General features: G+C 42.4%; 58 protein-coding genes and 1 pseudogene (2 of these 59 cut by a window edge). 21 read left to right on the forward strand and 38 right to left on the reverse strand.

Annotated elements, in window-relative coordinates:
* The 10 genes and pseudogenes from NFS18_RS04990 to NFS18_RS05035 form a co-directional block, all read right to left on the reverse strand.
* Window positions 1-907 carry the 5' portion of a NupC/NupG family nucleoside CNT transporter gene (locus tag NFS18_RS04990; RefSeq protein WP_251388568.1) on the reverse strand. 296 nt of this gene lie to the left of the window's left edge, so only the first 907 of its 1,203 coding nucleotides appear in the window; it begins with the start codon at window positions 905-907; its stop codon lies off the left edge, out of view.
* A 20-nt stretch (window positions 908-927) separates the two neighbouring features.
* Window positions 928-2,118, reverse strand: a complete 1,191-nt coding sequence (locus NFS18_RS04995; protein ID WP_251388570.1) for a phosphopentomutase — start codon at window positions 2,116-2,118, stop codon at window positions 928-930.
* Between the two features lies 1 nt (window position 2,119).
* Window positions 2,120-2,848 carry a Crp/Fnr family transcriptional regulator gene (locus NFS18_RS05000; protein ID WP_251388572.1) on the reverse strand — a complete coding sequence of 243 codons (729 nt, stop codon included), beginning with the start codon at window positions 2,846-2,848 and terminating at the stop codon, window positions 2,120-2,122.
* 190 nt (window positions 2,849-3,038) lie between these two features.
* Window positions 3,039-3,851 (reverse strand): purine-nucleoside phosphorylase, encoded by an 813-nt coding sequence (locus tag NFS18_RS05005; protein ID WP_251388573.1) that lies wholly within the window; start codon window positions 3,849-3,851, stop codon window positions 3,039-3,041.
* A 232-nt stretch (window positions 3,852-4,083) separates the two neighbouring features.
* The gene (locus NFS18_RS05010) at window positions 4,084-5,379 is read right to left on the reverse strand and encodes a TIGR02679 domain-containing protein (protein WP_251388574.1); all 1,296 of its coding nucleotides are present in this window, start codon (window positions 5,377-5,379) and stop codon (window positions 4,084-4,086) included.
* Window positions 5,372-9,478: a TIGR02680 family protein gene (locus tag NFS18_RS05015; protein ID WP_251388575.1), complete on the reverse strand. Its 4,107-nt coding sequence runs from the start codon at window positions 9,476-9,478 to the stop codon at window positions 5,372-5,374. The genes NFS18_RS05010 and NFS18_RS05015 overlap by 8 nt, the downstream gene beginning before the upstream one ends.
* Window positions 9,471-10,610, reverse strand: coding sequence for a TIGR02678 family protein (locus NFS18_RS05020; protein ID WP_251388576.1), 1,140 nt, complete (start codon window positions 10,608-10,610; stop codon window positions 9,471-9,473). The genes NFS18_RS05015 and NFS18_RS05020 overlap by 8 nt, the downstream gene beginning before the upstream one ends.
* Window positions 10,607-12,091 carry a TIGR02677 family protein gene (locus NFS18_RS05025; protein WP_251388579.1) on the reverse strand — a complete coding sequence of 495 codons (1,485 nt, stop codon included), beginning with the start codon at window positions 12,089-12,091 and terminating at the stop codon, window positions 10,607-10,609. Before NFS18_RS05025 ends, NFS18_RS05020 begins: the two co-directional genes overlap by 4 nt.
* A 128-nt stretch (window positions 12,092-12,219) precedes the next feature.
* Window positions 12,220-12,795: pseudogene (locus tag NFS18_RS05030) on the reverse strand (GrpB family protein).
* The gene (locus NFS18_RS05035; protein ID WP_251388581.1) at window positions 12,792-13,568 is read right to left on the reverse strand and encodes an HAD family hydrolase; all 777 of its coding nucleotides are present in this window, start codon (window positions 13,566-13,568) and stop codon (window positions 12,792-12,794) included. Before NFS18_RS05035 ends, NFS18_RS05030 begins: the two are co-directional and overlap by 4 nt.
* A gap of 229 nt (window positions 13,569-13,797) precedes the next feature.
* Here NFS18_RS05035 and NFS18_RS05040 point away from each other — a divergent pair, with 229 nt between their 5' ends.
* Window positions 13,798-14,025 carry a chorion class high-cysteine HCB protein 13 gene (locus tag NFS18_RS05040; RefSeq protein ID WP_251388583.1) on the forward strand — a complete coding sequence of 76 codons (228 nt, stop codon included), beginning with the start codon at window positions 13,798-13,800 and terminating at the stop codon, window positions 14,023-14,025.
* Window positions 14,026-14,203: 178 nt separating this feature from the next.
* Here the strand turns inward: NFS18_RS05040 and NFS18_RS05045 are convergent, their stop codons facing one another.
* Window positions 14,204-14,356: a hypothetical protein gene (locus tag NFS18_RS05045; RefSeq protein WP_251388584.1), complete on the reverse strand. Its 153-nt coding sequence runs from the start codon at window positions 14,354-14,356 to the stop codon at window positions 14,204-14,206.
* 165 nt (window positions 14,357-14,521) lie between these two features.
* Between NFS18_RS05045 and NFS18_RS05050 the strand changes: the two genes are divergently transcribed.
* Together NFS18_RS05050 and NFS18_RS05055 are read left to right on the forward strand one after the other, a co-directional pair.
* Window positions 14,522-15,154, forward strand: a complete 633-nt coding sequence (locus NFS18_RS05050) for a hypothetical protein (protein WP_251388586.1) — start codon at window positions 14,522-14,524, stop codon at window positions 15,152-15,154.
* Window positions 15,054-15,302 carry a hypothetical protein gene (locus NFS18_RS05055; protein WP_251388588.1) on the forward strand — a complete coding sequence of 83 codons (249 nt, stop codon included), beginning with the start codon at window positions 15,054-15,056 and terminating at the stop codon, window positions 15,300-15,302. Before NFS18_RS05050 ends, NFS18_RS05055 begins: the two co-directional genes overlap by 101 nt.
* A 93-nt stretch (window positions 15,303-15,395) precedes the next feature.
* Here NFS18_RS05055 and NFS18_RS05060 read toward each other — a convergent pair whose 3' ends face one another.
* From NFS18_RS05060 to NFS18_RS05075, 4 genes are all read right to left on the reverse strand, one after another.
* Window positions 15,396-16,313 carry a putative ABC transporter permease gene (locus NFS18_RS05060; RefSeq protein ID WP_251388591.1) on the reverse strand — a complete coding sequence of 306 codons (918 nt, stop codon included), beginning with the start codon at window positions 16,311-16,313 and terminating at the stop codon, window positions 15,396-15,398.
* Between the two features lie 24 nt (window positions 16,314-16,337).
* Window positions 16,338-17,132: a tRNA pseudouridine synthase A gene (locus tag NFS18_RS05065; RefSeq protein WP_251388593.1), complete on the reverse strand. Its 795-nt coding sequence runs from the start codon at window positions 17,130-17,132 to the stop codon at window positions 16,338-16,340.
* Between the two features lie 139 nt (window positions 17,133-17,271).
* Window positions 17,272-17,490, reverse strand: coding sequence for a hypothetical protein (locus NFS18_RS05070; RefSeq protein WP_251388595.1), 219 nt, complete (start codon window positions 17,488-17,490; stop codon window positions 17,272-17,274).
* Complete coding sequence (locus NFS18_RS05075; protein WP_251388597.1) at window positions 17,491-17,976, reverse strand: hypothetical protein; 486 nt, start codon at window positions 17,974-17,976, stop codon at window positions 17,491-17,493.
* A 139-nt stretch (window positions 17,977-18,115) separates the two neighbouring features.
* Here NFS18_RS05075 and NFS18_RS05080 point away from each other — a divergent pair, with 139 nt between their 5' ends.
* From NFS18_RS05080 to NFS18_RS05145, 14 genes are all read left to right on the forward strand, one after another.
* A complete protein-coding gene (locus NFS18_RS05080; protein WP_251388599.1) occupies window positions 18,116-18,277 on the forward strand; it encodes an Arc family DNA-binding protein in 162 nt (53 codons plus the stop codon).
* Window positions 18,278-18,523: 246 nt separating this feature from the next.
* A complete protein-coding gene (locus NFS18_RS05085) occupies window positions 18,524-18,745 on the forward strand; it encodes an acyl carrier protein (protein WP_331477522.1) in 222 nt (73 codons plus the stop codon).
* 8 nt (window positions 18,746-18,753) lie between these two features.
* Window positions 18,754-19,695 (forward strand): enoyl-[acyl-carrier-protein] reductase FabK, encoded by a 942-nt coding sequence (gene fabK / locus NFS18_RS05090; RefSeq protein WP_334301855.1) that lies wholly within the window; start codon window positions 18,754-18,756, stop codon window positions 19,693-19,695.
* The gene (gene fabD / locus NFS18_RS05095) at window positions 19,683-20,582 is read left to right on the forward strand and encodes an ACP S-malonyltransferase (protein WP_251388603.1); all 900 of its coding nucleotides are present in this window, start codon (window positions 19,683-19,685) and stop codon (window positions 20,580-20,582) included. The genes fabK and fabD overlap by 13 nt, the downstream gene beginning before the upstream one ends.
* Window positions 20,576-21,304 (forward strand): 3-oxoacyl-ACP reductase family protein, encoded by a 729-nt coding sequence (locus NFS18_RS05100; RefSeq protein ID WP_251388605.1) that lies wholly within the window; start codon window positions 20,576-20,578, stop codon window positions 21,302-21,304. Before fabD ends, NFS18_RS05100 begins: the two co-directional genes overlap by 7 nt.
* Before the next feature lie 11 nt (window positions 21,305-21,315).
* The gene (gene fabF, locus NFS18_RS05105) at window positions 21,316-22,554 is read left to right on the forward strand and encodes a beta-ketoacyl-ACP synthase II (protein WP_251388608.1); all 1,239 of its coding nucleotides are present in this window, start codon (window positions 21,316-21,318) and stop codon (window positions 22,552-22,554) included.
* Window positions 22,555-22,558: 4 nt separating this feature from the next.
* The gene (locus NFS18_RS05110; RefSeq protein ID WP_251388610.1) at window positions 22,559-22,981 is read left to right on the forward strand and encodes an acetyl-CoA carboxylase biotin carboxyl carrier protein; all 423 of its coding nucleotides are present in this window, start codon (window positions 22,559-22,561) and stop codon (window positions 22,979-22,981) included.
* Between the two features lie 4 nt (window positions 22,982-22,985).
* Entirely contained in the window at window positions 22,986-23,402 is a 417-nt protein-coding gene (locus tag NFS18_RS05115; RefSeq protein WP_251388612.1) for a 3-hydroxyacyl-ACP dehydratase FabZ family protein, read from the forward strand.
* A 3-nt stretch (window positions 23,403-23,405) separates the two neighbouring features.
* Entirely contained in the window at window positions 23,406-24,713 is a 1,308-nt protein-coding gene (locus NFS18_RS05120; protein WP_251388613.1) for an acetyl-CoA carboxylase biotin carboxylase subunit, read from the forward strand.
* Window positions 24,714-24,717: 4 nt separating this feature from the next.
* Complete coding sequence (accD, locus tag NFS18_RS05125) at window positions 24,718-25,578, forward strand: acetyl-CoA carboxylase, carboxyltransferase subunit beta (protein WP_251388616.1); 861 nt, start codon at window positions 24,718-24,720, stop codon at window positions 25,576-25,578.
* A complete protein-coding gene (locus NFS18_RS05130) occupies window positions 25,575-26,366 on the forward strand; it encodes an acetyl-CoA carboxylase carboxyltransferase subunit alpha (RefSeq protein WP_251388618.1) in 792 nt (263 codons plus the stop codon). Before accD ends, NFS18_RS05130 begins: the two co-directional genes overlap by 4 nt.
* 2 nt (window positions 26,367-26,368) lie before the next feature.
* Window positions 26,369-28,003 (forward strand): AMP-binding protein, encoded by a 1,635-nt coding sequence (locus NFS18_RS05135; RefSeq protein ID WP_251388620.1) that lies wholly within the window; start codon window positions 26,369-26,371, stop codon window positions 28,001-28,003.
* A 73-nt stretch (window positions 28,004-28,076) separates the two neighbouring features.
* Entirely contained in the window at window positions 28,077-30,080 is a 2,004-nt protein-coding gene (locus NFS18_RS05140) for a PAS domain-containing protein (protein WP_251388622.1), read from the forward strand.
* A gap of 202 nt (window positions 30,081-30,282) precedes the next feature.
* Entirely contained in the window at window positions 30,283-30,756 is a 474-nt protein-coding gene (locus NFS18_RS05145) for an acyl-CoA thioesterase (protein ID WP_251388624.1), read from the forward strand.
* A gap of 145 nt (window positions 30,757-30,901) precedes the next feature.
* Here the strand turns inward: NFS18_RS05145 and NFS18_RS05150 are convergent, their stop codons facing one another.
* Together NFS18_RS05150 and NFS18_RS05155 are read right to left on the reverse strand one after the other, a co-directional pair.
* The gene (locus NFS18_RS05150) at window positions 30,902-31,717 is read right to left on the reverse strand and encodes a PHP domain-containing protein (protein ID WP_251388626.1); all 816 of its coding nucleotides are present in this window, start codon (window positions 31,715-31,717) and stop codon (window positions 30,902-30,904) included.
* 46 nt (window positions 31,718-31,763) lie between these two features.
* On the reverse strand, window positions 31,764-32,606 hold the full coding sequence (locus NFS18_RS05155) for a TMEM198/TM7SF3 family protein (RefSeq protein WP_251388628.1): 843 nt from the start codon (window positions 32,604-32,606) through the stop codon (window positions 31,764-31,766).
* 760 nt (window positions 32,607-33,366) lie between these two features.
* Here NFS18_RS05155 and asnA point away from each other — a divergent pair.
* Window positions 33,367-34,377, forward strand: coding sequence for an aspartate--ammonia ligase (gene asnA, locus NFS18_RS05160; RefSeq protein WP_251388630.1), 1,011 nt, complete (start codon window positions 33,367-33,369; stop codon window positions 34,375-34,377).
* A 278-nt stretch (window positions 34,378-34,655) separates the two neighbouring features.
* Here asnA and NFS18_RS05165 read toward each other — a convergent pair whose 3' ends face one another.
* The 13 genes from NFS18_RS05165 to NFS18_RS05225 form a co-directional block, all read right to left on the reverse strand.
* On the reverse strand, window positions 34,656-35,786 hold the full coding sequence (locus NFS18_RS05165; RefSeq protein ID WP_251388632.1) for a DUF362 domain-containing protein: 1,131 nt from the start codon (window positions 35,784-35,786) through the stop codon (window positions 34,656-34,658).
* Window positions 35,787-35,815: 29 nt separating this feature from the next.
* Window positions 35,816-36,688, reverse strand: coding sequence for a DMT family transporter (locus tag NFS18_RS05170; protein ID WP_251388634.1), 873 nt, complete (start codon window positions 36,686-36,688; stop codon window positions 35,816-35,818).
* An 11-nt stretch (window positions 36,689-36,699) separates the two neighbouring features.
* Window positions 36,700-37,620 (reverse strand): SufB/SufD family protein, encoded by a 921-nt coding sequence (locus NFS18_RS05175; protein ID WP_251388637.1) that lies wholly within the window; start codon window positions 37,618-37,620, stop codon window positions 36,700-36,702.
* Entirely contained in the window at window positions 37,607-38,356 is a 750-nt protein-coding gene (locus NFS18_RS05180; protein WP_251388639.1) for an ABC transporter ATP-binding protein, read from the reverse strand. Before NFS18_RS05180 ends, NFS18_RS05175 begins: the two co-directional genes overlap by 14 nt.
* A gap of 203 nt (window positions 38,357-38,559) precedes the next feature.
* Window positions 38,560-39,834 (reverse strand): peptidoglycan-binding protein, encoded by a 1,275-nt coding sequence (locus NFS18_RS05185; RefSeq protein WP_251388641.1) that lies wholly within the window; start codon window positions 39,832-39,834, stop codon window positions 38,560-38,562.
* A gap of 82 nt (window positions 39,835-39,916) precedes the next feature.
* Entirely contained in the window at window positions 39,917-40,096 is a 180-nt protein-coding gene (locus tag NFS18_RS05190; RefSeq protein WP_251388643.1) for a hypothetical protein, read from the reverse strand.
* A 125-nt stretch (window positions 40,097-40,221) separates the two neighbouring features.
* Window positions 40,222-41,256 (reverse strand): RIP metalloprotease RseP, encoded by a 1,035-nt coding sequence (gene rseP / locus NFS18_RS05195; RefSeq protein ID WP_251388645.1) that lies wholly within the window; start codon window positions 41,254-41,256, stop codon window positions 40,222-40,224.
* Between the two features lie 72 nt (window positions 41,257-41,328).
* Complete coding sequence (gene dxr, locus NFS18_RS05200; protein ID WP_251388647.1) at window positions 41,329-42,477, reverse strand: 1-deoxy-D-xylulose-5-phosphate reductoisomerase; 1,149 nt, start codon at window positions 42,475-42,477, stop codon at window positions 41,329-41,331.
* Window positions 42,478-42,550: 73 nt separating this feature from the next.
* Window positions 42,551-43,369: a phosphatidate cytidylyltransferase gene (locus NFS18_RS05205; RefSeq protein ID WP_251388649.1), complete on the reverse strand. Its 819-nt coding sequence runs from the start codon at window positions 43,367-43,369 to the stop codon at window positions 42,551-42,553.
* Window positions 43,362-44,078 (reverse strand): isoprenyl transferase, encoded by a 717-nt coding sequence (locus NFS18_RS05210; protein WP_251388651.1) that lies wholly within the window; start codon window positions 44,076-44,078, stop codon window positions 43,362-43,364. The genes NFS18_RS05205 and NFS18_RS05210 overlap by 8 nt, the downstream gene beginning before the upstream one ends.
* Window positions 44,079-44,245: 167 nt before the next feature.
* On the reverse strand, window positions 44,246-44,797 hold the full coding sequence (frr, locus tag NFS18_RS05215; RefSeq protein WP_251388652.1) for a ribosome recycling factor: 552 nt from the start codon (window positions 44,795-44,797) through the stop codon (window positions 44,246-44,248).
* Window positions 44,798-44,832: 35 nt separating this feature from the next.
* Window positions 44,833-45,528: a UMP kinase gene (gene pyrH / locus NFS18_RS05220; RefSeq protein WP_251388655.1), complete on the reverse strand. Its 696-nt coding sequence runs from the start codon at window positions 45,526-45,528 to the stop codon at window positions 44,833-44,835.
* Window positions 45,529-45,584: 56 nt separating this feature from the next.
* The gene (locus NFS18_RS05225; protein ID WP_251388657.1) at window positions 45,585-47,153 is read right to left on the reverse strand and encodes a ClC family H(+)/Cl(-) exchange transporter; all 1,569 of its coding nucleotides are present in this window, start codon (window positions 47,151-47,153) and stop codon (window positions 45,585-45,587) included.
* Between the two features lie 330 nt (window positions 47,154-47,483).
* On the opposite strand from NFS18_RS05225, the gene aroF reads away from it, so the two are divergent.
* Window positions 47,484-48,500 carry a 3-deoxy-7-phosphoheptulonate synthase gene (gene aroF, locus NFS18_RS05230; protein WP_251388659.1) on the forward strand — a complete coding sequence of 339 codons (1,017 nt, stop codon included), beginning with the start codon at window positions 47,484-47,486 and terminating at the stop codon, window positions 48,498-48,500.
* A gap of 13 nt (window positions 48,501-48,513) precedes the next feature.
* The gene (aroB, locus tag NFS18_RS05235) at window positions 48,514-49,569 is read left to right on the forward strand and encodes a 3-dehydroquinate synthase (RefSeq protein WP_251388661.1); all 1,056 of its coding nucleotides are present in this window, start codon (window positions 48,514-48,516) and stop codon (window positions 49,567-49,569) included.
* On the opposite strand, the gene NFS18_RS05240 is transcribed toward aroB, so the two are convergent.
* The gene (locus NFS18_RS05240; protein WP_251388663.1) at window positions 49,566-50,360 is read right to left on the reverse strand and encodes a Cof-type HAD-IIB family hydrolase; all 795 of its coding nucleotides are present in this window, start codon (window positions 50,358-50,360) and stop codon (window positions 49,566-49,568) included. The genes aroB and NFS18_RS05240 overlap by 4 nt on opposite strands.
* 140 nt (window positions 50,361-50,500) lie before the next feature.
* On the opposite strand from NFS18_RS05240, the gene pdaA reads away from it, so the two are divergent.
* A complete protein-coding gene (gene pdaA / locus NFS18_RS05245) occupies window positions 50,501-51,349 on the forward strand; it encodes a delta-lactam-biosynthetic de-N-acetylase (RefSeq protein ID WP_251388665.1) in 849 nt (282 codons plus the stop codon).
* Window positions 51,350-51,537: 188 nt separating this feature from the next.
* Here the strand turns inward: pdaA and NFS18_RS05250 are convergent, their stop codons facing one another.
* From NFS18_RS05250 to NFS18_RS05280, 7 genes are all read right to left on the reverse strand, one after another.
* The gene (locus NFS18_RS05250; RefSeq protein ID WP_251388667.1) at window positions 51,538-52,899 is read right to left on the reverse strand and encodes an MATE family efflux transporter; all 1,362 of its coding nucleotides are present in this window, start codon (window positions 52,897-52,899) and stop codon (window positions 51,538-51,540) included.
* Between the two features lie 191 nt (window positions 52,900-53,090).
* The gene (locus NFS18_RS05255) at window positions 53,091-53,378 is read right to left on the reverse strand and encodes a BMC domain-containing protein (RefSeq protein WP_251388669.1); all 288 of its coding nucleotides are present in this window, start codon (window positions 53,376-53,378) and stop codon (window positions 53,091-53,093) included.
* An 89-nt stretch (window positions 53,379-53,467) separates the two neighbouring features.
* Complete coding sequence (locus NFS18_RS05260) at window positions 53,468-53,767, reverse strand: BMC domain-containing protein (protein ID WP_251388671.1); 300 nt, start codon at window positions 53,765-53,767, stop codon at window positions 53,468-53,470.
* Between the two features lie 115 nt (window positions 53,768-53,882).
* Window positions 53,883-54,308 carry a prepilin peptidase gene (locus NFS18_RS05265; RefSeq protein WP_251388673.1) on the reverse strand — a complete coding sequence of 142 codons (426 nt, stop codon included), beginning with the start codon at window positions 54,306-54,308 and terminating at the stop codon, window positions 53,883-53,885.
* Window positions 54,309-54,418: 110 nt separating this feature from the next.
* Window positions 54,419-56,029, reverse strand: a complete 1,611-nt coding sequence (locus NFS18_RS05270; protein ID WP_408631548.1) for a xylulokinase — start codon at window positions 56,027-56,029, stop codon at window positions 54,419-54,421.
* Between the two features lie 104 nt (window positions 56,030-56,133).
* Entirely contained in the window at window positions 56,134-57,330 is a 1,197-nt protein-coding gene (locus NFS18_RS05275; RefSeq protein WP_251388677.1) for a dicarboxylate/amino acid:cation symporter, read from the reverse strand.
* Window positions 57,331-57,469: 139 nt separating this feature from the next.
* A protein-coding gene (locus NFS18_RS05280; RefSeq protein ID WP_251388679.1) for a transcription repressor NadR crosses the window boundary here: on the reverse strand, window positions 57,470-57,671 show its end. 308 nt of this gene lie beyond the right edge of the window; the window shows 202 of its 510 coding nt (coding positions 309-510); its start codon lies beyond the right edge, outside the window — the gene reads right to left on this strand; its stop codon occupies window positions 57,470-57,472.

Here is a 57,671-nt window from a genome sequence, read left to right on the forward strand (position 1 = left end):
CAGCCCCTTCAAATCCGAATAAAAACCCGAACGGCGCGAAAATATATCCAAAAATCTGTGACATACTGATTCCCACTACTCCAAGAATCATATCAAAGATCGCCATCACACCCATAAATCCTACGATAGACGCACCAATGGAGATGACCATCTGAATTCCGGTATTACATCCTTCTGAAAGGGCATCGATAACGTTTGTGTTATTTCCCTTATTGTCCATCTTAACCTCTGAAATAGATTCCACCTGTTCTGTCTGCGGACACATCACCTTTGATACCATGATGCTTCCGATCGGTACAAGAGCGCTTGCGATCAAAAGATTGCTCATCGGAATCCCCAGCGCCGAGTATCCGCCAAGGATAGATGCTGACATACTTCCCATTCCCGATACAAGAATTACAAAGATTTCACTATCCGTTAATCTTGGTAAATATTTTGCAACTAAAATCGGGCTGTCTGTATGGCCTAAGAACATATTTGCCACAGCTACAAATGTTTCAACTTCAGTAGTCTTAGTTACTTTACCAACTGCCTTGCCGATCCATTTAATAATGAATCCCAGAACGCCAAGATAATATAACGCGCTTACTAATGAAGATACAAAGATAATGTTGCCCAGGCTCTGTACAATAAATACATACATGCCTGTTGAACCGCCTGTGAAAAGATCGCCAAATACAAATTCAAGTCCCTCATTGCCGCAGTTGATAACGGCTGTTACAGCATCGGATAATACTGTTACGATTTTCTGTCCGATCGGAAGTTTTACAATAATGAATGCAATAATAAATTCTACCGCAAACATAATTCCAATATTTTTCCATTTGATAGCTTTACGGTTATAGGAAAGCAGCCAGCAAATCGCAAATACAAATACGAGTCCAAGTGCGTTCAACAAAATTTTCATTTTAATTTTCCCCGTTTTCTTTATTTTAAATTTTCAAGGATTGAGCTTCCAATTGTTCCCTCCGGCATTTCCACACCAAAATTATCAGCGATCGTAGCGCCGATCACCGCAAATGTATCTGCATCATCTAATTTTCCGCATCCTTTCATAGATGGAGAGTATGCAACAAATGGAACTCTTTCCCTTGTATGATCTGTCCCTGCATGTGTAGGATCATTTCCATGATCAGCTGTAATGATCACCAGATCATCATCATTTAATAAGCTTAATAATTTTCCTAATTTCACATCAAACTTTTCGATTTCCTGTGCATAGCCTTCCGCATCACGGCGATGCCCCCATAATGCGTCAAAGTCTACAAGATTTACAAAACAAAGACCCGTGAAATCTCTCTTTGCGATTTCAATTGTCTGTTCCATACCATGTACAGAACTCTTCGATTTATTCGATTCTGTAACTCCTTCTCCGTCGAAAATATCATAAATCTTTCCGACTGAAATCACATCATATCCAGCATCTTTCAATGCATTGAGCGCTGTCTGTCCACATGGTTTTAATGCATAATCATGGCGATTTGCCGTACGCTTGAATTCCCCCTTTTTCTTTCCAACGTACGGTCTGGCAATAACACGGCCAACCTTCCATTCGTCTTTCATTGTAATTTCACGGGCAATTTCACAGCAGCGGTATAACTCTTCAAGCCCAAATGTCTCCTCATTTCCGCAAATCTGTAATACCGAGTCTGCGGATGTATACACGATCATATGACCTGTTGCGATTTCTTCCTCTGCAAGTTCCTCTAGAATTTCTGTACCGCTCGCACTCTTGTTGCCTATGATTACTCTTCCTGTTCTTTTTGAAAGTTCATCCAGTAGTTCTTGTGGAAACCCTGTCTCTGTAAATGTCCTGAAAGGTGTTGTTATGTGAAGTCCCATCATTTCCCAATGTCCTGTCATTGTATCCTTTCCGGTACTTGCTTCATGCAAATATGTATAATACCCAAGCGGATTTTCTACAGGAGAAACTTGTTTTAACGGATGAAGATTCGCCATACCGATCTTCTGAAGATTCGGTATGTGAAACTCATCTCTGTACTGAGAAATGTGTCCCAGCGTATCTGTTCCAACATCGCCGTAGTCAGCAGCATCCGGTAATGCTCCAACTCCGAGAGAATCTACAACGATTGTGAATATACGTTTATATTTTCCCATTTTAGTTCCTTCTTTCTTTTTCAATTTCACGTTCTTTCAGCAGTGCGTACTGTCCGGCTGACATAACAATTTTGCCTTTTGTAACAGAAATCATTGCTTTTTCTTCTAAAGAAGCAATACTTCTCTGAACACTGCGCACATTAAATCCAATCTTATCAGCCAGTTCTGTTTGTGTAAAATCAATTTTCACACTCACCTCCGGAGATTTTGATTCCCGTTCATAGAACCTCACCAAAAAACTGACCAGTCTGTCCGTACACCCCATAACAAGATATTCCCTGTCACTTTTCTTTTCAAAGAGTAAAATTTTGAGAATATTTTCAAGTCTCAGAAGCAGTGCATTTTCATCATGCTGTATCCAGCGCAGATAATTATTCACTGAAATTTTTAACAGCTTACACTTTTCTGCCGTACATACAGATATACAAGAATCCTGATGCCCCGAAAATGCTTCAAAATCCCCTATAATGTACATTCTTGAAAAATCCATAAAAGACAATGCACGCCCTGTCTTAAGGTAATCCATTCCTCTCACATTGCCCTTTAAGATAAAGTATACCGTCTCACAAGGTTTTCCTGCCTGAATAAGATATTTATTTTTCTCCACTTCAATATAAGAGAATTCCTTTGCAGTCTCTTCCGGCATATTCTTGAATAATCTTTTTAAATATTCACCTCTGTCACGTTCCATTTTGGATATCATTTCGTATAAGCGCTCTTTTGATTTCATGCTTACCCTCTATTCTTTTTTCCATCATGCGTTTTTACAGACTTTGTAGCAAGTGCAAGGTCTTGCGCTGAAATGTTACATTTATTTCCATAATTGTAACATTTTTTTCTTTACGAAGCACTATACCATTTCTAAATTCTATCCGCATTCTGTTCACAGACCGCTTTTTCAATGGATTTGCAAAAATAAATTACATATTTACTACAATCTTAGCAACTAATGCCTTGAAATCTTTTGCCACTCTGTCAGCCGTTTCCTGCACTTCTTTGTGATTCAGTTCTACTTTGGAAATTCCTGCTGCCATGTTTGTAATACATGATATTCCACACACTTCAAGTCCCATGTGACGGGCTGCCATCGCCTCACACGCTGTACTCATACCTACTGCGTCCCCTCCCCAGGTCTGTGCAAGTCTGACTTCTGCCGGTGTTTCGTAGTTCGGTCCTGTAAACTGTACATATACACCTTCCTGCATTGTAAGCCCAAGTTCTGCAGCACATGATTTAATTATTCCCTGAAGACGTTTACTGTAAACTTCACTCATATCAGGAAATCTTGTTCCAAGTTCTTCAACGTTTGGTCCGATCAATGGGCTTGGAACTCCTGTTGTGATATGGTCTGTGATAATCATCAGATCACCCGGTTTGAAGTTTTCATTACTCCCCCCGGCTGCATTTGTTAAAAGAATTTTCTTTGCGCCCATCATCCCCATAAGACGTGTCGGAAGAACAACGTCCTGCATCGGATATCCCTCATAATAATGAACACGTCCCTGCATGATCACTACAGGAGTTTTTTCAACATAACCAAATACAAAGCGTCCCGCATGACCTTTCACTGTTGACACTGGAAATCCTTCAATCTCTGTGTAACTGATCGTATCTGCGATTTCGATTTCATTTGCAAACTCACCAAGCCCTGAACCTAAAATCAAACCTATTTCCGGTACGAAATCAGTTTTTTCTCTTACACTTGCTAAGCATTTCATTAATTTGTTGTACATAATTTTTATTCCTTTCTGTTTATATTTTTTTAACTGTTTGTTTTAATCATTTTAATAAATTATGTTTTTTCGCCATACGACACCTGTCGTAAATTTAATATATTTTATGTTTTTCTACTTTTTCCACAAATTCCATTCTTCTTTTTTGTTACTTTTTCACACAAAAAAAGCTTGACAGCTTCCTGAAACTGATTCGGTCAGATAAGGAAGCTGTCAAAAACACAATCCGATATCAATATAATAACAGACCTATCATAGTTTCTTGATACGCTGCTTTTCTTTTTCTGTACATCGCTTCCCTCATCTCCTGAAGTTCCCCGATATAAACCTGTTCCAGTTTTTTTACTCTTTTTTCGGTAAGCTCAACCTCTGATAAATATTTTTCATACCAGGACACATGATAGTTCCATAATATAAGCCGGTCTTGAAATCTCACTTTTAGGCGTTGTGCGATCAACAGCCCTTCCGGATCAAAGTCTCCGGCATACCAGAAAACACTGTCTTTAGTAAACTTATCCATAAGAATAAGCACCGCCAGCCGAAGCTGTCCGTTTCCACATACAATCGTCCATTCCGGGTGTTCGCCGACCAATACTGAAAATACTGCCGGATTTTCTACAACATATACCCGCTTCTCTTGACCGCAGATTTTTTGCAGATTCCCAATTGTCTGTAATGTCAGTTTCACCGGTTCCTTATTTTTCAGAAATCCCTCGATCCCCTCATGAAGTTCTCCATCCGCCTTCCAACCGTGAATTCCATATGCCAATACGTCATTCGACACCTCGTCCTTTAGGATTCCCGCCTCGTAATACAATTTATTTTTATACTCCACCCTGGAAAGAGATTCTGATTTCACATCAGAAACCTGACTCCTGATATAGGCAAAAAGCAGTTTCTCCCCTTGCTTTCCTTCATCGAAATAATGTGGATTTCCTGTTGCCTTTGCCGAGAACACTGCCAGTAATTCTTTTTTCTTTTTATCCTGCAGCATCTTCAATTCCAAAATCCCTTGCATCACATGATTCAATATATCTGTAAGATTTTCCTGATTTTCTTTATACAATTGCATCAAAAGCAGATATCCTTCTTTTTGCTCTGTCAGCACACTTTCCAGCCATGCTCTGCCCTCATGTCCAGAAAAATATACCAATAATTCTGCAAAATAACTCTCTCTTTTCTCAGATCTTCGCCGCTCAATTTCCTTTCTTCCTATCAGAGATTCTTTGAAATAAGCCTCCAGGATTATTTCCCATGTGAATTCCGAAAATTTACTGTCCTTCAGACATTGTTCCATCTTTTTTGCAGAAATAGAGATTGTTTTGTTAGACGTATAATCCTTTTGGAAAAAGCCGCCTAACTGGTTTTTCTCTTCCCTGTCAAGCCCGGTAAGACATACGGTTCCCCCAAAACGCCCCAGTCCTTCGTATTTCTCTCTCATTTTCAGGAACAGTTTTTTATATACAGGACGTTCTTTAAAATACGATACGCACTCCTCTAACTTCACTTTTTGCTCTGTTTTATCCATGCTGTAAATCCTTTTCAGTCACCATACTTTTTATACTTCCATTCCAGACATAACGTATCACGGTAACATATCTTGCATTCTCCGGCCGGACTAACTGATAAATCGCAAGCCCAGGTACTGTATCATAATCCCCCCATAAAATCTGTGAGTTGATCATGAAGTTAAACTCAAATTCTACCATCAGCCGGAACATATCCCGAATATTCATTTCATCTACTCCGGCAAACGCTTCATCCAGAGAAATCAAATACGGCGCATCCTTCCTGGCTCCGGCATACTTAGCCACTACTGCCGAGAACAGGGGGACATACATTGCCATAGCTTTCTCGCCGCCGCTAAAGGTAAAGAATACACGGTCCGTCAGTTCCTTTTTCTTCTCTCCTGTCTTCTGACATTCCAATTGAAATTCAAACCATTGACGATAATCCAGAACAGTCCGCATAATTGCATGGAACGACTGTACATTTCCCACATCATTTACTGACTTCCTCGCCTCATCAATTTTAGAACGGAAATGCCTTGAAAGCTGATGTGCCTCTTCCGGACGCATAATCTCAACATCCTTTTGCAAAAGTTCCACGAGCGCTCTCGTATCCAATTGTTCTTCCTTATCTGCACGCTTATTTTTCCACCGAAGGCTTAAAGTGAGTCCGCTGGAAGTTTTCATAGATTCCATAAGTGTATTCATTTTTTCTACCCATCGCTTACTGGACTGAATCTTCCCGCGGATTTTCTTGCTGATCGTATTTGCCAGAATATCTTCAAACAACTCTCTGTCTTTATCACTTAAAAGTTTTCTTTGTACTTCTGCATCTTCCTGCATCCTTGCGATTAATTCTTTAAACTTTACAGTCGTCCCTCGATATTTTGCAGAAATGTCGATCCGCCTCATGTTTATGCCAAATGCTCTGGCTTCTTCATCTATTTCTCCAAATAATGCTTGAAGAGTAATCTGATATTCCAGCAGATAGCCTCTGTTTTTATGATATGCCTCCTGAAGGCTTTCCACTATTTCACTCTGTTTTTTGTTTCCAAATTTTCCTGAAAACATACTGCATATTTTCCCAGCCAGTTCTTCTGCATCTTCTTTCGCTGCATAACTGCACTCTACATACCCCAGTCCATATTCCAGCTCAAAGGAACGGCAGTGCCATGCTTTTTGTGTTCTTGCCTTACCAACAGCTATTTCTATATCACCCTGATTTTCCAGAAGCTGTTTTTCCGTTGTTTCAAGCGCAGATTTCCTGCTGACAGATTCTTCGATTTCCAGCGGCATCTTCCCAAGACGTTCGATACACCACTCCAGTCTCTCCCTGATTTTCTCATAATCCGTCAGCGCAAGCTGCTCGAGTATGGATTCCAGCGTCCCTTTTTTCTCTCGTTCGTTCTGTATCATACGGTTCAGATCATAACGTATATCATCCAGTACTGCGTCAATTTCTTCCAAATATTCTTGCTGTACCCTTATGAAACTGATTCCATTGACATAATTCCCATAGTCAATCTCCAAATTTGTAAGCAATTCTTTATAGCTTGCCAAAGCGGCTGCTGTTTCCGTAAACAAATCCAGTCTTGGAGACAAGTAGCATTTCTGACATACTTCTTGTACCCGCATCCGCACTTCATCCAATACTTTTCTCTCTTTTTCTACAAATTCTTTCTGCTTACGGACTTTACGCCCTGCCTCTTCCAGCACACTTGTCTTTCTCTCCAGCTCTTTTGCCGCCACTTTCAAATCCTGTTCTTTCGGAAAGCTTCTCCATTCGGTCTCCAATCGGTTTTTCTTTTTTTCCAATCCTTCCGACTGTTCCTCCAGACTTTGAATGCTGCCCTCAATCTGCTGATATTCTGCTTCCAGTTCTTGAATCTTCTGCAAACGGTACTGCTCTCTTGCACGTGCTCCGATAAAGCACGGTGCATATTTTTTGGTAACGGTTCCTTCTATGATGCCCATCCCATAATTACCGTTTTTGTCAATCCATGACCCATTTCCATCTGCCGGATCCCCATCGTTTTTCCATCCAATCGACGTGAGAATTTTTGAAACATTCTGGTACAGCAGAATATTCTCCTCCTCATTGTCCACATCCAGCAAATCCATGATATTATTTCTGACATAGGAAACATCACTGAAAATATACCTGTCACATACTCCCTCATCCATGGAGAGTACCTGCTCCCTGTATTCCTCCGGAACGATCAATGCATCCAAAATCCCCATCTGAACAAGCGCTTCTTCCAGATATGCCCGCTGCGTTTCACTCAGTTTACTGTCAAAATCTATCACCTTATAAAATTGCAAATACGGAATCCCTTTTTCCTGCAGAAGTGTCCGATTTTTCTCTACTTCTTCTGTCCGTTCCGGCTCCGGGTCTTTTTTATTCTTCCACTGTTCCAGTTCTTCACGGACTTGTTCCTGCTCCGCACGCTTTCCTGACAGTATCTGACGCAATTTCAGCATTTCCTCTGAAATCTCTCGATTTCTCTGCTCAAACTCACCATTTGCAAGTCCTCTGATATTCCAATAATCCGTTTCTGTATTATAGCTTTCAATTGCTCTGGTCATCTTCTGCAGTGTTTCCGGCTGTAGATGTAGTTCTTCATTTTCTCTTTCCCACCGATAAATCTGTTCGATCACTTCCTGCTTTATTTCATGAAGCTGATTCTCATACTGCAAAACTTCCCGTTCCGCACGATTCTTCTCTTCCTGATATGAATCCAGCTCCTGCAAAAACCTGCTGTACCGCTCCTGACACTCCTTTTCTTTTGTAAGTACTGTTTTTCCCCGTTCGACCTTTTGTATATAATCTCTCAGCAACTCCTTATGAGATACAAAAGAATATTCTTCCCCCTTTGCCTCCTCCAGTTCTTTCCTTAAAAACGCAAAATCATCAAAGGGAATACCCTCTATCTCATCTTCCATTTCCTCCAAATGCTTTTCAATCACTTCCCAAAGCAGTTCATTCTGCTGAGACTGACCTTTGAGTCTCTGCTCCGTTTCTTGATATTTTTCTTGTTTTTCCGCTTCCAGCCGTCTCTTTCCGATTATCATTTTTCTCAGTTCTTCCAGTTCATTTCGGATATGAAATTCCCTTTCTTTTAACTTTGCCGCATCACTGTCGGATAAGGACTCTTTCTCTTCTATACAAATTTTTTCTTCCTGTTTCAACTCCGCATAACGCTTCTTTTCTGCCTCCCATGACTGTCTGCATTCTATAATCTTTTTTCTGATTTCTTCTGCCCTTTTTCTTAATTTCTCGTACTCTTCTACAGATTTTGTAAACCATCGCGCTTTCTCATACAGCGTGATTTCATTATACTGATCATATACCTTCTCAATCTGATCCGCAGCATGGATACTTTCATCCAGCGTATTCAAATTTGTCTTGAGGTTATCCATATTTTCGATTGCCTCCGACATCGGACGCAGATCGTCTTCTGAAAGAGGCTGCAGGGAACTACTCAAAATCTCATTGATCACCGTAGGTTTAAAATCCTTGGAAAGTTTTGGCGTTCTTAACTGAATCAATAAATCCAGCAGCTCTTTATATTCCTCCTGGGTTTCAAATCCAAACAAGATCCGGTTCACACACTGAGAATATTCTCCCTGGGTTTCCATGACAAGACCTCCGCCGCCGATCCGATTACGCAATTCCAATTTTGTACAGGCAATCTTACTCTGCCCCTCTTTATAAAGATAAAAATCCTTGCCGACTCTGCGTCCATCTGTCAGGCAGAAATACCATGATTCCAGTTTCTTGTTCTTCCTTGCCCGCATACCTATCCCAAACGTAAGAAATTCATCGCTTTCTGTCCGTTTTAACTCCATATACAGATAACCGGTCCGTTCTTCCCGTTCATCATTTTCTTCCAAAAGATAATTTTCCATTTTACGCGCTCTGGAGCCAAATGGATCCAAACGTTCCGGGCGCATATTCCCATCCAGAAGAAGGGGAATAAAACTCTGCATTGTAACAGATTTCCCTGAACCATTTGCTCCCCTCAAAAGCATTCTTCCATCCAGAAAATAAAATTCTTCCTCATCGTAAAACCAAAAATCCAAAAGTCCTACTCTGTGTATCCGCCACTTACTATTCATCTCTTCCTCCGTTCTCCAAGAACTCTTTTGGATATTTCCCAATTACCTTTCCCACAGCCGTACTTATTCTGACGGTCCCTGTCTCTATAACAATCAAACCAAGCTCCATCATATAGTTCTGTACACTTTCACAGAATTCTCCCGTTGTCATCTCCCGATAAGTTTTTATAAAACCTTTTCCATATCGTTCTTTACAGCATTCCAGTATTTCCCTGAAAACTTCCCTTGGAACCTGTATCTGTTCTTCCGCCCCGGGAATCATTTCCCCTTCCTGTATCCACTCATCTATGATTCCATGAGTCAGAAGCACAATATCTGACAGCGTATTTTCTTCAGGAAAACATCTCCCCATACGGCACTCTTCCCCCAGCACAAGAAAGGCGCTTGTCCGATGTACATGAAGCTCACATTCAAAAAGCTCTGCCAATTCTCCCTGAATCATATTTCGGTAATTCCGCACATAGGCAAAGTCCTCTTCTGTCTCAGGACTCTTATACATTCCCATGGTCATCAGCAGCTTGCGGTAAACCCTTTGTCTTCTGATAATACCTCTGTCTTCATTCACATCGATCCATTCTTGTTTTTCAAAATCCTCCGGACAGGTATATCCCATAATATCCTGTGTGAAATTTTTCATAAAATATCTGGAAATCCCCGTATTTTCATAGAGGACTTCACCAGTGTCGTTTTTTGCAAAATTCTCTTCATTTCCATCGTTCAAATTCAAAATCCCACAATTCACACAATATTTAATAACTTTAATCAAATGTCTCCGATACCGGTATACTGTCCAATCAATCTGCTCTTCCTGATACTGCCCCTGTACATATTCAGTGAGTTCTGAAAGCACAAACTGTTCTTCTGCCTCTTTTTCTTCCAGAAACATCAAAATCATACAAAAAAACACATATTCTATCTTCTGTGTAAACTCCATGATTCCCATCCAGTTTTCCGGTTTCGCAGGCATTTTCTCCACCTTCACAAGATAAGGATTTACGATCACCTGATATCCCAGCTTTTCCATTAAGAACTTCTTTACCGTTCCAAGCTCATCTTTAACTTGATAATACAACTCCCTGTCTCTGCTTTTTAAAATCCACCGTTTTTCCAACAAAATTTCCAGAGTTTTCATGGCTTCTCCTCAAACACAATTGTATATGACGGCATCTGCAGCCTGCCGTCTGGCGATTTTATAATACAGGTTTCATGATCAGCCGGAGGTTCCACATGATAAACCTGCCCCTCCTCCGTCTTGCCGCATAGACTTCTGTTCTCCAGCGCTTTGGAAAGCCACGTCAGAAACACATCTCTTACATGCGGTTCAATCTCCGGAAGTGACGCAAAATCCAGACGATTATTTTGAATATAACTTTTCAGCAGCCGTTGTTCTTCTCTCAGTCTCTCTATCGTAGCGATCCGCAGCTCTTCTTTTTCTTTGGAACGATCGATAATTTCACTCCGCTTTGACTTTTCCTTATATGTACGCACTCTCGGTGTCACTGTAATAACATGGGGTTCCTCCTCAAATACGCCGCTGTTAATGCTCTCCGTCTGTCGCCCCAGAAGCCCTTTCAAATGGAGCGGCTTCTCAACTCCAAACACAGAAGCCGCCAGTCTGTGTGCTTCATAAATATCACTGCATTTTGAAAACATCACCGCAATCTTATGGTACTCCTCTCTGCGGTTCGCTCCACTGTTACTCATTTCACTGATTCTCGCCGCGTATCTTGTGATCTTCCGGATAATCTCATTTGTCGTATCGAACACTTTCGCCGCTTCTGACTCCTTCCCATCTGTACCAGAAAACCATTCTTGCAGACTTTTCCAGCGTCCTTGTATCTTATCAACGAGAAGATCTTCTCTCACTTCCACATCCATTCGGGGAATAGACAATTCATACAATACAATCTGATCCAATAAAGTCTCCAGCATCTTCCTGTCCAAATTTTTAAGACATTGCTCTATGGACGCCGCATTGTTCTGCAAGCTCTTTACAAAGCTTCTCAAATACTCGATCAGATGATCCTTAAACACAAGAAACTCTGTTGTCTTCATCATTTCTTCTGCTTTTACACTGTTTAATTCCCGCATATAATCCTGATAGTTCTGATTCAAACGGATAAAGTCATTATTAAGGTCGTTCCACCATGCATAAATACTTTCCTGCTCTTTTTCTAGTATTTCAGGGATTCTGTTGAGACTGATCCGGATTCTTTCCAGAAGCGTCGGTTCCAGCGATGAACTTTCAATAAACAGATTCTCAACACGGATAACCATTCTTTCAATCTCTACCGTAGCCTCCGAAAGCTGATAACGGAATTTTTTATTCTTAAACTCTTCAATTGTTGATACTTTTCTTGTGTCCTGAATCGTCAACAGATTTCCCCATGCAGTCAAAGCCGCAAGATCCTGCTGGCACTGTTCGGATGTATATTCTGTAAAATATGCATCTTCTTTCAGTTCTTCATATACCTCTTCCTGATACAGCCAATATTTTAACTTTTCATATTTTAAATAAAAAAGCCGAATGATGGGGCGATATCTGTCCGTATTATCTACATTTAGATACTTCGCCTCCGTCATCGGCTTCCTTACAATTTCTTGTACTCTCATAATCAGATTACTCCTGCGTGTCTATGCTTTTTTATGTGCAGTCTCCTGTGCTTTATTTTCATTATAACAGATTTATGTAAACCTGCAACGTTCACATTAGCATTCCATCCCTTAAGTCGTAACAGTTGTTAGTATCTTCCCACATAAACTTTTTTTGCTTCGGCTGTCCATTTCCTGATAAACTCTGTCTTTGCATTCGTATACGCATCCCTGTTATGCTCATATAATTTCCACAACTGCAGCTTCATTGCTTCATATTCTTCAGCGATCTGTGTATGCTCATTCAAATAATCTCTAAAATACAGTTCATCATTATCCCCAGCATAACAAAGGTGTAGATGAAACACTTTGTCAGCAAACCCGTTTTTTGTATATCCCCGATTAAATGATATTCTGTTTACTTCCGTAGACATCCGAATAAATCCGTTCTTTTCAATCACCCTCGCAGTAGTCTCCATATCCGAATCCCAGAATACTTCAATCAGGACATCCACAATATCTTTCGCTCATATCCCGGATATAGCTGTACTTCCAATATGGCTGATTCTCTTAACCGGACATTCAGACAATATGTTTTTCAGGAAATTTTCCATTTCCTTATAGAATACATTCCATTTATCATTATGCGCAACAAGGAATATGGGAAACAGTTCCCATAATTCCTCTAAAGACATCTCCGATAACTCTTTTCCCACTCCCATCATATCAACCCATGCTCTAAACAATAATAATATATCCCATCCTCCGCTACAGCTCCGCACACAACATCCGCCGCGGCTTTTAACTGTTTGGAACCATTTGCCATCGCCACTCCTGTACCAACGCTTTGAATCATATCAATATCATTATTCCCGTCTCCAAATGCAATTGCCTCTGATTTATCAATGTTGTAATATTCTAAGATTTTCTCAACGGCTTTCCCTTTTCCTCCGTCAGCCGGAATAATGTCTACCGCTCTATCCCACCATGCAGTGATTTTTGCATGCCTGATATGTTTCATCATACATTCATACTCCGATTCATAACACCCCATCATTACCTGATAAATTTCTTCTCCAAGCACCATATCCAAATCATCGGCAACGTCCACTTCAAGTTTTACATTTGCATAGTAATCACTCAAATCCTGATCGGTTCCATTCGCTGCCAGCCTGTTTTTTGTTGCAATGGAAACCGGTCTGCCAATCTCTGCTGCATTTTGAATCAACTGCTTAACATCTTCTATCGGAATCGGATTGCTGAAAATAGTCCTTTCAGGAGTATAGCAATAGGAACCGTTAAAAGTCAAAAAAGCATCGAATTCAACTTCCTTAAAATCCGGCAGAGCCATCGGCGATCTTCCGGTCGCAAGGCAAAGAAGAATTCCCTTTTCTTTCAAGCGCACTAAAGCTTCCAACATTTTCTCAGAAATCCTCTTTGTCTTAAGATCAATTAAAGTTCCGTCAATATCAAAAAACGCAATTTTTATTTTCTTCATTTCCTGCCTCCTCTAAAAAACTGTCGTTAGACATTTGTATTGTAACAGATAAAAAATGACAGTTCAATAAGCCCTTAGATTTTCGATATTACACTAATACCTCAGCGGGAGAATACGGGGCGAAGCATGGTGCCATCTATATAATTTTAAAAATTTTTCATTATATCCCTCACACATTTTCATCACTCACATAGTATGAAGTGTAAACAATTTTTTTGGAGGATTTACAATGAGTGATTTAAGTGCTACAAACTGTGGATGCGGATGCGAAAATAATGAGTGTGGCGGCGGATTCGGAAGAGGAAACAATTCCTGTCTGTGGATCATCCTGCTTCTGTGCTGCTGCGGCGGCGGATTTGGCGGCGGATGCGGTAACGGCTGTGGTAACAGCTGGGGCAATGACAGTTGTCTGTGGATTATCCTGCTTCTCTTCTGCTGTGGAGGATGCGGCTGCTAATTCTGTTGCTGTTTGTAGGTTTACCTACAAGTATAACGCTGATTCTGTTCTTTTCTAAAGCCTTACATCCGGCAGAGTCTGCCGGATGTAAGGTAATCGAAAAACCCCGGTGTCATCTTCGGCACCGGGGTTTTCTGTTACAAATTTTTTTGTAAAAACGTTGAACCGTTTTATATTTCTACTTTTCCACACGATTCATCTGTTTTTCTCTACCTTTCTTCTGATCCACCTTTTCAGGTAATTCGTCTGTTTTCTGTAAACGCTGCCGTACCATACACTCCTCATCAATCTCATAGACTGCATTTCCGTCAATAATCAGTTTTCTTTTCATTTTCAATACCTTCCTTTCCTTTTTCTATACATAAAACCCTTTTACAGATTTTGCGATAGAATTCTTTCTACATTTATACTATGTAAGAAATTATTTTTAGTTTTTCCGGTATTTCCAAATTTATTCAGCATATATATATCAGAAGAGAGAACAGGGGAGCTTTTTATGGAAAAGAAAACACCCAGACCAATGACGCCCTTTGATGAATTAACAACTCCATATCCATTCAGCATACTGAAACTGCTGCTTCCCTATCTTAGTCCGGGTAGTGGTTCCTCTCTCTGGATTATGGTCAAATTCATGGAACTGCAATACACCATTTCCATTCTTAAACGCCCCGGGCAATTGCTGAAAAGTCAGTCCCTCGGACATTTCCCGGATTCACCGGCAGAGCTGCTGGATGAGATTGCACCCTATCTGCCTCCAGAACAAGCACAGATGGCAGATACATTTCACAATATCATGAATATAATGGAAATGATGCAGATGTTTCAAACCTCTGCTGCTCCTTCTGATGATTCTTCGGACGCAGGCGGTATGAATCCGATGGACATGATGATGGGTATGCTGTCCCCTGAGCAGCAAGAAATGTTCCAAATGTATCAGGGAATGTTCTCAGGGAATGAAAATCAGGAAAATTCTAAGACAGGAGATGATGACTATGAACGAATGGATGAACAACCCGCTTCTGAAAAACATGGATTCAGCAAAACTGGAACTGATTCGGATGGCAGCCTCCCAGACGAATGGGAAATCCGGCAAGGATCTGGCTCCGATTCTGATGGCTTTGATCACTAACGCAAACAAAAAGGGCATACAATTTACCTCGGAGGAAATCAATCTGATTTTAGAGATTTTGAAAGAAGGAAAAACAAAAGAAGAGCAGGCACAGATGGACCGAATGATTGCAATGGTCAGAACGATGCTTTTGAAACATGGAAAGTAGAAGTATATATAAACCGTAAGTATATCTCTTCAAAGACATACTTACGGTTATAATATATTTCTTCCCTTATCCAAATTTTAGAATGATTCCGTGTTATTTTTTCTGTTTTTCTTTTAATTGACGGCGTATTTCACTGACGCGTTCCTTATGCCGGCGGGATTCCAGCGATGGAAATGCACAAAGCAGACGTTTTGTAACTTTCCCTGTACTCTGATTTAACTCGCTGTAGCGCCTCTTCAAATCCTCTATATGCTCACGGACATTCTCGACAGTGTCTTGCCGGCGCTCATAAATCTCTTCCATAGCTTTCTGCGCTTTCACACGAACAATCTTTGCTCTATTCTGGCGCAGATCATGCAATTCTTCCACAGCGTCCTGGGTCTTTTCCTGAATATCATCTGCTGCTTCCATCACGCGGACTGTGGTTGAATAAATATTTTCACCAAGCTGTTCGGAAAGCTCGTGAAGCTCTGCCGCGATCTTTTCCATATGCTCCAGCTGCCTGTTGAACTTGAAGATTGCTGAAGCGGTTACACAAGTATCTGCAATGAGCAGAATTCCCAGCAATATAATCAATACAATTCCCAGTGTATGGGGCAAAAATGTCAGCCCTTTATGTATCAGCGGATGAATCAAATTCATAATTGCCACGCAGGCAGCACCCCATATAAGCGAAAAGATCAGGCACACATATCCACCGATATTCAGCGGCATATCCGAATAATCCCACCATTTATTGTGAAATATTTTATCCATTGCCCATCCAGTCAAACCTTCTAACACTGTAACAAGAAAAACGGAAGCAATATACAAAAATACCAGATTTGAACGATATGATGTCAGAAACACAATAACCAGAGACACACCGAATCCATAAATCGGGCAAAACGGACCGTTCAGAAATCCGCGGTTGACAAAGCGGCGTTCCTTGCATGCCGCAAAAGCGACTTCGGTACACCAACCTAAAAAGCTGTAAACAAAGAAATAAAGCGCTGCAAAATAAATATCCATACTCATCTTCCTCCCACGAATTTATTATTGCTTTTCTTTATATTTTACTTCTTCCAAAAACAACGCATGATTTGTACAATCTACTGATGCCGGTGCACTCCCCTCGAAAATATGCTCAATACTCGCAGCTTCCCTCTTTCCATACCCGATATCTAAAAGGGTTCCAATTATTTTCTGTGGCATTTGCTTTAGAAAACCATTTGCTTTTATAATGATATAAACTGCCTTATATTCTATATTGCATGCATAGCTCCCCAAAGGCTGTGCATCCAATGATATATTTAAAATCTGTAAATCCGTAACTTCTCTTACTGTTGACTTCTTTGTTTTTGCCACTGAAAATGCTTTAAAATCATGACATCCTTTCAATCGCTCTGCTGCGTTTTCCATCTGCTCTATATTCGGCATCTCTGTTCTAAAATCTACATATTTGCGTTGAAATACGTCTTCCGTATCTCCAATTAACACTTCATATCGATAAGTAATCCTATGAGGATTTAACTCTGCATGAAACCGTTCTGGAACTTCTGTCACATCACGGACCACAATATCCATCGGAAGATATTGGTTCAAATACCGTCTGATTTCCTCTTCTGGCAGTTGACAAGAAGTTTTAAAATTCACAGTCTGTTGAAGTGCATGTACGCCTGGATCTGTTTTTTCTCCACAAAACAGCGCCACTTCTTCCTCTGTCATTCTCCGAAGCACTTCTCCTATTCTGCCTGAAACTGTGGCAATGTTGTTCTTTTTTGGAGACTGCCATCCATAATAACGGGTTCCGTCATATTCAATGGTAAGTTTGATATTTCTAATTCCCATAGAAAACTCCTGTATAATCAATAAGATAAATTATATTTTATCGAATTTTTCAGATTATTACAACCCAAAAAAACGCCGCAGATTTTAACCAAAAAGCATATCATGGATTTTTAAAAAAATATTATCCACGATTATCTGCTTATTTCCTTATTGGAAGATAATAAACACGAACTTCCACCTTTTCTTCATCATATCTCATATCAACCCAATAATCCCTTATAGAACATCCCATATGCCAGTCCTGTAAGGAATAAATCTCCAGTGTCTCAAAGTCCACCAGGCACAGTGGAATTGCTTGTTTTTTCTCGTATTTCCATTTAGATATTTCCAGCGAATCAATAACCTTATCTAAACACACCTAGCATAAATGTTCTCGCAACATTTTTATATCCGGTTTATAATTCTCTGGCAGACTAACATTAACCGACGCCATCCCCCTGACAGGCGAACTAGATATCATAATAGATACCTCACCCGTATTTGTCATATGAGTAGATGTATGGGCGTTATCATGTTCTAAAGCATTTCCTTGCCCGCCGCACTCTCTCAAACCAAAATCTACTACATACCAATCATTGAGTGATATTAAACCAATCGTATCAAATTTTCGATAATATCCCATTAAACTGCGGTCACTGTTAAAGCATAAATAACACTCTCCTTCATCTTCCAAGATGGATTCAATCCCTTTATAAACCACATACTCTCTTCCCTGTTGATGCAGCCATATCTCAAACAAATCCTGTCTAAAATATGTGATTGCAATAACAGACAGCATAATTACAACGACAATCCACAAATGGCACTTACCGATTTCATAATATTGCTTTTCTTTTCCGCTCATACTTTTTCCCCTTTTTGACAAAATATAGTGTACTTAAAACAAGTCTATTTGTAACATTCTTTTATAATTTGTACTTAAAATGTACTTAATTTATATATTGTACTCGTTTTGTACTTATTTCAAGTAGAAAGGAAAAGTTATGGAAAAAAATAAACATCTAGGATTACGTATTGATTCCGAAACTCATAAGAAATTAAAAAGTCTTGCTGAATTTGACGGGCGTTCCATAAATGGAGAAGTTTTATATTTAATCCGGCAGGCGATCGCACAGCATGAGAATAAACATGGTACTTTAAAATAGTATTCCACCCTTGTTTCTATCTGCTGCTATGATTCTACGCTTCAAGTGGACTGATCCCAGTCCACTTGAAAAAGTAGTTTTTATAGCTCTTAATATCTTTCGTAAATCCCCGATTTCATAAATTATTTATAAATTTGGAACGCTTTAAGAACGCAATAGTCTCTTTGTAGGAACGGCAGGTTGCTATAATCAATTGCTACAGGCAGCAGAAAACTGCTTGAAAAATTATTTTGGAGGCAATTTATTATGTACTTTGACGCTATCGCTAAAATTGTTGCAGAACGCACAGGCTGTGATGTTTCTGCTGTAAAACCGGAAAGCAGATTCTCTGAACTTGGTATCGACTCTCTTGATACAGTAGAACTTCTTATGAATCTCGAAGACGAAATTGGTATCGAAATCGACCTGGATCAGAAAGTAGAAACCATCGACGATCTGGATCAGTTTATCCAGAGCAAACAGGGTTAATGCTTATGATTAAGTCAGCAATTTGTGAAATGCTGGGTATCGAATATCCTGTATTTCAGGGTGGTATGGCTTGGATCGCTGACGGCAAACTGGCCGCCGCCGTTTCCGATGGCGGTGGTCTTGGCATTATTGCTGCAGGAAATGCTCCTGCCAGTTATGTCAGACAGCAGATTCACATCGCCAAGGATATCACCAATAAACCGATTGGCGTAAATATTATGCTGCTGAGTCCCTTTGCAGATGAAGTAGCTAAAGTTGTCATTGAGGAAAAAGTTCAAGTCGTAACTACAGGTGCGGGCAATCCTTCCAAATACATCAAGGAATGGCTTGCGGCAGGTATCAAGGTAATTCCCGTTGTCGCTTCTGTGGCTCTGGCAAAATTGATGACCCGGCTCGGCGCGTCTGCCCTTATCGCTGAAGGCGGCGAAAGCGGCGGGCATGTAGGTGAACTGACTACTATGGTTCTTGTTCCGCAAATCTGCGACGCTACTACCCTGCCCGTTATCGCAGCAGGAGGCATTGCAGACGGCAGAGGCGTTGCGGCAGCATTTATGCTGGGAGCTCAGGGCGTGCAGATGGGAACCCGCTTCCTCGCAGCAAATGAGTGTGACATTCATCATATATACAAAGAAAAAATCCTAAAGGCTACTGACCTTTGTACGATGGTAACGGGAAAACGTCTGGGGCATCCGGTCCGTAGTCTCAGAACACAGTTTGCAAGAGAATATTCCAAGGCAGAATACGGCGGTATGCCTAATGAAGAACTAGAAGAACTGGCAACCGGAGCGTTAAGGCTTGCTGTTCAGGAGGGCGATAACAAAAAGGGATGTTTCCTCTCAGGACAGATCGCCGCCATGGTAAAAAGAGAGCAGCCCGCGGCAGAAATTGTTAAGGAAGTTGTGGAGGAAGCCGCGCCTATCCTCCTGAGGGCATCACAATGGGTAAAATAGCATTTGTTTTTTCTGGTCAAGGCGATCAATATCCTGGAATGGGGAAAGAGCTGTGGGAAAAATACTCGGTCGCAAAGAAAATTTATGCTCTATGCGACAGAATCCGTCCCGGTACTTCTGCTCAATGCTTTTACGGCACAGAAGAAGAATTAAAAGAAACAAAGAATACACAGCCCTGCCTTTTTGCAATAGAACTGGCTGAGGCAAGTGTATTGCTTGAAAAGGGCATTGTTCCAGACGCAGTTGCAGGTTTTTCTCTTGGAGAAGTGGTCGCAGCTACAGTTAGCGGAGCATTCGATAACGAAACAGGTTTTCGGCTTGTCTGCAAACGTGGAAAACTGATGCAGCATGAAGCTGAAAAGTTCGATACTTCTATGGCTGCAGTTGTGAAGCTCACAGCAGAGCAGACACAGAAAATATGCAGTAAATATTCCGATATTTATCCTGTAAACTTCAACTGTCCCGGACAGACCACCATATCTGGTCTTTCCTCGCAAATGAACGATTTCTTTGCAGATGTAAAAGAGGCAGGCGGCAGAGCCGTTCCCCTGAAAGTAAAAGGGGCGTTTCATTCACCGTTTATGGACGAAGCGGCAAAGGCTTTTGCCCAAGAGTTATCATGTGCAGACGTGAAAAAACAAACGATCACGCTCTACTCCAATATGACGGCAGAGCCGTACAAAGATGATGTTCCCGGTCTGCTCTCAAAACAAATCTGCAATCCTGTACAGTGGGAGAAATTAATCCGAAATATGGAAACAAACGGCGTGGATACTTTCATTGAAATAGGTCCCGGTAAAACACTTACTAATATGATCAAAAAAATCAGCGCAGATGTAAAAGCCGTAAGCGCTGCAGAATATCTTGCGGAGGTGGAAGTATGTTGAATGGGAAAACAGCAGTTGTAACCGGAGGTTCTCGTGGTATCGGTGAAGCAATTGTATATAAACTGGCGTCTCTAGGTGTAAATGTTGCCGTAATCTATGCAGGCAATGTAACTGCCGCAGAAAGTATTTGTGAAAAATGCAGGCTGGAATATGCTATAGAAGCCAGAGCTTATCAGTGTGATGTGGCAGATTTTAACGCAGCAAAGAATACCGTCGCAAAAATCAAAGCAGATTTTGGTACAGCACAGATTCTCGTTAATAATGCCGGAATTACCCGCGATGGTCTGCTTGCTATGATGAAAGAAGAAGATTTTGACGCAGTTTTGGATACAAATCTAAAAGGCGCTTTCAATATGATCCGCCATATGGCAGGCTTGTTTATCAGAGGCCGCGAGGGTTGTATCATTAACATTACTTCGGTTGCAGGATTGATGGGGAATGCGGGGCAGTGCAACTATTCTGCATCCAAAGCAGGTCTGATAGGTCTGACAAAATCTGTGGCTAAAGAACTTGCTCCTAAAGGGATACGCTGCAATGCGATTGCCCCCGGCTTTATCGCAACCGATATGACAGGTAACCAGACAGACAACCCACTTCTGAAAATGATTCCCCTCAAAACAATGGGAGAACCAGATGATGTGGCAGATGCAGCAGTATATCTTGCGGCTGCAAAATATGTAACTGGCGAAGTCCTCCGTGTTGACGGCGGTATCGCCATATAAGGAGAAAAATTATGAGTGAAAACAGAAGAGTAGTTGTCACCGGTATCGGTGCAATTACCCCTTTGGGAAACAATACCGCTGAAACATGGAACGGTTTAAAAAACGGTAAAAACGGTATTGCTCCCATTACACTTTTTGATACAGAAAAATTCAAGACAAAGTTAGGCGCTGAAGTCAAAGGCTTTGATCCCATGGAATACTTAGAGGTCAATGATGTGCTTCGTACCGACCGTTACGCCCAGTTTGCTGTTGCAGCAGCACAGCAGGCTGTGGATGAAAGCGGCATAAAAGGAACTGTACAGCCGGAACGCTTTGCTGTAATGTTTGGTACAGGTATCGGCGGTATCGGTACCTTTGAAACCGAACACACAAAGCTGATGGAAAAAGGTCCCCGTCGTGTATCTCCGCTGTTTGTGCCAATGATGATCGGAAACATGGCTGCAGGCATGATTGCCATTCGTCACGATTGCCGTGGTTCTGCCATGCCCGCAGTTACCGCTTGCGCATCTGGCTCCAATGCAATCGGTGAAGCACTGCGTCTTGTACGTCATGGCTATGCAGACGCAGTGATCACTGGCGGCGCAGAGGCAGCTATCGTTCCCTCTGCGATTGCCGGCTTTGTTAATATGCAGGCGCTCTCTACTTCTGAAAATCCCGATGAAGCATCCCTGCCCTTCGATAAACGCAGAGGCGGTTTTGTGATTGGTGAAGGTGCAGTAGCGCTTGTTCTTGAAGAATATGAGCATGCAAAAGCCCGCAGGGTTAAGATTTATGGCGAGGTATGTGGTTACGGTTCTACCTGCGACGCATATCATATTACCGCCCCCCATCCAGAAGCCCGCGGCGGTGCCCAGGCAATGATAGAAGCAATGAAGGAAGCTGGCTATGATAAGAATGATATCGTATATATCAATGCACATGGTACAGGCACTCCAATGAACGATGTAATTGAAACAGCGGCTATTAAGAAAGCACTTGGAGAGGATAAGGCGAAAGACGCCTTCGTCAGCTCTACAAAATCCATGACCGGACACATGTTGGGCGCTGCAGGTGCGATTGAAGCGATGGCTTGTCTTTTTGCGCTGAACGAGGATATTATTCCTCCTACGATCAATTTAAGCGAGCAAGACGAAAACTGTGATCTGAACTGTGTACCGAAAACTGCTGTAAAAGCGAATATTACACTTGCACTTTCAAATTCTCTCGGATTTGGCGGTCACAACGCTTGTCTTGCTTTCAGAAAGGTGTAATCCAATGAAAGAAACAGATATCCGCAAATATGCTGAACTGATGAAAGAACTTGAACTTACCGGACTGGAAATTACAGATGAAAACAGTAAAGTCCGTTTGGAACGTTCTGTTTCAAGGTCAGCAAAAGAAACTGTTTATTCTGTTCCCGAGTCTGCAGCCAACATACATACTATACCTGAAGCCAAGGACTATATCAGTGTGAAATCTCCGATCGTCGGTGTGTTTTATGCGGCTCCTGCTGAAAATGCAGATCCATATATCTCCATCGGTGATGATGTTAAGAAAGGTCAGATACTTTGCATTGTCGAGGCAATGAAGCTGATGAATGAGATCATTGCTGAGGAAGATGGCGTAATTTCAGAGATTTGTGTTACTAACGGTCAGGTTGTAGAGTACGGTACAGAACTGTTCCGTATCAAGAGGTAGGAATATGAATAGAGAAGAAATAATGAACATATTGCCTCACAGAAATAATATGCTTTTGCTTGACGATGTGGAAAATAACGATGGAACAGCTATCGGACACTACACAGTCCGTGGTGATGAATTCTTTTTAAACGGGCATTTCCCCGGCAATCCCATTGTTCCAGGCGTTATTCTCTGTGAGATATTGGCTCAGTCCGCTTGTATACTGATGCAGGATGCAATGGATGACGGAAAGCTGCCTGTTTATACAGGACTCAACAATGTAAAATTCCGTTCTCCCGTAAAACCAGGCGATACGGTTGAAACGCAGTGCTGTATCAAACGTGCCAAGCACCCTTTTTATTTTGCAGAAGGCACCATTACGGTGGATGGACGGCTCTGTGTATCGGCTGAATTTTCCTTCGCAATTACAGGAGCGTAAACTATGTTTTCAAAAATATTAATCGCCAACCGTGGTGAAATTGCGGTCCGTATCATTCGGGCTTGTAAGGAAATGGGCGTTGCTACGGTGGCTGTATATTCTGAGGCAGATAAAAACGCCCTTCATGTGGCGCTTGCCGATCAAAGCTATTGCATCGGCGGTGCTGAAGCCTCAGAAAGTTATCTAAATGAGAATCAAATCATCAGCGCCGCTATTTTGGCAGGCGCTCAGGCAATCCATCCCGGTTACGGTTTTCTTTCTGAAAATGCACATTTTGCCCGTACCTGCCGAAAGAATGGATTGGTATTTATCGGACCCGATCCCGAAAGTATGGAACGCCTCAGCGATAAGGCAATTTTGAAAGATCTGATCCGCAGTACAGGTCTCTCAGTAATTCCCGGAACAAAGGCAGTATCATCCGTGGAAGAAGCTAAACGGGCGGCTGACAAGATCGGATATCCGGTAATGCTCAAAGCTTGTGCCGGCGGCGGCGGACGAGGAATCCGTCTGATCCGTTCTGAGGATGAACTTGACGACGCCTATCATCAGGCAACAAATGAAGCAATCAGCGCTTTTGGTGATGGCAGCGTATATCTTGAAAAATACATTTTCCCTGCAAGGCATGTGGAACTGCAGATTCTTGCCGATGAACATGGAAATGCCGTGTGTCTTGGAGACCGTGACTGTTCTCTTCAGAGAAGAAACCAAAAACTATTAGAAGAAACCCCTTCTCCCGCTGTCAGTGATGCCCAGCGAAAACAAATCATGGAGCTTACGGCGGACGCCGTAAAAAAGATAGGCTATGTCGGTGCAGGCACACTTGAATTTCTGCTTGACCAGGAGGGCAGCTTCTGGTTTATGGAAATGAATGTCCGCTTACAGGTAGAACACTGTGTTACAGAAATGCTGACCGGCTTCGACCTTGTAAAATGGCAGATTCGTATTGCCGCAGGAATTCCATTGAATTTCACGCAAAAAGATATTAACATCAAAGGCTCTGCGATTGAATGCCGTATCAATGCAGCAAGCTGCGGAACTTTGAAAATGCTTCATGTTCCGGGCGGTCCATCCGTCCGATTTGATACCTGCCTGATCGAAGGTACAGTTGTTTCTCCATACTACGATTCTTTACTGGGTAAACTGGTCGTGTACGCAAATACACGAGAGGAAACCCTGCGTAAGATGCGGGCGTCACTGTGTGAATTGGTAATCGAAGGAATACCGACAAATATCGGGGAACAACTGCGGATCGTGGAAGACGAACGTTTTGCATCAGGAAATTATGATTTAACATTTATGGGAAACAGGTGATGAAATGACATTGTTGAATTTTTTGAAACCCAAGAACCAATTAGAAGAAGGCGGCCGTACTTCTGCTCCCATACAGCGCGATGACGGAGAGCCTGAAAAAAAATGCCCCAATTGCCGCAAAGATATTCCTTTGAGCCGGCTCTGGGCGAATGATCTTGTTTGCCCCTGTGGTTATCATTTCCGTATGAAAGCCCGCCAGCGCATTCAGATGATTACCGATAAAGGAAGCTTTCACGAGCTGTATTCTAATATGAAATCAGACAATCCGCTGAACTTCCCCGGCTATAACGACAAGATAGAAACCGTTCGTGTCGCAAGCCGTGAAAAAGAAGCTGTAGTATGCGGCACTGCTATGATCAGCGGGCAAAACTGCTGCTTATTTGTTATGGAATCCTATTTTATGATGGGCAGTATGGGCAGCGCTGTCGGCGAGAAGATCACTTCACTTTTTGAATATGCCGTACAGCACAGGCTGCCTGTTATCGGCTTTACCGTTTCGGGCGGCGCCCGTATGCAGGAAGGCTTGTTATCTCTGATGCAGATGGCAAAAACAAGCGCTGCAGTTAAACGTCATAGTGATGCAGGCTTGTTGTATATTGCAGTGCTTACCGACCCGACGACCGGAGGTGTAACTGCCAGCTTTGCTATGGAAGCTGATATCATTCTTGCAGAACCCGGTGCAACTGTCGGCTTTGCAGGTGCTAGAGTCATTGAACAGACAACAAAGAAAGCTCTCCCCGATGGATTTCAAAAGTCAGAGTTTGTACTGGCACACGGGTTTATTGACAGTATCATCTCTCGTTCCAACCAAAAGAAATATCTGACTGAGCTGTTAAAACTGCACGATGGGAGGGCAATCATATGAGTGAAACGGCATACGGACGCGTGAAACTTGCCCGTGATAACAAAAGACCAACCGGGCTTGACTATATAAAAAATATTTTCAAAGGCTTTATCGAGCTGCATGGCGATCGCCGCTATGCAGATGATCCTGCCGTTGTGGGTGGTATTGCAAAACTGAACGACCATCCTGTAACCGTAATTGCAATTGAAAAAGGCCATACTGCCAAAGAACGTACTTATCGCAATTTCGGCGCACCTCAGCCAGAGGGATATAGGAAAGCATTGCGTTTGATGAAACAGGCAGAAAAATTCGGCAGACCAGTCATTTGCTTTGTTGATACATCTGGTGCATATTGCGGAATCGGCGCCGAGAAACGAGGTCAGGGACAGGCCATTGCCGAAAATCTGCTGGAAATGTCAACTCTCTGTGTTCCTATTATTTCCGTTCTGATCGGTGAGGGCGGCAGCGGCGGCGCACTTGCACTTGCTGTTGCAGACAGGGTTTGGATGCTGCAGAACGCCGTGTATTCAGTGATTTCTCCGGAAGGCTGTGCAAGCATTCTCTGGAAGGACTCCAGCAAGGCAGAAGCGGCGGCAGCAAGCCTGAAACTAACGGCTGAGGACGCTAAAAACCTGGGTGTGATCGAACGCATCCTTTCCGAAAATGATATTGGAAAAAAGGAGTTTTATGACCACATCCGTATTCTTTTAACGGAAGAACTTAAAACCCTGACCAACGACATTGACCTGACGCAAAACCGATATGGCAGATTTCGTAATCTTGGCGTCAGTGCAGTAATTAAGGAGTAAGTATGAGTATATACAAACAGTATTGTAATGAAATTATAGATGAAACCGGCAGACTGAAAAAAATAACACTCACATATCCCGACAATTTTAACTTCGGTTATGATGTTGTTGATAAAATTGCAGATGAAACACCGGATAAACGCGCCCTTGTGTGGTGTAATGTCGAGGGCGAAGAACACATCTTTTCATTTGCAGATATAAAAAAATACAGCAATCAGATGGCAAATGTATTCCGCAGCGCCGGAATCGGTCATGGTGACCGTGTTATGCTGGTTTTGAAACGCCACTATGAGTATTGGTTCGCGGCAGTAGCTTTGCATAAACTGGGTGCAGTGATGATTCCCGCAACCCATATGCTGACAGTCAGTGATTTTGTATATCGTATCAAATCTTCCGGCGCAAAGGCGATCATCTGCACCACTCAAAATGAAGTTCCACAGAAGATAACCGCTGCATTAAAAGAGTCCGGCATGACAGCAAAGCTCTGGTGCGTACAGCAAAAAACGGATGGATTTGAAAATCTGACCGCTGCTATGAAGTACGCAAGTAAAGAACTGGAGCGTATAGAGTCTTCTGCAGCCGATCCGATGATGTTGTATTTTACATCGGGTACTACCGGCTATCCCAAGGGCGTAATTCATGAACACACCTATCCGTTAGCTCATATCGTAACTGCAAAATACTGGCATCAGGCAGAAGACAATGGCTTACATTTTACTGTTGCAGAAACTGGATGGGCAAAAGCCTCTTGGGGAAAAATCTATGGACAATGGCTGATCGGCAGCGCTGTAATGGTTTATGACTTTGATAACTTTGAGCCGAAACAGTTAACCGCTGTGATTAACCGCTACGGCGTAACCTCCTTCTGCGCTCCCCCTACCGTTTACCGATATCTTGTGCGCAAAGGTATTCCTGATATGCCGACTCTCAAACACGCTGCAACTGCTGGTGAAATGCTGGCTCCCGAAGTATTTCGCAAATTTACAGAACGCACCGGGCTGCCGCTTTGTGAGGGTTACGGTCAGACCGAGACAACCCTTTTGATGGCAAACTTCAAAGGATATGATGCTGTCGAAGGATCTATGGGAACGCCTTCCCCCTTTTATAATATTGAGCTTCGAGGAAAAAACGGTCAGGCTGTCGGTATCGGTGAGATTGGCGAAGTGGTTATCATTCCAGATGAATCCGGTAAACACCCCGGCGTGTTCACTGCATATCTTAACAATGAGGAACAGTACGATAATGTATGGCGTGATGGAGTGTATCACACAGGTGATGCGGCATATATGGATGAAAACGGCCGCTACTGGTTCCACGGACGGTTTGATGATATTATCAAAACCGGAGGGTTCCGTGTAGGTCCGTATGAAGTGGAAAATGTATTGATGGAGCATCCTGCCGTTTTGGAATGCAGTGTTATCGGTGTACCGGACCCGCTTAGAGGTCAGGCGATCAAGGCTGTGATCGTTCTTGATGCAGGATATACTCCTTCCACAGAACTTGAATTGGAAATTAAAAATTTCTGCAATCAGAAGCTTGCAGAATATAAGTGGATCCGTCGGATTGAATTCACAACTGAAATGCCTAAGACAATCAGCGAAAAAATTCAAAAAACAGTACTTCGCAGTCAAAAATAAGTATGCTATAATATAATGCAGTTTTGTATACAATCCCATTGGCAGAGAGTGAAGCTCTGCAAAAGGAGTTACTATGAACAATATGCTAAGCAATATAGAGGAAATACTTAGTAATCAAATTTGCGGCTTTCATCAGTATGTTTTGACCTCCCCCATTCATCTAAGTTATGTTAGTCATAATTTATGTGAAATGGCGGGTGTTCAAAAAGATGAATTATTAGATGACAGCAGAGATCTTTATGTACAACTGATCCACCCTGCCGACCGTGAAAAGTATTCCTGCTTTATACATAAAACGGCATTGAAAGAACAGACTCTTACTGGTGAATACCGTCTCATCAAAAAGGACGGTACAATTATCCATGTAAGAGATACTGTCATATCTAAAAGAAATGACTGCGGAGTCCTTATTGGAAATTCTGTTTTAACAGATATCACTGATATCAGAAATGAAAACAGCGATCTGCAGTTTTTGAGCGAATCTATTCCTTGCGGATTTTTAAGGTATACATGTGAAAAACATCCAAAGATCACATATATCAACCAGAAAATGATTGAACTTCTGCGTTTCCCGGAAACCAGAGACGGAGAAATCGATTATCTGGAAATGTATAAAAATAATATTTTCCTGTTGATTCCAATGGAGGAACACCGCAGATTTTCAAAATATCTAAATCGTGTTTATTCCGCAGATACTCCTATTGCCGGAGATATGACTCTGCTTCGCTGTGATGGTACTCGTGCCAATATATTTGGATGGGTCACAAAGTGTATCAATGAACAGGGTGAAGCGGAATTTCAAAGTGTCTGTATGGATATTACAGAACGTTATCAGGCAAGAAAAACGAATGAAACCAAGCGTTATCTAAAAGCTCTGGCTGATGTCTACGATAAGATTTTTGAGTTTGATCTGGATGCTAATACTGTGAAATGTTTGTATTGTGATGAAACATCATATTTTAAACGATTCGAGAATATCGCAATGCAGCTCGAAGATGCGTTGGAAAAATGGCTGATCGCCTCGGTCATTCCAGAAAATCAAGATGATATCCGACGTTTCTTTCAAGATTTCTGCCAGAAAAGTCTACATAGAATTGACGGAAAACCGCCGCAGATCACTTATAAAGCCCATTCCTCTGATAATAGTATCAGGCAGTATACAGGCGTATTTATTAAAGTGGATGAATCCATGAGCTTTTATTGCTGCCGTAAAAAGAAAGAATTGAATGATGCCGCTGCATTAAAATTAGAGAACAGCCAGCTAAAAGAAACAATGCGTGATCTGGTTATGCAATTTTCTGACGGGATTGCCGCCTTTGAAATATCACCAGAATGCTCTGTAAAGCCATTATACGCCAGCAAAAATGTATGCAGGTTCTTTGGTTATACTGAAGAAGAATGGCTCCCATTGACGGACTGTTTTACTCCATTAGAAAATTTTGCAGCATACAGCAAAGCTACTTATGAGGACCTTACAGATCTTCTGAGAACAGGCGAAGCCGAATTCACATACTTTGATTATCAGACGAAAACCGAACGAAAAATAAAAGCAATTTGTTCTGAAAAAGAGCCGGCTGCCAATTCTTCACGGTATGTTATGCTCTATGCTGTAGAAGACGGCAAGCCTGATTATAAACAAACTTTACCGGAAAATCGTACTGTTTCTATCCGCACATTTGGATACTTTGATGTGTTTGTTGGTGAGAGTCCGATCGCATTTCGTAATAAAAAATCCAAAGAACTATTTGCTTTGCTTGTTGACCGCAAAGGCGGCTATGTGACCTCAGACGAGGCTATTTGCTTTTTGTGGGAGGATGAACCAGTCAATACTTTAACACTTTCCAGATACCGGAAGGTCGCGCTCCGTTTGAAAAGCACATTGGAGGAATACGGAATTTCAGATATTGTCGAATCCGTAGACGGAAAGCGCCGTATCGTAATGAATAAAGTCGAATGTGACCTGTATAATTATCTTTCCGGCAAAAGTGAATATACACACCTTTTCAAAGGTAATTACCTGACGAATTACAGTTGGGGCGAAACAACCCTGGGAGAACTGATAAATAATCAGAAATGAAACACACATGTTACAGTTCACACGGCATCTTGCACTGCGCTGCAAGGTGTCCGACCAATGAAGTGATGACAGTAACACACATAAAATAATGGTCAACCACCAAAATGGCTGCATTGATTTTCTATATAAATGGAATTATAATAGGAATGGAAACGGCTGTGCTGTTTTACACGGACAAACGATAGAGGAATGGTGAAGCATTATGATAGAAATGAGAACTATAGAAGAATCCAAAGTGGAAACGGTACACATTGTACGTCCGAATCACTTAAACGGCGCAGGACGTCTTTTCGGTGGTATCCTAATGCAGTGGATGGATGAGGTTGCTGGTATTGTCGGCAGCCGCCATACAAGGTGTAACTGTACCACTGCTTCCGTGGACAACCTCCGGTTTATCCGAGGTGCATATCAGAAAGAACTGGTGGTCATTATCGGAAAAGTCACTTATGTCGGAACAACATCTCTTGAAGTACGTGTTGATTCTTATGTCGAAGATAAAGACGGCATGAGACGCCCAATCAACCGTGCATACTTCACAATGGTTGCTTTGGATGAAAACGACACACCCTGTCTGGTTCCCAGATTAGACATCAAATCTGAAGAGGAAAAAGCCGAATGGGAAGGAGCTAAGAAGCGCCGCGCTATGAGAGAGAAGCGCAAAACAGAAGGTTTCTAAATCACACTCCCTTTTGCAATTTAACATAATATCACTGCAGCATAAACAAAACAGCCTGCCTGTCTTGGAAAGGTCCTCAAAAATATACCCTCCCACAGACATCCAGGCTGACTATACATTGCTATATACTTTTTATATTCATTTTCTACTCCGTATAATATAACTCGATCGGATCAATCGGGTCTACCGGATTTTCCTGCCCCATCTTCACATTGCGCCCACGCCGTCTGATCAACTCGCCCGCCTTGTTATATACCCAGAAGGAATACACCAGAATCTTATTGACCTTACCCATCCGTTCCTTCGTTGTCTTGTCATAATATGTGCCTCCTGTTTCAAATGCTGTCTTCTTATGAATCATAGAAATCAGCTCTGTCTCACAGGTCACCGGTTCTGGCAATACAGTGTATGCCCGTCCCACACAGTTCGTCTTATGCGAATCACTTCCGCCCACTGTTACTTTATTATACTTCTTTGCCAGCCGCAATGCTTTGGCATTCGCCTCCGCATTCTCACAGCAATTATATGCTTCCACAAAATCAAACCGCTTAATCAATTCAGGAGATTTGTAGAACCGCTTTGTATTGGCAAAACTCTGGTACTTCTCTCCATAGGGATGCGCCGGCCCGATCACTCCGCCGTTACGATGCACCAGATCAATCAGAACCGATGCCCGCATTCCGCGCAGCTCCAACAGACGCATCTTTACACCCTCCGGCATAATCACCAGCATATGTCCCGCATCCCTTGTATCGTACTCAATCCCTTTGAGTACAACAAAATCCGTATGCCTTTTCCCCTTAATATTATTCTTCCAGTAACGGTATCCATTATACGTGTTGTGATCAGTAATGACCATCCCCTGGAATCCCTTACGCTTTAAAAGCGTAATATACTCATCCACACTGACCCTGCTGTCGATGGAACCCTCCTTCACATGGCAATGCATATCAATCTTCATATGCAAGCTCCTTTCTCATATCGTTATATATTATATTTTCATCTGATCATTCAATGTATGTAATATCATCATCTTCTTCAATGTCATATTCATCGTCAAACTGAGAATCAACCTCATATTCCTCATATGCATGACTAATCTTTCTGCCCTCCTCATCTTCCGGAATACTGTCCAGATTCTCCATCATGGCACGTGCCTTTTCTACTTCATTTTCCGTAGAATGCTGCTCGCGGATCTCGGCTGCCTTCTTCAGATTGTGCTTTTTACGTTTTCCAGACTCCATTACAAACTGCGCCCAAATACCTAAGACTGCAAATACTGCAATAGCTGCAATCTGCACCCATTCTGCATCAATCGGAATAAACAAACTTACCATAGCACCAAGACCTGCCGCACCATACAAACCTGTCAAAATCATGATTACAGGCTCTGCAAATGCAACAGTGAGAAGTGCCGCTGCCAAGCCAATTCCCAAACTAACATATACCATCGTCATATCTGTCGGATTCAAAAAAGTATATGCCAGTGATGCTGCTGCTATCCATGCAACGAGAAAGACCCCGACCCTATACAAGATTGCTCCTAGACATGCCATAACGATACCTGCTGCAATGGAAATAATCATTGTGGCTGTAGCTTCCAGCTCAAATTGTGTTGCCGTTATCCATCCCCCGATTCCGCATCCAATAGCAAAGCAAAGAATTGCAGCCCACACACGAACCATTTTTAAGCCGAAAAAACACCACAATACTCCTAATACTGCCAGCACAATCAGTGAAATCAACACTGTTCCCCGTAAATTATCCAGTGAAACTTTTGAGCCGCCAAAAATCTGTTCCAGCGACATACTTCTCATCTGATTCAAATAAGAATTTACATCCAATGTCATTATATTACACTCCTCTCTTGCTTTCCCCAAATTTCGTTTCCATTTTATCAATATTTTTATCATTATTCAAGAGAATTGTATATAATTACTGCTCACCTACGGTGAAAGGGCGGATTCTAGTTTCCCATCACGCATTTTTACGAAGTTTGCAACAAGTGCAAACTCCTATGCTGAACTGTTACTTCCCCTGCTACACAAGTATAATATATATACCATAAAATGAAGATGAATATCAACCTGCACTTTGGTTAATATTCATCTTCATCTTGATATTTCAATCATTCTTTTACCTCTTTCTACCCTTGTGGATAGTTTTCCTGTTTTTTAAATTACGTTTTCGGTGGTCCGTACCTCCTATTCATAAATTTTTCCCTTTTCCTTTTCTCGGATAAGAACTCCGTCCCGTGATGAATTTTACTTCTCTTATAACTTTCTCGTCATTATAATAATTTCTTCATCTTATTTCTTATCTTTTTCGAGATGGAATCGGTATTTATTTCTTGATTAGATATTAACACTCTATTTTATTTTTGTCAATATATTTTTGTAATTTTAATTATATTTTTTTAAATTATACAACAATTATTATTCTGAATAAAAATAGACTGTTATCGTTTGTTTATAGACCAAGAAAATTCTCCTTTATGTACAGCAACTTTTATATTTTTTTTAAAAAGATTTGACATCTGCCTTTCTGCTCTTTAAAATATGAATATCTTTGGTTATTTATTGGTATTAATATATAAAGGAGTGATAGAAGATGGAACATTTAATTATCCCCGAAGGATATTCCTCCCCTCTGACAATCCGGGAAACCGAGGTTGCCATCAAGGAGATCAAGGATCATTTTGAGCGTTCACTGGCAAAAGCACTGCATCTGACCCGTGTATCTGCCCCACTGTTTGTAACACCTGAATCAGGTTTGAATGATAATCTAAACGGTGTAGAGCGTCCGGTGGCGTTTGGTATCAAGGAGCAGGATGACTCCATTGCTGAGATTGTACACTCCCTTGCAAAATGGAAACGCTACGCATTGAAGCATTATGATTTTCACTCAGGTGAGGGATTATACACCGATATGACAGCCATCCGCAGAGATGAAGATACAGACAACATCCACTCTCTCTATGTGGATCAATGGGACTGGGAAAAGGTGATTTCAAAGCAAGAACGAAATATGGAAACTCTGGAATACACAGTCCGCAAAGTATTCAGCGCATTGAAGGAAACGGAAAGCTTTATCTGCCGGCGTTACAACTACATAGAGGAATTGCTTCCTGATGATATTTTCTTCATCAGTTCTCAAGAGTTGGAAAACATGTATCCGAAATGTACTCCAAAGGAACGGGAGTATAACATCGCAAAAGCAAAAGGCGCCGTATTTATTACTCAGATCGGAAGTATACTTGCTTCTGGAGAAAAGCACGACGGACGTGCGCCGGACTATGATGACTGGGATTTGAATGGTGATATCATCGTATACTATCCCGTACTGGATATCGCACTGGAATTGTCCTCCATGGGAGTGCGCGTAGATGAAAGTTCTCTTGCAAGACAGTTAAAAGCTGCCGGATGTGAAGAGCGTTCCGAACTTGCATTCCAGAAAGCTCTGCTTAACTGTGAACTCCCTTATACAATCGGCGGTGGAATCGGGCAATCCCGTATCTGTATGTATTACCTCCGCAAAGCACATATAGGCGAGGTCCATGCTTCGCTGTGGCCGCAGGAAATCGTTGACTGTGCATTAAAAAACGGAATTCAGTTATTGTAAGCTTAAAACATTCCGCTGGACTGTTTTATCGCATGCCTGACAGCTCAAAAGCAGCAGAACTCAGTTAATTTCTGAATTCTGCTGCTTTTATGTATTTTATCCAGATCCTCTAGTCCCTTTGCCAATCTTATTGTAACTATTCAGCCTTTTGGCTTCATAGTCACAGTATCCGCCCTATTTTAAATTCACCTACGGTGAAAGGGCGGATTCTATTTTTCCATCACGCATTTTTACGGACTTTGCAGCAAGTGCAAAGTCCTACGCTGAACTGTTATGTCTTACTTCATAAATATCAGTTCATATTCTCTGGAACCAAGTCCTATCTTCTCTGCATGTGCCAGACAGGTCTTATACTCTGAATTAGGTGTGGTATTCTCAAAATGGTCATGATGATCACAGAAGTGTTCATGTCCATAATTATCCGAAAGCTGGCTGTTCGGCAGCGGCGCTGCTTTTAAACAAGCATCCACACATGCCTGATCAAGAGCCAGCGGATCAAATGACGCAAACATTCCGATATTCGGCAAAATCGGCGCATCATTCTCTGGATGACAGTCGCAATTCGGAGACACGTCCACAACAAGTGAAATGTGAAAATTCGGCCGGCCGTCCACAACTGCCTTCGTATATTCTGCCATTCTACAGTTCAGCTCTTTCGTAGCCGCATCATTCTGAAACTCTATAGCATCAAAATTACAAGCGCCGACACAGCGTCCACATCCTACACAATTGTTCAGATTCACTGACATTTTCTCCGTCTGTTCATCAAATTCAAGTCCGTTGTTTGCACATTCCCTCATGCACTGTTTACAGCCTCTGCACTCTCCTTGTGAAATAAACGGCTTTCCGTTAGAATGCTGTTCCTTCTTGCCTGCACGTGAACCACAGCCCATACCGATATTTTTAATGGCACCACCAAATCCGGTCATTTCATGCCCCTTAAAATGCGTCAGACTGATAAATACATCGGCATCCATAATTGCATGGCCGATTTTTGCTTTTTTAATATATTCTCCGCCGGCTACCGGAACCTCTATATCATCTGTTCCCTTCAGACCATCCCCAATAAGAACCGGACATCCTACTGTCATTGGAGTAAATCCATTCTCCCATGCACAGTACAGATGCTCCAGTGCATTTTTCCGGCTGCCCGGATACAACGTATTACAGTCTGTCAAAAAAGGATGTCCTCCCAGTTCTTTTACCACATCTGCAACTGCCTTCGCATAATTAGGACGTAAAAAGCTTAAGTTTCCCATTTCTCCAAAATGCATTTTAATTGCCGCAAACTTATTGTCCATGTCAATCTGCTTAATCCCCGCTGCGTAGAGCAGACGTTTCAGCTTGGTAGGAAGCCCTTCCCCTAAATGTGCACGGAAATCTGTGTAGTATACCTTTGATACAGTCATTTCTAATCACTCCTCGTTTTTATAAAATTTTATATTGCCTTTTCCTTTTTTTGGTTATACAAAAACATTACAACTGCCATAGAACATATAACAATATATCCCATCCAGCTTAATACATCCGGCAGTTGTCCGAATACAACAAATCCAAGCACCGCTGAGAATAATATCTGTGAGTAATCATACACAGATATTTCCTTTGCCGGAGCATGGAAATATGCCGCTGTCACACTGAACTGACCGCCCGCCGCCGACAGTCCTGCCAAAAGCAGATACAAAAACTGAATCCCTGACATAGAATGAAAATCTAAAATAAGCCAGGGCAGTGTCACAAGGCAGGAAAAGGCGGAAAATACAAAGACAATAAATGGTCCTTTCTCTCCCTTCTTTCCCAAAACACGAACATATGTATATGCCACACCTGCCCCAAGACCGCCAAGCAGTCCTACCAAAGCCGCCGGAGAACTGAAGATTGCAGTTGTCGGTTTAATAATCAGCAGGCTGCCGAGAAATGCCCCCGCTACAATCACTGCCTGCGATACTGTTACTTTTTCCTTTAAAATGAAATAGCTGAAAATAATTGCAAAAAACGGTGACATTTTATTCAGCATAGAAGCATCAGAAAGCACCATATGATCTACTGCATAGAAATTACACAGGATTCCGATCGTCCCCGCTGCCGCACGCATCAGCAGATACTTGATATTTTCTTTTTTCCCAGAAAACCAAGCCTTTTCTCTGACCAGAATCACACCGGCAAAAACCAAAGATACCAAATTTCTAAAAAAGCTTTTCTGTATAGAGGGAATGTCTCCTGCCAGCCGCACAAACATTGCCATTAAAGCAAAGAAAAATGCAGCAAGAATGATATAGATAATCCCCAGATATTTCTGTTTCCTTTTCATTATTCCCCCCGTTACTTCAGGAAATTATCGATGATCACGGCTTCCGCTTCTTCTGCAGACATACCAAATGTACGAAGCTTAATCAGCTGCTCATCATTGATACGCCCGATTGCCGCCTCATGAACAATCTGAGCGTCCACATGCTTTGCGTTAATTTCCGGAATTGAACTAATCTCTGCATGATCCATAATAATAGAGTCACACTGTACATGAGCATGGCACTGGTTCACACCGACAGCCTTCGGATGAAAAATCTGCCTGGATGTACCCTTCCCCACAGAGCGGGAAATAATCCTTGCCGAGCTGTTCTTGCCCTTCAGCACAATTTCCATATTAGAAACTGCCATCTGATCCTCGTGGGTCATCAACTTCTCAGTCACATTTAACTTTGCATTCTCTGCCAATTCAATATAGCTCTCCCTCTTAGTAGAATCCACGCCCTTAATCTGAGTTGTCTCCAGCGTAAATACTGAATTCTCACCAACATAAATCTTAGTCACAGGATTAAGTACCTTTTTCCCTGTCCCTTTTCCCTCTGCGTAATGATTTTCCACATATTTTACACTGGCATTCTTCCCTACATGAAAGGAATGAATTCCATCGTGTCTTGTCTCACTGCAGCCAGAACCATGAATTCCGCATCCTGCAATGATGGTCACATCTGCGCCGTCCTGAACGAAAAAATCATTATATACCTCATCTACTCCAGCCTCTGTCATGACCACCGGGATATGCACCTGTTCATTCTGCGCTTCACCGCTGATATGAATGTCGATTCCCGGCTTGTCCTCTTTCTTTACAATCTGGATATGACGGCTGTCTCCATGGCAGACTGCCGCTGCGTTCAGACGCAGGTTGTATGCGCCTTCCTGTTTAAATCCATATGAATCAATGATATCCAAAATACCTTCCGTTACCTTATTCAACTCCACAGAGACCGCCTCCTTTCTGCTGTCTGCACGCACAGACTCCTTCGTTCCCGCTGAAAAGCTGCGGCATAATTGCCGCCGTCTCGCCTACAGACTCCACCTTACCATCTGAAATCACCATAATACGGTCTGCCATCTGAATAATCCGCTCCTGATGGGAAATCAAAATTAAACTTTCCTTCTTATCCTTGTGAATCTGCTCAAATCGCTTAATCAGCATGGAAAAACTCCAAAGGTCGATTCCCGCCTCTGGTTCATCAAAAATACAAATATCATGGTGTTTCGCAAGCACAGTTGCTATCTCAATACGTTTCATCTCTCCGCCAGATAATGTAGCATCTGCGTCACGGTCTATATATTCCACGGCACATAATCCTACACTGCTCAGTAGATCACAGCACTCATCTTCACTCAGACCACGCCCCGCAGCCAAATGCAGCAGTCTTCTCACTGTCATCCCTTTAAATCTCGGCGGCTGCTGAAACGCAAACCCTATTCCCGCTTTTGCCCGCTCATCAATCGGCATATTCGTGATATCTGTACCGTTTAACACAATCCTGCCTGACATTGGCTGGTTAATTCCCATCAGAATCTTAGCCAGCGTTGACTTACCTCCGCCGTTTGGACCAGTAATCACCAGCATTTCCCCGTCTTTCACGGAAAAACTGACATCCGACAATATCTCGGCCTGTCTGCCCTCTTCCTGTACATCATATGATAAATGTTCCACCTGCAACATTTTGTCACTACCTCTTCTTTCCTGTCTCTATATTCTCATTCTTCTGGTATCTTTCAATTTGTTTTCTTTGAAATCCCCACAATCCAGCTCTTTCCAAATTACAGCCTTATATAAAATGTAATACCACATCCCGCTTTTGTCAACTCTTTCATCATGTGTACATGGGCGGAGCTTTTGATCAAAAAGCCCCGCCCATATACTCTCTACACAAGTTCTGCAATTCTTGAAACACCTACAAAGATTTCTGATATCTTAAACCAGGTGCGAAAGTCAACCGTTCCTGTCTGTGGAAGCCCAAATACAGATTGAAACACCCGGACAGCTTCAGCAGTTGCCGGACCATAAATCCCATCTGCCTGAATCTTGGGAATCTTGGGATAAGCCCCCGCAATCACATTTAACTGTTCCTGCATCTGCCGTACCTTTTCTCCGCGTGAGCCGATTTCCAACGTGTATCCCGGCCATGAGGACGGTACACCCGATATCTCCGGCGCTGTATTGATGTACATATTATCACCATAATAATACCGGAGAATCTCAATGGTACTGTAGCCTTGTTCGCCTAAAGACATGGACCCCCACTGTGTCATCCAGTCAGGGCACTGGACACGCCTTCCGTCACAATACTGTGTCAAAATCGGCTGGCGTACATTCGGTCTGGACAGATAATTCCCATACAACTCATCCACAACAGCAGAGATAGTATCATAAATGTTCCGTTCTGGTATCCATTTATGGTCAAATGCTGTAGAAGAAGTAATTGTGAAATCATACCCTTTGTTCCTGTACCATTCTGTATAAACCCGGTTCAGTGTAAAAGACATAATTGCCAGCACATTTGCCCGGATGGTATTCTCCGGCCATGTGGCATAAATCTCACTGGATGCTACATTTTTGATGTAATCTTTGTACTTCACATAGTAATTTCTTGCAGTCGTATCCCTCGGAGAACCATCATGGACTACTATATATTCCGGCACAACCACACGGCTCAATACAATTTCTCCTGTCTCATTGGTCGGTTTAATCTCATCCTCGGCAATCTTCGGCGGATACTCCTCATATAAGGTATGCCCCGGAATCACAAAAATATCTGTCTCCCCTTCCGGATTAAGCGGACGAAGACGGACATTTTGAATTGCCGTCACTTCAGGAAGAAGCTCCGTTCCTGCAATACTCATATTCTCAAATCCCGGCGCACTGATATTCAGCGTATACTCTGAATACGGCTGTGATTCAATCGCCGGATCAAGACTATATTCCAATGGCGGAGTATCTAATTCAATTTCCTCCGCCAGCCCGGAGCTGTCCGTCTTTAATTGTTCTAATGTACTGTTAGGGACTCCCGTATAAGAAATAGAAATGGTTGCATCTGCAACCGGATAAGAAGTAATCTCCGATGTAACAGCAATGCGGAGCTTGCCTTTGTCAACTCCCGGATTTCTGTTGTCTGTTTGTGTTGCCTGCACAATATTCATAAATGTACTATCCCTCGATAAAAACTCACTATTACTATATGCAGATAATTCTCAAAAGATTAAAAAGATGATGATGCTAACTCTATTTACGGAGATTTTTACGATCTGATAGTAACTTCTCCCTTTCTTCGCAATCCATCTTCACAAAATCAGTAAATTCCACATCTACTTCATACATCGGTTCCCCGCAGCAGAACGCACGGTTCTGTTGGTTCGTATATTGGTATTTTTTACATTTAATACAATAAAACACACGCATCATCTGTACCGTTCCTCCTGTTATACATTATCGGACAAAATCCACCCGCCCGAAGGGCATGTATTGCGGTGTGCCCTTGGGTATACTTTATAATAGTTCAGCTTTTCAGCTGAACTATTTTTCTTCATTTACAGTATTTTCATAATATCGTTATACATTACAATTACCATCAGCACCATCAGTGCCACAAATCCGGCAAAGTGTACCATACCTTCCTTCTCCGGCGAAATCCGTTTGCCGCGGATTGCCTCTAAAATCAGGAATACAAGCCTTCCCCCATCCAGCGCCGGAATCGGAAGCAGATTCAGAATTCCCAGGTTGGCAGTAATAAGAATACAGAAATTCATCATGTTCAAAATTAAATTTTTGATTCCGTACTGAATTGAATTCTGATAAACATCATCCACCACGTTTACAATTCCTACCGGACCAGACAGATCTTTGATCCCTGCCTGCCCTGTCACGAGCATCTTCAAACTCTCAAACGTATAATCAATCCAATACTTTACGGTATATGCACCGTATTGTAAAGAACTGATGATTCCTGTCCTGGTACGCTCAGACGGCCCGCTGATACCCATACGCGGAAACAAATCGTTCTCTAACTGACGCGGCTCCACTATAATTGTTGTCTCTTTTCCATCTCTTAAATATGTGATTTCCATTGGTTTACTGTTCACATTTGTCAAGTTCTTTAAACTGATTTCGTCCCATAAATGAATCCGTTTTCCATCTATTTTTGTAATCACATCTCCTTCCTGCATGCCCTGCTCTTCCGCAGAATATCCCGGTTCTACACCTGTAACTACCGGAGCAATATAACCAACCCACACCGTCATGATCACACAGAAAATCCATCCCAAAACCAGATTGAACACCGGACCCGCCACAATGACAGATATTCTTGCCCAAACAGATTTACTGTTGAAGCTTCCTTCTGACATATCTTCCACATCATCCTCACCCATCATACATGCTCCGCCGAAAGGAAGCAGTTTTAGCGAAAACTTCGTCTCTCCAATCTGTTTACCGAACAAGGTCGGTCCAAGACCGAGTGAAAATTCATCCACCCGGATTTTGTTTGCCTTGGCTAATAGAAAATGTCCCAGCTCATGAATAATGATAATCGCACTGAACACAAAAATTGCCAATATAATACCCATTCAACTTCCACCTTTACAAGTTATTTTTTATATTCCATATACAAACATAATTCACTCATTATACCATACCAGTTATGAATGAACTATTGAATCAATATATGCATATACTTCCTGTTCTGTCTCCAGAATCTGTTCCAGTGATGGTTCTGCAATGTTTCTGTGCCGTTCCATACATTCCTGTATCAGCCCGGGAATCTGTAAATACTTAATTCTCCGGTCTAAAAACAGCGCCACTGCCTTTTCGTTTGCCGCATTCAGCACAGTCGGAAGAGATCCGCCTGTACGCCCCGCCTGAAAAGCCAGTTTTAATCCATAAAATGTTTCCATATCCGGTTTTTCAAATGTAATCTTTGACAACGTTTGGAAGTCCAGACGTGCTCCCGGCAGATACCGTCTCTCGGGATAATACAGAGCATACTGAATCGGAAGTTTCATATCTGGTGTTCCAAGCTCGGCAATAACCGCACCGTCCTCGTATTCCACCATAGAATGAATAATACTCTGCGGCTGTACAACAACTTCTATCTGATCCACACTGACATTAAAGAGCCATTTTGCCTCAATAACTTCCAGACCTTTATTGACCATAGTAGAAGAATCAATCGTAATTTTCCGCCCCATTTCCCAGTTGGGATGCTTCAATGCATCCTCCACCTGAATCTGTTCCAGTTCTTCTCGTTTCTTTCCGCGGAAAGGCCCTCCTGATGCGGTCAGCAAAATCTTGTGAAGCGCTTTTTCCTGCCCTCCCTGTAAAGACTGAAAAATTGCGCTGTGTTCACTGTCCACAGGAAGAATCGAGACGCCGCATTCCTTTGCGAGCGGCATAATAATATGCCCCGCTGTCACCAGTGTTTCTTTATTGGCAAGAGCAATATCCTTGCCCGCTTTAATTGCTTCAATAGTGGGACGTATTCCGATCATTCCTACAATTGCTGTGACAAGGATTTCTGCTTCCGGCATCACTGCCGCTTCCAGAAGCCCATCCATACCGGATACAATTTTCACATCCAGATCACGTACATTTTCTCGAAGCTCTTTTGCCTTTTCTTCTGTCCAGACTGCGATAAGCTTCGGATGAAACTCCCGAATCTGCTCTTCCAAAAGTCTGATATTATTACCTGCTGCTAGAGCCAGTACCTCGATATCCCCATTTTCTCTAACTACTTCCAGAGTCTGTGTACCAATGGAACCGGTAGAACCTAATATTGTTATCTTTTTCATATTCTTTCCTCTTTTATCTTATGCTTTCTATTATGAAAACCATTCCCATTTCTTCTAAATGAAGCAATTCTTTCTACAAAAGCATTGCAAGATAATAAATAATCGGCGCCGTGAAAATGACGCTGTCAAAACGGTCCAGAATCCCGCCATGTCCAGGAATCAATCTGCCGTAATCTTTGATATTGTAATTTCGCTTAATCGCAGATGCAGCCAAATCTCCTATCTGGGAGATTGCGCCGCCAATTCCGCCGATGACTGCAAATTCTACTGCTGACACTCCTGCACCGCCCCAATGGTTAATTGCCAGTGCATACAGCGCTCCTATCAGAGCCGCTCCTGCAATCCCCCCGATTCCGCCTTCTACAGATTTCTTCGGACTCAACACCGGAGCCATCTTATGTCTGCCGATCAGCATACCTACACAGTATGCACAAGTATCACATCCCCATGCACAGATAAATACCAGCCAGACTGTAAAAACACCGCCCGGCAGAAGCCGAATCTGATAAATATAGGACAACATCACTGCCACATAGAAAAATCCAAAAAACACCGCCATCACCTGACTTGGATGATATTTCGGATAAGCAAACACCATCACTGCCATCAGACAAATTAAAAATGACATAAACAGCATAATACACCAGTAGGTCAGTTCTCCCGGCAAGGTACCTATTGCTTTGACAAGCAGCAAAGCATAATACAAAAGGCCAAAAACATATCCCGCCATGCCAAGGGGTTTGTTTTCTACGTGAAACACCTGATATAATTCTCTTAGTCCAATCATACTGATTGCCGCCACGGTCACAAACAGAACCGGTCCGCCCATGATCAGCGTAATCAGTGCAATGATTACAAGTAGTATTCCACTCAACAGTCTTGTTTTAAACATCCTGTTCCTCCTTTATACCGCCGAAACGTCTATCTCTGCTGTTATAATATTCAATCGCTCTGGCCAATTCTTCCTTTGTAAAATCCGGCCATGGAATATCTGTAAAATAAAATTCTGAATATGCAAGCTGCCACAAAAGGTAATTGGACAGCCGCTGCTCGCCGCTTGTACGGATCAATAAATCTGGATCAGGAATCTCTGCTGTATCCAGATATGACTCATACCGTTTTTCATCAATCTCATCCGGCGCCACCTTACCATCTGCACAGTCTTTTGCCAAAGCCCGTGCTGCGCGCACTATCTCATCCCTGCTGCCATAATTTAATGCAATGGTAAAATTCAGACCATTGTTATTCCTGCTCGCCTCTTCCAGTTCCTCAATCCGGTTTCTGATATCGTCATCCAAAGCTGATTTGTCACCGATAACGCGTACCTTCATATCATTTTTTGCAGCTGTTTTTAAACAAGTCTTCATATAATTACGGAGCAGTTTCATCAATGCATCTACTTCCGACTGCGGACGGTTCCAGTTCTCGGTGGAAAATGCATAAACCGTCAGATATTTGATTCCCATCCTCCACGCTTCCTCACAGATACGCTCCACATTTTTGCTTCCCTGGGCGTGACCATAATTTCTCGGCATTCCCTTCGCCTTCGCCCAGCGTCCATTACCATCCAAAATAATTGCAATATGCTGCGGTACATTCATTTGTATTACATACCTCCTCGTTATGAGCACTTAGGTCTTTCACGAACCTATCAGCCGACCCGTTATATTATAAATATTAACGTGCGAAAAGGGGACTCTAAGGTCCCCTCCTTATTTCTCATGACTCTTAGACAGTCATTTAACAGTTCAGCCTTCTGGCTGAATTGTTACACAGTCATAACTTCTTTTGTCTTAGCCTCTACTGTCTTATCTACTTCCTTGATATACTTATCTGTCATCTTCTGAAGCTGGTCTTCCAAATCCTTAATTCCATCTTCAGAAATCTCACCGCCTTTTAATTTCTTAAAAGCATCGTTGCCATCACGGCGGATATTGCGGATTGCAACCTTCGCTGCCTCACCCTTTTTCTTAACATCCTTTGCCAGTTCTTTTCTTCGTTCCTCGGTAAGTTCCGGGAAGATCAGCCGTATGGCAGAACCATCGTTAGTCGGGTTGATCCCAAGATCAGATACAAGGATTGCTTTCTCTATTACCTTCAGCATGTTCTTCTCCCATGGCGCAATCTGAATCATACGTGCTTCCGGAACAGATACATTAGCCACCTGTTGGATTGGTGTCGGCGTTCCATAATAGTCTACCACAATTCTATCCAACACATGCGGATTGGCGCGTCCGGCGCGAATTGTCCCCAGTTCGCTGCCTAAGCTGCTCATTGTCTTTGTCATCTTTTCATCATATACTTTTAATTTCTCATCCATGTTGCTGTCCTCCTGATTCTTAAAAAATCTATTTATTATACCGTTACTTTGGTTCCGGTAAATGTACCACTCATTGTCTCTACAATACTGTTCTCTTCATTAAGTCCAAATACAAGCATCGGCATCTTATTCTCCAGACAGAGAATAGATGCTGTCAGATCCACTGCTGCCAGCTTCTGATCGATCACTTTCTGAATGGAAATCTCGTCATACTTCTTCGCTGCCGGATTCACCTTTGGGTCGCTGTCATAAATACCGTCAATGGCTTTTGCAAGCAACATTGCATCCGCCTCTATTTCAATTGCACGAAGTACGGCGCCTGTATCTGTTGAGAAGTACGGATGTCCGGTTCCGCCTGCAAAAAAAATTACCTTTCCTGTTTCAAGCGCCTCCACAGCAGCATCCTTTGAAAACAGACTGGTAAATGCACCGCATGTAAACGGTGTAAAAATCTCTGTTTTCATTCCCACATGTCTGAAAATATCAGAAACATAGATACAGTTCATCACCGTTGCCAGCATTCCAATCTGATCCGCCTTCGTACGGTCGATCGTCTCACTTGTACGCCCTCTCCAGAAATTGCCGCCGCCTGTTACGATCGCAACTTGAATTCCGTCATCCACAAGCTTCTTCACCTGTTCAGCCACACCGATACAGGTTGCTTCGTCAAATCCTGTTTTCTTATCTCCCGCAAGAGCTTCTCCGCTTAACTTCAGCAATACTCTTTTCATATCGTTTTGTTCCTCCGTCTGTCGTCTCTGTCATGTACATCTCATTATCATACAATCTAAAATGAAGTATAACATAACTTTTCCATTTTGTCATGTATATATCCCACATCTCTTTCATCTGTCATGGTGGTCAGTACATCTCCTGCCAGCAGCCGTGTTCTCCCTTTCGGAATCATTTCGTTTCCATTTCTCTCAAGCGCCACCAGAAGACAGTTATCCGGCCATGTAATCTCATGTACACATCGTCCTTCTAACACCGAATCTCCCATAATGACAAATGTACTCAACACCTTTTGCCGCCCAGCTTTCGGTTCTGTTTCCACATTTTTCTGCTTCTGTAAAATCCGTTCCAGGAGACTTTCATAAATCGGGTCGGAATGTAGAAGTGTTGCCGCAATATATGCAGTCACCGACACGATACTTAAAGACAACATCTGACTGACTGAACCAGACATTTCAAAAAGCAAGATAATTCCCGTAATCGGCGCACGCACAATGGCTGTAAAAAATCCTGCCATAGCAAGCAGTACAAAGTTGTTGATATACATTTCCGGAAGACCGAAAAAATTCACACCTGCCATTGCAAATATTCCTCCAATCAACGCTCCCAGAATCAGCAATGGAAAGAAAATCCCTCCCGGCGCACCGGAACCGAAGCTGACTGCTGAGAATAAGAACTTCACTATCAAGGCAGTAATTGCCATTTTTAAAACCATTTCGCCATCTGTCAGGGCTTCAATCAGATTATGTCTGCTGCCTAATACAGCGGGCATCACAAATCCCAGAACACCTGCTGTCAAAAAGGCAATCAGAATACGACCTGTTTCATTCAGACATTTTGGTTTCTTATATAAGTCCTGTGCTTTTAACATTGCCCAGTTATAGAAAACACCTGCAGCACCCACAATTATCCCAAGCACTATCAGAAGCCAATAATAATTCTGGGGCAAAGAATGTTCCAGATCAAACTGGAACACCGGTTCCAGACCAATCAGGCTGGATGCAATAAAATCCGCTGTTACTGAAGCTGTCATGACAGATATCAGAATAGACACTGAGAATCCCTTATGGATTTCCTCAACTGCAAATATAACTCCCGCCAGAGGTGCATGAAACGCTGCCGCCAGTCCTGCGCTTGCTCCGCAGGTCATCAAATACCTCTCTTCTGTTTTGCCCCTGTCCAATATCTGTGAAACACCTTTTCCTGCCATAGCCCCAAGCTGGATAGACGGTCCCTCCCGTCCCAGAGACAATCCACCCAAAAGACATAAAAAACCGCCCAAAAATTTCGCCGGAAGAACCCGCTTCCAGTTCTGCGTTAATTTTCCTGTCACTTCTCCTTCTACCTGCGGAATCCCGCTTCCTGAAATCATTGGTTCCATTTTCACCAGTTTGCCGACAATGACCGCAAACAGTGCCAGTACAGCAAACCACCCCAGTATAGCCAGCGGTTTCCCTTTTATATATGACAGAATTTGATTTAACCAATCCCCTGCATAACTCAATGCAATTCGGTAAAACAGTACAACCAGACCGCCTATAATACCAACCAGAAGACCTTCCCCGATTAAAATTACGGGAAAACGTCTTGCACGCCGGATTGTATAAGATGTATCTTTTTTCATTTTACACCTCTCATTTCTCATTCTTTAACTTTGATTTTCTACCATTCATATAGCATAAGATGTATCTTTTTTCCCATGGTATAAGTATATAACAATCTGTTGCTTTTGAATAGTATTTCCTTTTCCATAATTTCCAAAACTAACATTCGATGGTTACTGGTTAACGGTAACATGATATTGACATTTCTGTTTTCTTGTTTTATTATAATTATGTTTTCACGCTTTAAACAGCTAAAGTATCAAAATATTACTATAACAGATTTTATACTTTCTAATCAGAACATCTTGTATTAGAATAAAGAACGAGAGAGATAGGGAGGTTGATTTTTTATGATCATTGTATTAAAACCACGTACAAGCGAGGAAAATATTTCCCGTGTAGAACTTATGATCAAACGTCATGGACTTGACACACATACCGTCCGCGGAACAGAAATGACGGTTATCGGCTGTATCGGCGACACCACTTCTGTAGATTCCAGACTGTTTGAAGTAGACTCTTCTGTCGACCGGGTCATGCACGTACAGGAGCCTTATAAGCTGGCAAACCGTGCCTTTCACCCGGAAAATTCTGTCATTGATGTCTCCGGTGTAAAGGTTGGCGGCGGCAATCTGGCGCTGATCGCCGGTCCCTGTTCCGTAGAATCTTACGAACAGGTGCTTGAGGTTGCAAAAGCAGTCAAAGCTTCTGGCGCAAATATGCTCCGGGGCGGTGCCTTCAAACCACGAACCAGTCCATACGCGTTTCAAGGACTTGGATTAGAAGGTCTGGACATTCTCTGTGCTGTCAAAGAAGAAACAGGGCTTCCAATCGTAACAGAACTGATGTCGGCGGAACATCTGGATGTTTTTAATGAAAAAGTCGATTTGATTCAGATCGGCGCCAGAAATATGCAGAATTTTGATCTGCTCAAGCAGCTCGGTAAAATTGACCGTCCGATTCTGTTAAAACGCGGCTTAAATGCCACTTATGAAGAATGGGTTATGTCCGCTGAGTATATCATGGCTGCCGGAAATGAAAACGTCATCCTCTGTGAACGGGGCATCCGAACCTTTGAAACTTATACAAGAAATACTCTGGATTTGCAGAGCATTCCTGTGCTGAATAAGAAAACACATCTTCCGATTGTCATTGACCCCAGCCATGCCGGCGGGAAATGGTGGCTTGTAGAACAAATGGCAAAGGCATCTATTGCAGCCGGAGCAGACGGTCTGATGATCGAGGTTCATAACAATCCGGAATGTGCCCTTTGTGACGGCGCGCAATCGCTGAAACCTGAAAAATATGACGAACTCCTGAAACAGATCCGCAAGATTGCAGAAGTGGTAGGCAAGAAACTTTATTAATGGAGATAACATTATGGAACTAACAATAAACTTAGGAACTAACAGCTATCCGATATATATTGAAAACGGAATTCTTGCAAATGCAGGACACTATATTGCAAAGATCTTCTCCGGAAAGAAGATCTTTATTATTTCAGATGATAACGTCTTTCCACTTTACGGGAAAATTTTGATATCTGCTTTAGACGATTGGGAATGCCATTCATTGATACTCCCACATGGAGAACCGACGAAGAGTTTCCAGTCTCTTCCCAATATTTATGAAACCATGTTAAGCGCCGGGCTGTCCAGAAGCGATCTGGTCATTGCACTGGGCGGCGGCGTCATCGGTGACCTTGCCGGTTTTGCCGCTTCCAGCTACCTAAGAGGTATTAAACTGGTACAGATCCCTACTTCTCTGCTGGCACAGGTGGATTCCTCTGTAGGAGGCAAAGTAGCTGTTGATCTGCAGCAGGGAAAAAACCTGGTAGGGGCATTCTATCATCCAAAATTGGTGTTAATCGATCCAGAGACACTAAATACTCTCCCTCAGCGCTACATCTTTGATGGTATGGGGGAAGTTATCAAATATGGCTGTATCAGAGACGCAAAACTATTTGAAACACTGAAAAACAAAACTTCCTTTGAAGATTTGAAAGAATATCTGCCAGAAATCATTTATAACTGTGTTAATATCAAACGAATGGTTGTGGAAGCAGACCAGTTCGACACTGGGGAACGGATGCTTTTGAATTTTGGACATACACTTGCACACACCATTGAGCAATATTATCATTATGAACGGGAAAGTCACGGAGAAGCAGTTGCCATCGGTATGTACCAAATCAGCAGACTGGCTGAACAGCAAGGATTGACCGTTCCCGGAACTGCGGAGACGATCAAAGAAGTACTTGTCACCTACAAACTGTCCTATGAGTGTCAGCTACCGATAAGCGAATTGCTTGGCGCAGTAAAATTAGATAAAAAAAACCTAAACAACAGTTTGAATGTCATCCTGTTAAAACAAATCGGGGACAGCTACATTCATCCAACCGATCTTTCTTTTTTTGAAAACGCAGGGCTGATCTAATCAATCAGCCCATAATGTTTCATTGCATATGCAATACCATCATCATCAACCTGTTTTGTTACAAACTCTGTATATGGCTCTAATCCTTCTGCATGTTCTCCCATTGCAATCGTATGATCCGCATATTGAAACATAGACAGGTCATTCATACTGTCGCCAAATGCATAAGCCTGTTCCTTAGACATTCCAAATTTCTTCAAAATAAAATCACAGGCTGTTGCCTTAGAGAATCTATTCTGCACCACTTCATACATGCCAATTCCACGGTCAATCAAATTCAGCTCAGATGCAACATATTCCACAAACGAAGCCTTATCCGTCATCCCATCTTCATAGAGAAACAATTTATCATAGTCACAGTTTCCATCCTCGATATACTGCTTCTTTCCCAGACCAAGCTCTCCAAAATGAGCCCGCGCCTGCTCTAACTGTTTAAAACGTGATTTCCGTTTCGGAAAGAAGACATCCTTCGTTCCTTCCAGTACGATGCCAAAATTACATTCTTTTGCTTTCCCCGCAATCTCCCTCCCCCGTTCTCTGTCTATATGACTCTCCAGCAGAACTTCATCACGATAAACAAGATAACATCCACAGCCGCACAGATATCCATCAAAGGAAAAAGCATACAGCTCCTTTGGCAGCGCGCAGATTGTCCGTCCCGTATTGACAAACAATAGATGCCCGTTCTTCTGTGCTTTTTCCATAGCATACAATGCACTCTGAGGAATTTTATGTGTATTGTTACTGAGTATTGTACCGTCTATATCAAAAAATAATACTGCTTGTTTCATTATGGTATCTCCTTATAAAAATCATTCTGTTGTCATATCAAACAACCTCATCCACTTTACCATGTCCTGACTTTAAATTCAATCCCCGGTATTTTCCTTCCTCATTTCGCATATATTACAACAAAAACATTTGGTGAACTATGAAAATCTCTGAATATCTGTCTCGTAAGAAAGCTGCTGTCATACGCACTTCTCTTCTCTTTGCCGGAGCTTTTCTGTTAGGCAGTCTCGCTGCCCGGTCAAAAGAACACTTCTTTCCCAATGAAACCGGTAATACACCGGAAGCAGTCATGACGGCTGCTGACGGAAACTGGGGACTGAGCTTCCAGCAGGATGGAGAACCACCTGTTGCTAATGCTTCTTATGAAGAGCTGAAAAAATATGACGCATACTATGCGGAAAATACAGATGAAAAAGTAATCTATCTCACCTTCGATGCAGGATTTGAAAATGGCAATACACCGGCCATTCTGGATGCACTGAAAAAACACTCTGTACCCGCCACATTTTTTGTTGTAGGAACCTATATTGAAAATAATCCAGACTTAGTTAAACGAATGAAAGATGAGGGACACACTGTCGGAAACCATACATACCATCATCCTGATATGTCACAGATTGCCACAAAAGAGGCTTTTGAAAAAGAATTAAAAGATGTAGAAACACAATATCAGGAAATTACAGGAGAAGAAATGACGAAATTCTACCGTCCTCCGCAGGGAAAGTACAGCGAAACTAACTTGCAGATGGCAAAAGAGATGGGGTATCACACCTTTTTCTGGAGTCTTGCTTATGTAGACTGGTATGAAAATGACCAGCCTACCAAAGAAGAAGCCTTCGACAAACTTTTGGGCAGAATCCATCCCGGCGCAATTGTTCTGCTACACAGCACATCCCAGACCAATGCCCAAATCCTGGATGAACTCCTCACCAAGTGGGAAGAAATGGGCTACACCTTTAAGCCGCTAGATCGCCTGACCGCCTCATAAACCGAATCACACTTAAAAACTACATGTAATTCCCCCACCACTAAAGATGTTTCCAGACTCTCAAAAAGCATCAGCGCTTAACGAAATATGTAAATGCTGAATTTAGTATTGTTACGCTTTTGGAAATTAAAAGCGTGTCTGGAAACACTTTAGCAACGGGGTATATTGATAATCATATTTTCTACATCTTATGAGTTTTCCAATTCAAAAAACTTCCTCATATCATGCTTCATAATATAAAAATACATCCCCAGCAGCAATACCGCTGCAAAAACCCATGCCACCGGACTTGCCATACAAACACCTACATAGCTCTTTTGCCTAGCTGCGATCACTGCTACAATTGCTCTGCCGACAAGCTCTGCAACTCCCGCCATCATAGGAAGTATTCCATATCCCATCCCCTGTATCCCGCTTCGGTACAAGAAGATGACAGCCAATGGTATAAAGAAAATCCCAACACATTTCAGGTAAACATCCACAGCCCCCATAATCTCTTCCGCATTACCCGATACAAAGAAATATGTCATATATTTTCCGGCAAACATAATTAAAATTCCGGCTGCAACAGCATATATACAGGATATGAGCGTTGCCGAACGAAATCCCTGGCGAATACGCGTCACCTTTCCTGCACCCATATTCTGTGCGCAATATGTCGCCATCGTTGTTCCAATAGCTGCAAATGCCTGTGTTACCACCTGTTCGATCTTGGATGCCGCTGTAAAAGCCGCTACCAATGTGGATCCGAGCATATTCAGAGCAGTCTGCACCATCATGGTTCCGATTGCAGTAATCGAATTTTGCAGCGCCATCGGAAATCCAACTGCAAGCTGAATTTTCATCAGATGTCCCTTCGGCTTCCAATCGTCCTTTTGCATTCTGAGAATCGGAACCTTTTTCATAATGTATATCAGACACAAAACACCTGAAACACCTTGTGAAATAACAGTTGCATAGGCGGCTCCCGCTGCTCCCATGTGGAATAAGATAATCAGTATCAAATCCAGCACGATATTTAAGACAGCCGACAGAATCAGAAAATACAGCGGTATCTTGCTGTTCCCTACTGCTCTTAATACACTTGCCAGCAGGTTATACAACATCTGTGCCGCGATTCCTGCACAAATCACCATGATATATGCGTAAGCATCTGCAAAAATATCCTCCGGTGTCTGCATAAAACGAAGCAGCGGTTTCATAAACAACATACTCACCGCAGTCATAATAACTGTGACCGTGATACTTAAAATTGCCGCGCCTCCGACAGTCTGACGCATGGCTCTCATATCTCCTGCTCCAAACTTCTGTGCCGTCAGCACTGTAAATCCTGCGGTCATCCCCAGTACGAATCCCAGGATCAAAAACATAATCGTACCCGTACTGCCCACTGCTGCCAGAGCTTTCGTTCCGACAAACTTGCCGACAATCACAGTATCTGCCATATTGTAAAACTGCTGGAATACATTCCCCAGAAAAATAGGAAACGTAAAATCCAGTATGATCTTCCCCGGATTACCAACTGTCATATCTCTTTGTAATGTCTTCATTGTACTCCTCCTGTTCTCCGTAATTTTTTAACGCATAGCCCTCATTATAAGTAAATTTTATCTCAAGTGCAATACCAAAAATAATAATTTTTTCAACTGATTTTTGTGCACATTTTTGTATCAGAAAATAAAGAAAAACAGCCTCTCTGCCGAAGCTGTTTTATCACATTTTCTGTATAACATTTTATTTTTCACTTATTGTAACGACTCTTAAAGTCTTCTACAATTTCAATCATTTCTTCAGAAGGATTGGAAATCACTGCTGAATTAAAAATCTTACACGGAGAAGAGCTCTCCACGCTTTCAACTGCTGCTTTCACCGCAGAAACACTGCCGCTGACAAATACAAGGACATGACCTCCGCATTTCGTATCCTTTGTCTCATATACAACGTCTGCCGCCTTGAGCATCTGATCGACTACCAGCACTGCATTTGCGTCTCCAAGAACCTCCACCAGTCCAAATGCGCCATATTTCATAGATATGTACCACCTCTGCTTTCGTTATAATCGCAACAATAAAGCCTCCAGCTCCACTGTTGCATATAATCCTATCAACTTTACCCGTCTTACTTCTTGATTGTCATTGCAAGCGCTGTCTCTGTGTCTTCTGACGGTGCTGCGATCACAGTATGGGAAACAATCTTGGAAATCGGAGCCGCTGCATCCAGGGCTGCTTCCATCGCTGCCTTCACTTCTGAAACTCTTCCGCGCATTTTAACACACGCGCCTGCTGAAAGACGATTCCTCTCCACTCCCTGGATCTTCACTGCCGCAGTCTTCGCCGCCGCATCCAACGCTACAAAGCAAGCACATTCACTATCCAATTCAAATACGCCTACCGCCATTCCTTCGTATTTATCGGTCATCTTAACCTCCTGTCCGGGTTCTTCACCAATCCCGTTACCCCTTCCGGGCTTACGCCCCTTTAATATTTTCATTATAAAAGGAATTGCACGGAATTTCAACACCTATTTCTCCCTTTCACAATATGCGTATTATTGCAACAGTCATACCAAACACTAGAAAAGGTCCCAGCGGAACGCATGCCTTTCTGTTATTTCCCCTGCATAGCAAGACCAACGCATACACTCCCGCCATTCCGATTGCATACACGATTGATACAAGCATGATTTTCCAGCCTAAAAATAATCCGCATACTGCCGTGAACTTAACATCCCCGCCGCCAAAACTCCCCCTGACACAGAATGCCAGCAAAAACATAGGCATACTAACCGCCACGCAGCCCAATGCACGTTCCATAAAAGGAATATGATTCCCCAAAAAACAATCCATCAATACAATAAAAACAATTGCCACACAGCAGCCATTCGGAATCCGATGTTTCCTCCAGTCCGTCACTGCTGCTGTCATAGCAACTATATAAAATGAAAATACGGTCAATTTCATTTACAATTCTTATCTGTGATGCACAATATTCTACTACTGCTCATTCCTACCGTATGAGCAATAACAATTCCCTTACCACGAACAATCCAACGCTCCATAGCTCGAATATCTCATGGCTGCATAGCCTCTACAGCCGCTCTTTCAATAGGCAATCCTGCGGTATACAATTCCATGAATTTCTCATAACCTGCAACATCTGATGCCACTGGCTCCATCCGTTCACCTTCTGCGCCGCCAAATACCTTCTGCGCCAAATACTCTGTCAGATTTTCGCCTTCTGCTTTGTTCTTCATATAGGACGCAAGCAATGCAATTCCCCATGCACCGCCTTCACCTGCCGTAGCCATCACATACACCGGCGTATCAATGGCAGCAGCCAAAATTCTCTGCCCCACACCTTTGGTCTTGAATAATCCTCCATGTCCGAGCATCTTATCCAGTTCTACCTTCTCTTGCTTTGTCAGAATATCCATTCCCGTTTTCAGCGCTCCCAGTGATGTACAAAGGTGCACACGCATGAAATTCGCCAAATTAAATTTACTGTCCGGTCTGCGTACAAAAAGCGGTCTTCCCTCTTCAAATCTGGTAATATGTTCTCCTGAGAAATAATTATAAGCCAGAAGTCCGCCGCAGTCCGCATCTCCTTCAAGCGCCTTATTATACAAGGTTCCAAACAAAGTATTCATATCTACCTTTGTTCCGAATGTTTCCAGACATTCCTGAAACAGTCCCACCCACGCATTCAGATCAGATGTACAGTTATTACAATGCACCATCGCCACCGGATCTCCTGCCGGTGTTGTTACCATGTCGATTTCTTCATACGGTCTGGACAATGGGTGTTCCAATACCGCCATTGCAAATACACTCGTTCCGGCAGATACATTTCCGGTACGAACAGCTACACTGTTCGTTGCCACCATGCCTGTACCCGCATCCCCCTCCGGCGGACACATCAAAATACCAGCTTTCAAGTCTCCATCCGGATCCAATAGTCTTGCTCCCTCATCGGTTAATGTACCGGCATTCTCCCCAGCCACCATTACCGTCGGCAGAATCTCTTCTAACTTCCATGGAAATCCTTTATCTTCCACAAGCTCATCAAACTGTCCAAGCATACTCTCATCCCATGTGTTTTTCGCAGAATCAATCGGGAACATACCTGCTGCCTCTCCGATTCCAATAACTTTTTTTCCTGTCATCTGCCAGTGGATGTATCCTGCCAGAGTAGTGAAAAACGCAATCCTTTTTACATGCTCTTCTCCATTCAGTATAGACTGGTACAGATGTGCCACACTCCAACGCTGCGGAATATGAAACTGGAATATCTCTGACAATTTCTCAGAAGCCGCCTCTGTGATTGTATTTCTCCATGTACGGAATTCTGCAAGCTGCCGCCCGTCCTTATCAAACGGCAGATAGCCATGCATCATACCGCTGAAACCAATTGCACCAAATGTAGTCAGTGTAACACCATACTTCTCCTGCACATCCTTCTTCAAATCTGCATAGCATTCCTGAAGCCCCGTCCAAATGTCCTCCATAGTATATGTCCAGACATGATCTACATAACGGTTCTCCCAATCATGACTCCCTGATGCGATCGTCTGATAAGTCTCATCAATCAGAACTGCCTTGATTCTGGTAGAACCAAACTCAATCCCAAGTGTTGTCCGTGCAGTTTTAATAATTTCTGCCGCTTTTGTATTGTCCAAAATAATTCCCTCCTGTCTATCTTTTTCCCACTGAATCCATGCTTTTCTTTAGCAGGATCCTGCCGTATTTTTACCATTGTTCAAAATCGTTTTTCTTTCAATCTAATACCCTAGAACTCAATCGACTGGATCTTATTCTTCTCAATGTTATGTTTCTTCACATATCCAGTCAAGATCATCGTCAATGCTCCGTCTCCCGTCACATTGCAGGCTGTTCCAAAGCTATCCTGCAATGCAAAGATAGTCAGCATCAGCGCTGTTCCTGTCTCGTCAAATCCAAGCACTCCCGTAATCAGTCCGAGAGACGCCATCACTGTTCCTCCCGGCACTCCCGGCGCGCCAATTGCAAAGACACCAAGCAGCAGGCAAAACAGAACCATCGTTCCCAGAGACGGAATTGTTCCATACAGAATCTTAGATACTGTCATCACAAAGAATACCTCAGTCAACACAGAGCCGCATAAGTGAATATTTGCAAACAGAGGAATTCCAAAGTCTACCATATCATCTCTCAGAGTTGGTTCTGATTTCTTCGCACAGCGAAGAGCAACTGCCAGTGTCGCTGCTGAAGACATGGTTCCCACTGCCGTAATGTATGCCGAACCATAATTTTTAATTACGTTCAGTGGATTGCTTCCTGAATAAATTCCACCAATTGCATAAAGTACTGTCAGCCAGATAAAATGTCCTGCCATAACGATCAGAACAACCTCAATAAATACCGGAAGCTGCTTTGTAATTGTACCTTCATAAGATAAACTGCAGAAAGTCAGTGCGATAAATACCGGAAGTACCGGAATCACCACACGCTTCACAACTTCCAGCACAATACGCTGGAATTCATCCAGAATGCCTGTAATCACACGTGCCTTTGTCCATGTAGCCGCCAAACCAACCAGTACAGAAAATACAAGTGCACTCATAACAGACATAATCTGCGGAATGTCAAGCTGGAATACAACGTCGGGCAGCTTCTTCAATCCTTCTACCTCTGACACAATAGACAGATGCGGAATCAGTCCATATCCTGCTGCCATAGAACCAAGTGCTGCCGCAATTGATGACACATAAGCAATTCCCACTGCCACTCCCAGTATCCGGGACGCATTATTCCCTAATTTAGTAATTGACGGTGCAATAAAACCAATGATGATCAACGGTACACAGAAGTTAATGAGCTGTCCGAGCACATATTTAAATGTAACTACAACATTCATTACCTCTACATTTGCCACCTGACCAATCAAAATTCCGATAACTACCCCCAGTAATAGCCGAAATGGCAGGCTGTTTAATACTTTTTTCATAATGTAATCCTCTCTTCCTTTTATTGTCTGTATATATTATATGTTTTCTAGTATATCATAAACACAATTAATTTTACATACTCCCTCTCTCTTCTGTTTTTATTGTTGTAACAGTTCAGCCTTTCGGCTGCACTGTTACTTATTGTTCTACAAGAAGTCCCTTTTCTCTCAGCATCTCTTCAATCTCGTCTAAAGTATCCTCTGTATCTGCTTCCACCTTGTGGTAATGATATCCTGACGTCACATTTTTCAACGGACTGGACACACCGCTTTCAATATCTCTTAAAAACTCCTTCACCATCTTCCGGGAGCGAATCCCCAACTCTGCTTCTAAATGTCCG

The sequence above is a fragment of the Mediterraneibacter agrestimuris genome (genome assembly GCF_943193195.1).
GTDB classification, from domain to species: Bacteria; Bacillota; Clostridia; order Lachnospirales; family Lachnospiraceae; genus Schaedlerella; species Schaedlerella agrestimuris.

What these genes read in the sequence shown, in the direction of transcription:
- NFS18_RS04995 (WP_251388570.1), bottom strand. Translation starts at nt 2,118, where the DNA reads ATGGGAAAATATAAACGTATATTCACAATCGTTGTAGATTCTCTCGGA.
- NFS18_RS05000 (WP_251388572.1), bottom strand. Translation starts at nt 2,848, where the DNA reads ATGAAATCAAAAGAGCGCTTATACGAAATGATATCCAAAATGGAACGT.
- NFS18_RS05005 (WP_251388573.1), bottom strand. Translation starts at nt 3,851, where the DNA reads ATGTACAACAAATTAATGAAATGCTTAGCAAGTGTAAGAGAAAAAACT.
- NFS18_RS05010 (WP_251388574.1), bottom strand. Translation starts at nt 5,379, where the DNA reads ATGGATAAAACAGAGCAAAAAGTGAAGTTAGAGGAGTGCGTATCGTAT.
- NFS18_RS05015 (WP_251388575.1), bottom strand. Translation starts at nt 9,478, where the DNA reads ATGAATAGTAAGTGGCGGATACACAGAGTAGGACTTTTGGATTTTTGG.
- NFS18_RS05020 (WP_251388576.1), bottom strand. Translation starts at nt 10,610, where the DNA reads ATGAAAACTCTGGAAATTTTGTTGGAAAAACGGTGGATTTTAAAAAGC.
- NFS18_RS05025 (WP_251388579.1), bottom strand. Translation starts at nt 12,091, where the DNA reads ATGAGAGTACAAGAAATTGTAAGGAAGCCGATGACGGAGGCGAAGTAT.
- NFS18_RS05035 (WP_251388581.1), bottom strand. Translation starts at nt 13,568, where the DNA reads ATGAAGAAAATAAAAATTGCGTTTTTTGATATTGACGGAACTTTAATT.
- NFS18_RS05040 (WP_251388583.1), top strand. Translation starts at nt 13,798, where the DNA reads ATGAGTGATTTAAGTGCTACAAACTGTGGATGCGGATGCGAAAATAAT.
- NFS18_RS05045 (WP_251388584.1), bottom strand. Translation starts at nt 14,356, where the DNA reads ATGAAAAGAAAACTGATTATTGACGGAAATGCAGTCTATGAGATTGAT.
- NFS18_RS05050 (WP_251388586.1), top strand. Translation starts at nt 14,522, where the DNA reads ATGGAAAAGAAAACACCCAGACCAATGACGCCCTTTGATGAATTAACA.
- NFS18_RS05055 (WP_251388588.1), top strand. Translation starts at nt 15,054, where the DNA reads ATGGATTCAGCAAAACTGGAACTGATTCGGATGGCAGCCTCCCAGACG.
- NFS18_RS05060 (WP_251388591.1), bottom strand. Translation starts at nt 16,313, where the DNA reads ATGGATATTTATTTTGCAGCGCTTTATTTCTTTGTTTACAGCTTTTTA.
- NFS18_RS05065 (WP_251388593.1), bottom strand. Translation starts at nt 17,132, where the DNA reads ATGGGAATTAGAAATATCAAACTTACCATTGAATATGACGGAACCCGT.
- NFS18_RS05075 (WP_251388597.1), bottom strand. Translation starts at nt 17,976, where the DNA reads ATGAGCGGAAAAGAAAAGCAATATTATGAAATCGGTAAGTGCCATTTG.
- NFS18_RS05080 (WP_251388599.1), top strand. Translation starts at nt 18,116, where the DNA reads ATGGAAAAAAATAAACATCTAGGATTACGTATTGATTCCGAAACTCAT.
- NFS18_RS05085 (WP_331477522.1), top strand. Translation starts at nt 18,524, where the DNA reads ATGTACTTTGACGCTATCGCTAAAATTGTTGCAGAACGCACAGGCTGT.
- fabD (WP_251388603.1), top strand. Translation starts at nt 19,683, where the DNA reads ATGGGTAAAATAGCATTTGTTTTTTCTGGTCAAGGCGATCAATATCCT.
- NFS18_RS05100 (WP_251388605.1), top strand. Translation starts at nt 20,576, where the DNA reads ATGTTGAATGGGAAAACAGCAGTTGTAACCGGAGGTTCTCGTGGTATC.
- fabF (WP_251388608.1), top strand. Translation starts at nt 21,316, where the DNA reads ATGAGTGAAAACAGAAGAGTAGTTGTCACCGGTATCGGTGCAATTACC.
- NFS18_RS05110 (WP_251388610.1), top strand. Translation starts at nt 22,559, where the DNA reads ATGAAAGAAACAGATATCCGCAAATATGCTGAACTGATGAAAGAACTT.
- NFS18_RS05115 (WP_251388612.1), top strand. Translation starts at nt 22,986, where the DNA reads ATGAATAGAGAAGAAATAATGAACATATTGCCTCACAGAAATAATATG.
- NFS18_RS05120 (WP_251388613.1), top strand. Translation starts at nt 23,406, where the DNA reads ATGTTTTCAAAAATATTAATCGCCAACCGTGGTGAAATTGCGGTCCGT.
- accD (WP_251388616.1), top strand. Translation starts at nt 24,718, where the DNA reads ATGACATTGTTGAATTTTTTGAAACCCAAGAACCAATTAGAAGAAGGC.
- NFS18_RS05130 (WP_251388618.1), top strand. Translation starts at nt 25,575, where the DNA reads ATGAGTGAAACGGCATACGGACGCGTGAAACTTGCCCGTGATAACAAA.
- NFS18_RS05135 (WP_251388620.1), top strand. Translation starts at nt 26,369, where the DNA reads ATGAGTATATACAAACAGTATTGTAATGAAATTATAGATGAAACCGGC.
- NFS18_RS05140 (WP_251388622.1), top strand. Translation starts at nt 28,077, where the DNA reads ATGAACAATATGCTAAGCAATATAGAGGAAATACTTAGTAATCAAATT.
- NFS18_RS05145 (WP_251388624.1), top strand. Translation starts at nt 30,283, where the DNA reads ATGATAGAAATGAGAACTATAGAAGAATCCAAAGTGGAAACGGTACAC.
- NFS18_RS05150 (WP_251388626.1), bottom strand. Translation starts at nt 31,717, where the DNA reads ATGAAGATTGATATGCATTGCCATGTGAAGGAGGGTTCCATCGACAGC.
- NFS18_RS05155 (WP_251388628.1), bottom strand. Translation starts at nt 32,606, where the DNA reads ATGACATTGGATGTAAATTCTTATTTGAATCAGATGAGAAGTATGTCG.
- asnA (WP_251388630.1), top strand. Translation starts at nt 33,367, where the DNA reads ATGGAACATTTAATTATCCCCGAAGGATATTCCTCCCCTCTGACAATC.
- NFS18_RS05165 (WP_251388632.1), bottom strand. Translation starts at nt 35,786, where the DNA reads ATGACTGTATCAAAGGTATACTACACAGATTTCCGTGCACATTTAGGG.
- NFS18_RS05170 (WP_251388634.1), bottom strand. Translation starts at nt 36,688, where the DNA reads ATGAAAAGGAAACAGAAATATCTGGGGATTATCTATATCATTCTTGCT.
- NFS18_RS05180 (WP_251388639.1), bottom strand. Translation starts at nt 38,356, where the DNA reads ATGTTGCAGGTGGAACATTTATCATATGATGTACAGGAAGAGGGCAGA.
- NFS18_RS05185 (WP_251388641.1), bottom strand. Translation starts at nt 39,834, where the DNA reads ATGAATATTGTGCAGGCAACACAAACAGACAACAGAAATCCGGGAGTT.
- NFS18_RS05190 (WP_251388643.1), bottom strand. Translation starts at nt 40,096, where the DNA reads ATGATGCGTGTGTTTTATTGTATTAAATGTAAAAAATACCAATATACG.
- rseP (WP_251388645.1), bottom strand. Translation starts at nt 41,256, where the DNA reads ATGGGTATTATATTGGCAATTTTTGTGTTCAGTGCGATTATCATTATT.
- dxr (WP_251388647.1), bottom strand. Translation starts at nt 42,477, where the DNA reads ATGAAAAAGATAACAATATTAGGTTCTACCGGTTCCATTGGTACACAG.
- NFS18_RS05205 (WP_251388649.1), bottom strand. Translation starts at nt 43,369, where the DNA reads ATGTTTAAAACAAGACTGTTGAGTGGAATACTACTTGTAATCATTGCA.
- NFS18_RS05210 (WP_251388651.1), bottom strand. Translation starts at nt 44,078, where the DNA reads ATGAATGTACCGCAGCATATTGCAATTATTTTGGATGGTAATGGACGC.
- frr (WP_251388652.1), bottom strand. Translation starts at nt 44,797, where the DNA reads ATGGATGAGAAATTAAAAGTATATGATGAAAAGATGACAAAGACAATG.
- pyrH (WP_251388655.1), bottom strand. Translation starts at nt 45,528, where the DNA reads ATGAAAAGAGTATTGCTGAAGTTAAGCGGAGAAGCTCTTGCGGGAGAT.
- NFS18_RS05225 (WP_251388657.1), bottom strand. Translation starts at nt 47,153, where the DNA reads ATGAAAAAAGATACATCTTATACAATCCGGCGTGCAAGACGTTTTCCC.
- aroF (WP_251388659.1), top strand. Translation starts at nt 47,484, where the DNA reads ATGATCATTGTATTAAAACCACGTACAAGCGAGGAAAATATTTCCCGT.
- aroB (WP_251388661.1), top strand. Translation starts at nt 48,514, where the DNA reads ATGGAACTAACAATAAACTTAGGAACTAACAGCTATCCGATATATATT.
- NFS18_RS05240 (WP_251388663.1), bottom strand. Translation starts at nt 50,360, where the DNA reads ATGAAACAAGCAGTATTATTTTTTGATATAGACGGTACAATACTCAGT.
- pdaA (WP_251388665.1), top strand. Translation starts at nt 50,501, where the DNA reads ATGAAAATCTCTGAATATCTGTCTCGTAAGAAAGCTGCTGTCATACGC.
- NFS18_RS05250 (WP_251388667.1), bottom strand. Translation starts at nt 52,899, where the DNA reads ATGAAGACATTACAAAGAGATATGACAGTTGGTAATCCGGGGAAGATC.
- NFS18_RS05255 (WP_251388669.1), bottom strand. Translation starts at nt 53,378, where the DNA reads ATGAAATATGGCGCATTTGGACTGGTGGAGGTTCTTGGAGACGCAAAT.
- NFS18_RS05260 (WP_251388671.1), bottom strand. Translation starts at nt 53,767, where the DNA reads ATGACCGATAAATACGAAGGAATGGCGGTAGGCGTATTTGAATTGGAT.
- NFS18_RS05265 (WP_251388673.1), bottom strand. Translation starts at nt 54,308, where the DNA reads ATGAAATTGACCGTATTTTCATTTTATATAGTTGCTATGACAGCAGCA.
- NFS18_RS05275 (WP_251388677.1), bottom strand. Translation starts at nt 57,330, where the DNA reads ATGAAAAAAGTATTAAACAGCCTGCCATTTCGGCTATTACTGGGGGTA.